This window comes from Bartonella sp. AA81SXKL (genome assembly GCF_042196945.1).
Taxonomy (GTDB): domain Bacteria; phylum Pseudomonadota; class Alphaproteobacteria; order Rhizobiales; family Rhizobiaceae; genus Bartonella.
Window position 1 is genome coordinate 1 of record NZ_JBHIRH010000011.1, and the last position, 57,671, is coordinate 57,671.

Here is a 57,671-nt window from a genome sequence, read left to right on the forward strand (position 1 = left end):
CGAGCTTTAAGAGAAGCAAAAAAGCAAAAATGCGAACTCATAGAAATCAAACCTACCGGTGAACTGCTTATCTATCTGAAAGCAGATATTCCAATACCAAACTCAACAGCACACCCAGACAAACTTTTAGATTTGTCAAAGAATGAATATTACGAAATCGCACTCTCTAAGATGTAAAATTGATCATGCCAAAACCACGCCCCCCTCATCTCGTTAAACAAATTACCCAACATGGCAAAATCGTATGGTATGTACGTATTGGTCATGGAAAACGTATTAGAATACGCGGAACTTATGGAACACAAGAGTTTGTTGACAACTACAAAAGCGCACTTGCCGAATTACAAGGCATAATCCCTCCAAAACCGAAAATCGGCAAACTGATTGAAGGGTCATTTGCATGGCTGCTTAAACAATACTTTAACAGCTCTAATTGGCATAGCTACACTAAAGCTACAAAAAAACAAAAAGAACTCATCCTTATGAAGGTATGTGATACCATAGGAAACATTCCATACAAAGCAATTGAAAAGAAACATATCATAGCCGGCGTTGAACGACGCAAAGAAACACCAGCAATGGCTAGAAACTTTCTGAAAGCCCTTAATGGGCTTTTTAATTGGGCGATTGACCAAGGTCTTTTAGAAAATAATCCAGCCTTAGGTGTTAAAAGACCAGCCCTTCATAACAAAGATGGGTTTGCTGTTTGGACAGAAGAAGATGTTGAGAAATATTATCAAAGATGGTCCCATGGTACCCATGAACGCGTTTGGATTGATGTCCTTTTGTATACGGGTTTGCGTCGTGGTGATGCGGTCCGCATTGGCTGGAAAGATGTAAAGAATAATATCATTCATCTCAAAACAGAGAAAAGTAAATTCCAAACAGATGTCTTTCTACCTATTTTACCGGAATTAGCCAAAACGCTTGAAACTGGTCCTATTGGAGAAGAAACATTCATTTGTGGTAAAGAAGGTAAAAAACTAGTTAAAGAAAGTTTTGGCAACCTTTTTCGTGAGGCTTGTAACGTAGCGGGAATCAAAAAATCAGCACATGGCTTAAGAAAATTAGCAGCAACACGCGCAGCTAATTCTGGTGCAACAGTATCACAACTCAAAGCAATTTTTGGCTGGACAAATGATGCTATGGCATCTCTTTACACAAAGAGCACAGACCGTAAAAAACTCGCTCTTGCAACCATAAAAAAGCTTCAAAAAGATGAGGGATAGAGGCAAAAAAACTCAATAGAATCAAGATTCACCTATTCCCTTATATTAGACATAACTATTTTATTTTACTTGCTTTTTATTTGCCTGTCACGCCCACCATTCAACTTTATAGTATAAATAAATTATCGAATTATCGTATTCTTCCAAGGTACGGGATGCGTAAATAAAGATTCGGAAATAAGATTTTGCAACATGCCTCTACAAAGGGCATACTTTACGGAGTGTTTCTAATATTTTTTACGTTCTGATAGCGCCTCTTGGGGGAAAAAGTATCACAAACGTAATAACAGCCTCATTTTTCAACAGATTAGAAGTTTGATTTTAAAATTCTTTCCACAAGCATAGGCTTCCGTTCTAAAAAATATTGTTTATTTCCTGATCTATCCTCTGTTTTTCTTAATTCTTTCATGTCTATTGGTATACACTTGTTGTCTAAACAGTTAGATATAACAACAGTCACTTCGATAGATATAAAACACTTAACCTTAGAGCTGTATTTTGAGTTTACCAATTACAGATTATAATAAAATATTAAAAAGAGTAAAAAACACGATAAAAGCAAATTTTTTCATTCTAAAAATACATTGATTTATAATCATGTTTTATTGTTTGCCATGTTGAATGAGAAATCCGAATATCGTAATGTTTTCTCATTTCAAACCTATTTATATTGAATCAAACAAAACCGTCTCTCTTACACGTCATAAGAGGAATTAGTATTAAGTAAAAATTGTATAAAAAAGCACAAAAATGCCGATAAATGCCTCAAGTGCTGAGATCTATTGCAACATCGGAGGCTGACAAATAGGCAAAGTGTATGATAATGTCAGCTTATTTCTTCATAAGTGTAAAGATGATGGAGCTCAATGGATTTATCATTGTACCATTCACGAGCGCCAGAGTGAAGTGAGCTTTAAGAGATATCTCTTAAAACAAAGCCTGTAAAATGGCATTCTCCTCACACTGTATTCCTATTGAAATAATGATCACCTTGAACCGTGTGAGTTTAGATCTTCAGAGCTCATCTGTATAACATTTTAATGTGATTGTTATCCAATATTAAAATACTTCTAACATGATGTACAAACTATAAAGAAATAAGAAAAAACATTTGAAAATGTAAATATGAAATCTAAAATTTAACTCTAAGATACAATCTATCTTCATTCATATAAATATACAGTATACATTCTTAAACCTATAAGACTAAGAAAACCTAAACATTGATGAAACCTATAACCCTACCTGAGAAACAGTGACAATCATGTTAAATCAAATTGTCCGCAAGTGTCTCTCATTGAAAAAAACAATATCTTATCTGGACGGCACATATAACATCTTTTTATACGAAAAAACTATAAAGAAGTAATTCGTTATGAATCACAGCTTCCAAGACAAGAAGATATTTTCCACCTCTTGTGCCATCTGTAAATTCTCATCATAAACAGATATCGTTTTTATTCTTCAATGTTTCATAAACTGTTCTAAATCGAATCCATCATGCCTTGTATCTAATCAAAATCGATCTTACCAAAGATCATGCTAAAAAACGTAATAATATTATTCATAAAAAATAAAAAAATCACAATAGATGTTTTTGGGCAATTTCACCAGCATTAGCCGCAATGCTTAAATCTAATCTAAGAAATAAAATATTCATTTTCAGAAAGATGAAAAGAAGCTCATAAAAAAGAGTTTTTGTAATCTGTTTCCTAAAGCATGTGATATAATAGCAACACGCGGCAAGAATATGCAATGCTAAAGTTTCAGCAATCAAAAGCAATTTTTACTGAAAAAAGAGAAAACAGCATCATTTTATACTAAAACAGTCAACAGAAAACGTTTAGCAACAAAATAAACCAAAAAACATCAAAAAGATTCGGGATTATACAGAAAAATAAGCTAATAGAATAAAAGGAAAACTCTCTAACTTTTTATAGCCTATAAATATCATTTAAACATGGTGATCCCGACAGGATTCGAACCTGTGACCCACGGCTTAGAAGGCCGTTGCTCTATCCAGCTGAGCTACGGGACCCAACTGATTATTTTCTCAATTCAAAATAGCATCTTCAATTCAATGTGTCCAAGAATGCTGCCGATCACTGCGAAAATTATCAGAATAAGAAATAGCACGTCGAATCGATGTATGTTTCTTTTCTACACGGTAAGAGATAGCATTCTTACGTGCAAAAGCAATCGCTTCTTCCTTCCTATTAAATCGAATCCTTACCTGATTATTCATATCAGACGTTGCTGTGTAGCCCATAAGAGGTTCAAGCATTTTTGCTTTCATTGGCTCATACTCTAGAATCCAAAAACCTGTATTCCCCTTACCTGACTGCATAGCTGTCTTAGCAGGACTATAAATACGTGCGATCATGCCTTTTTCCTTCAGATTACACAACGCTTGGATGATAGTTTTCACCACACGTACCCAATTGGGTCATTCTCACACACTCAATCAAATATGGTCGGAGCGATAGGATTCGAACCTACGACCCCCTGATCCCAAATCAGGTGCGCTACCAGGCTGCGCTACGCTCCGCCATTTACATTTACTTGATGCACATTTCCTAAAATTTTCACAACAGAAGTGCAAGAGAAAAACACACTTTTTTTTAATTTTGTTGTATTTCTTTACAAAAAAGCACATTTTTTAATTTTTCCCTCTACTCAATAACAAATTTATTGACAAATAGTAGAAAATAACTTCCGTAAGAAAATCCAATCTATATTAAAAAATAACGAATTTCTCTATAAGGATTTCATAATTTTTATCCTGTTTTAAGCAAGCTCTCATTGTATCAAAACACATTCCACAGATACAATTTTAGAAAAAAATGACTTAAATATTATAGAAAAACTTTCCCAAAGAGAACATAAGCCAAAAAATTCAGCTGTATTAAGCTTTTTTCCCCTCTTTTTCTATCTTCCCAAAGACTCTTTTATTAAAAATTCTAGAATCTTCTACAATCCAAATCCATAAACAACAAACATTTTTTCAAAGCACAAAGGTTTTATTATAAATAAAATACAGCGCTCTTTTTAGAAAAATTTTCAAATACGAAGATGGTAAGAATTCAACATCATACAATAAAATCTCAAAGCTATTTAAAATAAAAACACGATAAGAGTAAAAAATACTATTTTTTACTCTTATATAGATATCCAAAAAGAAAAAATTTAAATGACTTGTCTTCCACATATTGAAACGATAATAGAAGGACAGAATAAGTAAGCCATGATAAGGAGTATTTACGGATTTCTTCTATTTAAAACTTCAGCAATAACAGCACGTGTTATTTTTCTTTTTCTTTGTAATGCCAACTGATCAACAGAATCAATAACACGCTTCAATGAAAATAAAGAACGTTCACAACGGCTTACAAGATAATAAACCGTATCTGGATGTACAATAAGTTGCCTATCGGAAAAAAGCTTAAATGCAACAGCTGTTAACAATGCATCATCAGGCTGATTAATTTCAACGAACATCACCGAATTAAGGCGACTTTTTAGATCATTTAACATTAAATTCCAAGCGGAAGGAAGTGTTTGTGCCGTCATCAATAAAGTAGCTTGTCGTGCATCAAGATTTGCTTGCTTAATACTGTTAATTAAATGAAAAAGTTCTGTCTCATTGATTTCACCTGTATCAATATCCTCTATTAAAAATGATCTGCCTAAAGAAGCCATAGTAACAGCCTGATCAAGTTCATTGTGCTGAATCCTGAAAGCATCTGCTTTTTGGAGCCATATATTAGAAAAATGCGTTTTTCCAGATCCTTCTTTACCAACCAAAACTGCAATAGGTAAGCTCCAATTGGGCCAGTGATCAATAAGCTGAAAAGCCATACGATTGCTTTCCGTTACCACTAAATCCTCAAATTGAAAAATCGGATCATAAGGAAAATTTAAAGATAATTGCGTTTCACGCCCATTCATTTTAGCGGCTCCGAATTTCCGCTTCGCGAATACATCTGAGAACTCAGATAAGTATGAAGAGCAAAACGAACTAAAACGCCAACAGCCGCTGCCGCAGGAACAGCAACAAGCATACCAGTAAAACCAAAGAGTGAAGAAAAAGCAAAAAGTGAAAACATCAACCATACAGGATGTAATCCCACTGATGAACCTACAAGCTTGGGTTGAAGAATATAACCTTCAATAAATTGACCAATTAAAAAAAGTGCCATCACAACAATGATTCCCCCCCAATTATTGGGATAAAACTGGACCCATGCAATACCAACAGAAAGGACCAAACCACTCATTGTGCCGATATAAGGAATAAAGCTAATAAGACCAATAAACATACCAATCAAAAGACTAAAATTGAGTCCTGCAATCGTTAAACCAATAGCATAATAGCCTCCCAATATGAGACAAACTGTTCCTTGTCCACGAACAAAGCCTGCAATAGCTCTATCCATTTCATGAAAAATACTACGGACGGTTTCAAGATGATCACGCGGTATTAACGAATCGATTGCTGTTACCATACGTGGCCAATCTAATAACATATAAAATGCCACCACAGGTGCCACAACAAATAGGCTAACGATATTAACGATTGACTTTCCTGACTTTAAAAGTGAATTCAAAAGAGACGTAATAAAATCCGAACCTTCGCCCAAAAATCCTTTAATATTATTCCGTAATTCATTTGGATCACTTCCAAAATAGCGCCTTAACCAATCAAAATCATGCTCAACAAAAAAGGTTTGAATACGATTAATATAAACAGGTAAACCATCACTCATAAATTGCTGTATTTGCCAACTAATAACAGGAATCAAAATAACTAAAGCAGCAACAAAGGTAATAACAATAAATAAGGTAATAAGGACAGTCCCAAACACACGACGAATACCAAATTTTTCAAGTAATTGAACAATGGGATTGAGAAAATAAGCCAACACAATCCCTGCCACAAAAGGAAGCAAAATCGATCCAAAAACAAACATAAAAAGAATGAAAAAAATCAGCGTACCAAGCCAAAAAAAGATTTGTCTTTTCATATTATTCGGCAACGGTAATTGAGTATACGCTGGCACATAAGTCTTATAACGATCACGAGATGTATTCTCACTCACTTTCTTTCTCATAAGTTGCCAAGAAGACTGTTCGTGATTATCTGATATCTTGCTCATAAAATATCCTAAAAAAATCTTCACAAAAAATTATAAACAACTTCAAAATAAGGTACAAGAAAAGTTGCTTATTTTCTTATCAATATCTCTTGCAGAGAGAACTCTATCATGGCATTGCATAATATCAAAACCTGATTTTCCATTAAAGGAAGGCTCCAATGAGCAATCAAGATCTTACAAATAATAAATCCAAGGCTGGGGATAAATCCAAAGCTGGTCTTACCTACGCAAAAGCCGGTGTAAACATCGATATGGGTAATGCTATGGTAGAAAAAATTAAACCCTTTATACGCGCGACAAAACGAGCCGGAGCAGATGCAGAAATTGGCGGGTTTGGTGGCCTTTTTGATTTAAAAGCAGCTGGCTTTACAGATCCTATCCTAGTAGCAGCCAATGATGGTGTGGGAACAAAATTAAAAATTGCCATTGAAGTGGGGCACCATAACACTGTAGGTATTGACCTTGTAGCTATGTGTGTCAATGATTTACTCGTACAAGGAGCTGAACCTCTCTTTTTTCTGGATTATTTTGCAACTGGAAAGCTCGACCCTGAACAAGGTGCTGCGATTGTTTCTGGTATTGCAGAAGGATGTAAACAAGCCGGTGCTGCTCTTATTGGAGGAGAAACTGCAGAAATGCCAGGAATGTATGCAGAGGGAGATTATGATCTAGCCGGTTTTGCTGTAGGAGCATGCGAACGCAGCAAGCTACTCCCTTCAAAAGATTTGATAGAAGGTGATGTTATATTAGGTCTAAGCTCCTCTGGAATTCATTCCAATGGCTTTTCGCTTGTTCGACGAATCATCCAGCAAAATTATCTCAAATGGAATAACCCTGCCCCTTTTTCCCCCGAAAACAGCCTTGGTATAGCACTTCTTACACCAACACGCATTTATGTAAAATCGCTTCTTCCCATCATGCGAAAACATGAAGGGATTAAAGCTCTTGCTCATATTACGGGTGGAGGCTTTCCTGAAAATATTCCACGTGTCCTTCCATCTTCTCTCTGCGCTGAAATTAATCTTTCTACCATCAATGTTCCAGCAGTATTTTCATGGATTGCCAAACAAGGTAAAATAGAAGAAAGAGAAATGTTAAGAACATTCAATTGTGGTATTGGCATGATCATTATCGTAGCACAGCATGCAGCTGAAACAATTACACAAGCTCTTGAAAGAAAAGGAGAAACTGTAACTCCCCTTGGCATTTTAATAAAATGCCAAGATCAAAATAAAGGAATACTTTATAAAGGGGTACTGCATTTATGAAAAAAAAAATTGTCGTTTTTATTTCTGGTAATGGGTCCAATATGGTCGCACTTGCTCAAGCTAGTCAACAAAAAGAATATCCTGCTGAAATCGTCGCGGTTATTTGCGATAATCCGCGCGCAAACGGTATTGAAAAGGCGCAAAACCATAACTTACCTATTCATATTGTTGATCGTAAAATTTACAAAACAAAAGAAGAGCATGAAGAAAATATTTTTACGATTTTAGATCAATATAAACCGGATTTTCTCTGCTTTGCAGGGTATATGCGTCTTATCTCACCACGTTTTGTAAAACTTTATGAAGGACGAATTTTAAACATTCATCCTTCTCTTTTGCCTTCATTTAAAGGCTTAGACACACATGAAAAAGCTTTACAAGCAGGTGTAAAAATCACGGGTTGCACTGTTCATCTTGTTACAGAAGACATGGATGCAGGAAAAATCCTTGCCCAAGCAGCCGTTCCAGTCTATCCCCATGATACTGCTGAGTGCTTAGCACAAAGAGTTCTTAAAGTAGAGCATAAACTCTACCCCGAAGCTTTAAAAGCATTTATTGAAGGAAAGAGCAAAATGATAGATACGCAACAACAGCTTTTATCTTTTTGAGTGTATCAACAATCTATTAATCAGCATATTTCAATGCTTTACACATAGTTTTTACTCAGTTTCTACAATTGAAAATCTCTATGAAATGTTGACATAATAGAGTCCATCTCTTCATAAATTTTTGCACAAAATATGTGGTGTTTTTGAATTTTAGTTCATTTTCAAAATTCTTCTTTATTCAGTTCTATGACATTATCATAAACACTATTTATCAAAATACTCTCGTATTTCGCCTAAAAAATCTTAAAATACGCAATTTTCTATTGCATAATTTTTTGCTCATGACGAAAGTGTTTCTTTAACTGTTAGAGCTAACTGTTTGAGTGTAAAAGGTTTAGATAAAAAACCAAAAACAGCATCTTGTGGAAGATTTTTAGCAAAAGCATCTTTTGCATATCCAGAAACGAAAAGAAATTTGATACCAGGATAGTTTTTACGGACTTCCTTCAATAAAGTGGGCCCATCCATTTCTGGCATTACCACATCGGAAACAATAATATCAACATCTCCTTTTTGTTCCTCAAGAATAGAGAGTGCTTCCACCCCACTTGCTGCCTCTAAAACCGTATATCCTCTCATTTGAAGAGCTCTTACCCCCCCCATTCTGACCGCATCTTCATCTTCAACCAATAAAACAGTCGCAGATCCTGTTAAGTCTATATTTTTATCTTTCTCTTCATCTTTTTCAATCTTTTGAGAAATTTCTCCTTTTATATTGGGGATATAACGGGGAAGAAAAATATGAAATGTTGCTCCTTCACCTTCTTTACTTTCACAATAAATATACCCACCGCTCTGCTTGATAATTCCATAAACCATTGATAAACCAAGTCCTGTTCCTTTTCCAACTTCTTTTGTTGTAAAAAATGGCTCAAACATTTTTTCTTGTATAGCAGCAGATATACCAGCCCCTGTATCTGAAATAGTCAATTGCACATACTCGCCAATTGCTAATCCAAGATGATTAAATTCAGCACTTTGTTGATTTGTAATATTATTTGTCGCAATCGTAACAATACCTCCATCTAACATGGCATCACGCGCATTAATAACCAAATTCATAATAACACGCTGAAAAGATGCTTGATCAACTTCAACGCTCCACAAATCTCTTCCATGGATAATTTTTAACTGAATATTATTCCCCAAAAGTGGTAAAATAAGATTGCGGATATCTGATAAAAATTCAGTAAAATCAATTTCTTCAGGTCGAAGTGTTTGCTTTCTAGAAAACGCTAACAATTGCTGGACAAGAGCAGCTGCACGATTAGCATTGTTTTTAATATTGATCAGATCAGCATGAGCAGGATCAGAACTACGATGCGTATTTAAAAGAAGATCACACGACATTAAAATTGCTGTTAAAACATTATTAAAATCATGAGCAATGCCGCCAGCCAATTGTCCTACAGCTTGCATCTTCTGACTTTGCATCATTTTATCTTCAAGAGTTTTTTGTTCGGTTGTTTCAATCACAGAGATAATAAGCAAATCTTGCAATGCATCACCGTGATAGGGCGGTACAGACATAATATGGAGCCGTAAATGGCATTCTTCATTTTTTTCTAAAACAGTTTCTAGAGAAACAAAATAATTTTTATTTGTCGCAATTCTCTGAAAAGAACGCTCTAACTGCACACAATCACGACGAGAAATAACATCATAAAAATTGACAGCTTTGTCCATACATCCCGTAAGTGATGAAAAAGCTTTATTCATATGAACCAATTGCCCTGCATGATCCACCACAGCTATTGCAAAAGGACTCGCATCAAAATATTCTCCTAATATACTGGGTAATTTTAATTGATCATCTTCTTCTTTTTGTACTTGTTGTGGAATGATCACAATACGATAAATGTCCTCCTCTTCTAAGAGAGAAGAAACAGATATAAGACAATGGAATATTTTCTCACAAGTCGTGTATGAATTTAAACATAACGAAAACCTATAAGGTAAAGAGTAACCTGAACTTTGATATCTGTTGGTTTGCAAACAGATATCACTCCATGAGCTCTTAGCACCAACGCTATCAAATAACGAATCAAAATTATGTTGACCAATTGAGAAATTCGCTAAATCAATTGAGAACCATTCTGCAAAAGTCGCATTGGCATAAAGAATAGTTCCTTGTTTATTAACGGATACAAAACCAATAGAAGCTTGATCCAAGTGATTGATAGCCTCTTGAAGGTTCGAGAAAAAAACTTCTCGCGTTTGTTGTAAGTGCGAAATATCAGTAATACGCCAAAATAAAAGCTTTTTTTTCTGTTTTGTGATAGGTTGAACGGAAATATTATACCAAACAGATTTTTTTGGTGTAGAATCAGTAAAAATTGGCTGTTCTACTCTTAATTCCTCTTGCGCTGCAAGATTATTACAGGCTGCAACCTTTAAGCGGTACGAGAGTCCACCAGCTCCTGGAAGATCCGCAATAACCCTATAACAAGACACTTCAGGCTTATAGGTCAGAATTTTTCGATAGTTTTGATTAGAATAATAAACAAAACCAGAAAGATCAGAGATTACAATTGCATCATCGCTCCTATTAAAGATGCTAAAATCAAAATCTTCATGCAACCACACATGATATCTTAAAATTCCCATTCCACACAAAACGAGTGTTGCAACACCGATCATTGCTAGAATCAAAAAAGATATTGATATCGCCTGTTGCAAATAGTTTTGTGTATAAAAAAAACCTAAAATACCCACAATGAAAAGAAAACCTAATACAAAAACAACACCAAAAATCACAACTCTCCGATGAAACGAAGACGCTGATCTTTCATTATTCTCAAAATCTTTATCCATCTCTCTTTGCCTTAGCTTATAGCTATTTCTTATGTCACAAAACTTCCTTTATATTCGTTGTTATGTTGTTATAAAGTATATGCTATGATATTATCTAAGATAAGCTCGCTTAATATTCAAAAGTTTATTTCTTACCATTATAAGTGAACCTTTTGAGGGTATGTTTATAAATTTATCTCAATAAAAAATAATATTTCCATCCAAAATGGGAGAAAATCTATGTATATCTGGTTATCAGAGCAAATAGGTGTATTTGCTGCAAACATAACGATAAGCTTTTTGCTTTTTATAATAACAATCGCAGCTATTACCGTAATTATCGTGTTTTTACGTCGCTTAAGTACGGGAAGATACAGCATTAATAGAAAAAAAAGTCTATCACGATTAGCATTATGTGAAGTAATTTCTATAGATCGGGCACGCCGCCTTGTTTTAGTCCGTTGCGATAATAAAGAACATTTGCTCCTTATTGGCGGATTAACAGACGTGGTTGTAGAATCTGATATTACTGGTACATCAAAAATACAAAAAAGAGAAACACACACACATCTAAATTCCGCCCTTCCAGAAAGAAACGATATATCGGATAAAAGTCCCTCTCCTTTTACGAATCAAGCGGTAAAAGATTCAGCCATCACCGCCGAAATTGAGGGGCGGCAAGAACCATCTTTATTCATTCCTACCCCTCAAAAATAAAATATACAATTTTATCACCACGAATTTCGTTTGTTTATCATCTCAATAACCTTAATCATCGCGATAAACTCTTTCACGTCGTTCATGACGTTCTTGCGCTTCCAATGACAAAACGGCTATCGGCCGAGCCTCAAGACGCTTTATACTAATGGGTTCGCCGGTTTCTTCACAAAAACCGTATGTCCCATTATCAATGCGCTCTAAAGCAGCATCTATTTTTGAAATAAGTTTCCTCTGACGATCACGAGCACGTAATTCGATTGTACGATCAGTTTCACAAGAAGCCCGATCAGTCAAATCGGGCTGACCAACATTCTCTTCCTGCAAATTTTCCAAAGTCTCACGAGCTTCTTTTAATATATCATTCTTCCAAGAAACCAATTTAGCACGAAAATACGCCTTTTGCCGCTCATTCATAAAAGGCTCATCTTCACTAGGGCGATATTGACCATCAATCTCTTCGCTCATGCAATAAAAAACCTCCACATATGCTATGTGCGGTCTATATATTGTGCAATACCCATCAACACAAGAATAAAATGTTTTTTCATAACAATCGACGAATATATCTAAATGCACTGTTTAGGTTTGATCGCTTTTTTATGTAGATTGAATTCTTGATCAAATCTCATCCAAAATCATTTTTCTCGCTTATTGAAAAACTTTAAAAAGAAGGAAATCAGATATCAGAGCCATCCCTCCCCTACTCTCTACATTGTTTAAAATCTAAATGAAGCAACAATAAATCATTTCATCAATGCAAAAAAATAAAATCTTTATAAAGGCAAAGTGTGATATTCACGTTTCAAATACATCAAAGCATCTTTTTCTTTATTACAGTTGATTGCAACAACCTCACCAATCAAAACACAATGGGTTGCGTGTTCGTGCCAACAAATCAAACGACAATCAAACGACGCTAGAGCGTCTGAAAGACTAGGCGCCCCCGTTTGCAAAGCTCCCCATTGAGCAACATCAAAACGCTCATTTTGTGTAGAATTGCAACGCCTCGAAAAAACATCCGCTAATGAGCGATGTTTTCCTGCCAAGCTATTAACACAAAAATTTCCATTCTCCATAAACACCTGATTCTTTAAATTATGGCGCATGAGACAAACAAGAAGGGTTGGAGGATTATCAGATAAAGAACAACACGCCGAAACAGTCACCCCGCGTCTTCCCTTAATACCATTTGTTGTCACAATATGCACAGCTCCTGCAAAAAGACTCATGGCATCTCGATATTCTTGGGAAGAAACCGCAATAGTATGTTTATGTTGAAGTTCAGGCATCAAATATGTTTTATGATTCGACATATCTTTCACTTATAAAGCTTTAAAATTTCAAGCGATCTTTCCATAAAAAGACCTATAATACATATTTTTTCTTTTCCGTCATAACACAAAAAATATTTGTGTATACACAGCGATATGATAAAAACTGCCAATCTAAGGAGATTTTAATGCCCCATGCACATCTCATTTCGCCTTCTCTCTTGGCTTCTGATTTTTCTAAACTTGGACAAGAAATGTTAGATGTTGTTGATGCTGGTGCAGATTGGCTTCATCTTGATATTATGGATGGGCACTTTGTTCCTAACATCACCTTTGGTCCTGAAATTGTCAAAGCTCTGCGCCCATTAACAAAAGCAATATTTGATGTCCACCTGATGATCGCACCAGTAGACCCTTATTTAGAAGCTTTTGCAAAAGCAGGTTCAGATATTATAACTATTCATGCTGAAGCAGGTCCACATCTTCATCGTTCATTACAAACAATCAAAAAAATGGGGAAAAAAGCAGGAATCGCACTCAATCCAAGCACCCCTGAACATATCCTTGAATATTTGCTTGATCAATTAGATCTCATTCTCATCATGACGGTCAATCCCGGTTTTGGTGGACAAAGTTTTATTCCAGAAATAAAAGATAAAATTAAGCGCGTTAAAAGCATGATTGCAAACCGCCCTATTGATCTTGAAGTTGATGGTGGTATCACCGTTGATACAATTGGGATAGCTGCAAAAGCTGGTGCAAATGTATTTGTCGCAGGCTCTGCAATTTATAAAGATGGAAATAAAGAGCTTTACAAAACACGTATTAATGCATTGCGGCAAGCCGCAATCCTCTCACAACAAGGAAAAAAATGATGATCGCACGTTATTCCCGCCCTGCAATGGTAACAATTTGGTCTCCTGAAACAAAATATCGTATTTGGTTTGAAATTGAAGCCCATGCCTGTGATGCCCTTGCTCAATTAGGGATTATTCCGAAAGAAGCCGCCAAAGTCATTTGGGAAAAAGGGGCAGCAGCTAAATTTGATATCAATCGCATTGATGAAATTGAAGCAATTAGCAAACATGATGTTATCGCATTTCTAACCCACCTAGCTGAATTCATTGGACCAGAAGCACGTTTTATCCACCAAGGCATGACATCATCTGATGTTCTCGATACAACGCTGAACATTCAATTGATGCTTGCGAGTGATATTTTGCTAGAGGATATAGACCAACTTCTTGAAGCATTAAAAAGACGGGCTTTTGAGCATAAAGAGACAATCACCATTGGGCGGAGTCATGGCATTCATGCCGAACCGACAACATTTGGAATCAAGTTTGCTCTTGCATACGCTGAATTTTCCCGTTGTCGCAAACGTCTTCTTGCCGCACGAGAAGAAATTTCTACTTGCGCGATTTCAGGAGCTGTAGGAACTTTTGCAAATATCGATCCACGCGTTGAAGCACATGTAGCAAAAGCCTTGAGGATGCGTGCTGAACCGGTTTCCACCCAAGTAATACCAAGAGATCGTCATGCTATGTTTTTTGCAACACTTGGTGTTATTGCTTCCTCTATTGAAAGGCTAGCAATAGAAATACGCCATTTACAACGAACAGAAGTTCTTGAAGCAGAGGAACATTTCTCACCTGGGCAAAAAGGTTCATCGGCAATGCCTCATAAACGTAATCCAGTTTTAACAGAAAATTTAACTGGATTAGCCCGTATGGTACGTGCATTTGCACTCCCAGCCATGGAAAATGTAGCTCTTTGGCATGAACGTGATATTTCCCATTCATCTGTTGAGCGTTATATTGCTCCAGATGCGACTATTACACTTGATTTTGCTCTTTCTCGCCTCACATCTGTCATTGAAAATCTCATTGTCTATCCAGAAAATATGCAAAAAAATCTCAATAAATTCCGCGGTCTTGTTCACTCACAACGGGTTCTTTTAGCACTCACACAAGCAGGGATTAGTCGTGAAGATTCTTATCGGATTGTACAACGAAATGCGATGAAAGTTTGGGAACAAGGAAAAGATTTTTTAGAAGAACTCCTCAACGATAAAGATGTTACCAAAGCTTTAAGTGAAGAAGAGCTTCGCGAAAAATTTGATCTTTCTTACCACACCAAACATATCAATACGATTTTTAAACGTGTTTTTGAAGAACAATAAAGCGACATAGAAAACCAAAATCCATTCCACCTATGATCAAAAATCTGTTGTAACAAAGAAAACAATTCATGAAAGCAAATCAACTCGATATTCTTATTGTTCCTGGCTACAAAGGATCTGGTCCAGATCATTGGCAAACACGCTGGGAAAAAAAATTGTCGACAGCCCGCCGCATTGAACAACTCCATTGGTCAAAGCCTGTTTGTGAAGAGTGGGTTAACAAAGTTAAAACCGCCATCGCAAAAGCTCAAAGACCTGTTATGCTTATTGCTCATTCATTAGGAGTTCCCAGTGTTATTCATGCAACTGTACACAATACAGAAAAAATTTGTGGCGCTTTCTTTGTTGCCCCTCCAGATGTCGCCAATGAAAAAATACGTCCCAAACATTTAATGACATTTGGCCCCTATCATCGCCAAAAGCTTCCTTTTCCTTCTATTGTCATAGCCAGTCGCAACGATGAGTTTTGTCAATTTTCAGTAGCAGAAAAAATTGCCAATGATTGGGGATCACTCTTTGTTGATGCTGGGTATTCTGGCCATATTAACGCAGAATCCGGACACGGACCTTGGCCTGAAGGGCTTATGGTCCTCTCTCACTTTCTTGCAAAAATTTGATCCAAAAGAGGTGATCTTCTTTCTCATCGCTTATGTATCTTCACCTTTGGATAAACGTGTAATGATAAAAATTATAAAAGTATCATAGCAATATCATTGAGAAATTCTATCAATTAGGATAGTATCATTTATCAATGTTATTAAAAACCTCTCAAGATAAATAGAGAATCATGATGAATCGTCGCCACCGTATTTATGAAGGCAAGGCTAAAATTTTATATGAAGGACCTGAACCAGGGACTTATATTCAATTTTTTAAAGATGATGCAACTGCCTTTAATGCAAAAAAACATGAAATTATCGACGGAAAGGGGGTTTTAAACAACCGAATTTCGGAACATATTTTTAGCCATCTTGGACGTTTGGGCATCCCAACACATTTTATCAAACGTATAAACATGCGCGAACAGCTTATTAAAGCGGTGGAAATCATTCCGTTGGAAGTTGTTGTTCGCAATGTTGCTGCCGGCTCTCTTGCTAAGCGTTTAGGACTGGAAGAAGGAACCCCGCTTCCGCAATCCATCATTGAATTCTACTATAAAAATGATTCTCTCGATGATCCTATGGTAACGGAAGAACATATCACAGCTTTTGGGTGGGCTGTCCCACAAGAGATAGAAGATATCATGCAACTTTCAATTCGTATTAATGATTTTCTTTCTGGGCTTTTTGCCGGTGTTAACATCCAATTAATTGATTTTAAAATGGAATTTGGTCGCCTGTGGGAAGATGAAACAATGCGCATTGTTCTTGCTGATGAAATCTCTCCTGATTCTGCACGACTATGGGATATGCACACACAAGAAAAAATGGATAAAGACCGTTTTCGTCGTGATATGGGAGGGCTTATTAATGCCTATCAAGAAGTTGCCAAACGTCTTGGTATTATAAATGAAAACGAACCAACACGACCAAGTGGTCCCGTTCTCGTAAAGTAAAAACAAGGTAAAAAACATCACCTTATACAAACACCCCTCTTCAAAGGAGAGGTTCTTTTAAAAAGCAGGAAGCAAAAAATGAAAGCACGCATTACAGTTACTTTAAGAGAAAGCGTTCTTGATCCACAAGGAGAAGCGATTGTCGGTGCTTTAAAAAGTTTGGCTTTCGAAGGCATTCAATCTATTCGTCAAGGAAAGGTTTTTGATATTGTTCTTGATGATCTACCTTCTGAAACTGCAAAGAAAAAACTTGAACAAATGTGTGAAGAGTTACTCGCAAATACTGTCATTGAAAATTATACAATCGAACTTCTGTAAGTGAAACGCTCATGAAAACTGCCATCATTCAACTTCCTGGATTAAATCGTGATCGAGATATGATTGCAGCATTACATCATATAACGGGAGTTGAGCCACTAAAAATTTGGCAAACAGAAACAACAATTCCAGATGTAGATGTTATTATTATTCCTGGTGGTTTTTCCTATGGCGACTACTTAAGATGTGGTGCAATTGGAGCGCGAACTCCCGTCTTAAAAGCCATTCGTGAAAAAGCACAAGAAGGTACGACAATAATAGGTATCTGTAATGGATTTCAAATTTTGTTGGAAGCAGGATTATTACCCGGTACTTTAATGCGTAACGCTTCTTTAAAATTTGTTTGTCGTGAAATCAAACTTGAAGTCGTTAACGCCAAGACAAAATTTTCTCGATATTATTCTAAAGGACAAATTATTCGTTGTCCTGTTGCCCATCATGACGGAAATTATTTTGTTGATAGTGAAACATTGAAACAAATGGAAGACAATGAACAAATTGTTTTTCGCTATGCAGAAAATACAAACCCGAACGGCTCAATGAAAGATATTGCTGGTATTGTTAATAAAGTTGGTAATATTCTTGGTATGATGCCCCATCCTGAAAACTTTATTGAACCCGCCCACGGAGGTACTGACGGTCGTTTACTTTTTCAAAGTGCTTTAGAGTTAGTAAATGGATAATGCTGCAAAAGTACTCGCGCTCCATAATTTAAAAAAACAAGGATTTATACCATTTCTCGCATCATAAATCTATAAACAAAGCTCTTCACAAACAACAATGGATATTATTTTCTAAACACATAATTATTTAAGACCATTTTTAGTCTTAAATCCCACCAAACAAACGGACAAAATCTTTAGCTTACTGTCTATAAATATTTTTATTATTAAACAACATTATTGTTTATAATATAAGCTGCTAGGTAAAAAAATAAAAATACTAAATTTCGATTAATTTGACGGATAAATACTCATGAAGCCTTGCAATAACATCACTATTACACCAGAACTCATTGCACAACACGGGCTAAAAGAAGATGAATATCAACGTATCCTGACGTTAATCGGTAGAGAACCCACATTTACTGAACTAGGAATTTTTTCTGCAATGTGGAACGAGCATTGTTCCTATAAATCATCTAAAAAATGGCTAAAAACTCTTCCGACAGAAGGAAAATGTGTCATCCAAGGACCTGGTGAAAATGCTGGTGTTGTTGATATTGGCGAAGGACAATGTGTTGTTTTCAAAATGGAAAGCCATAACCACCCTTCTTATATTGAACCTTATCAAGGTGCAGCGACAGGTGTTGGTGGTATTTTACGTGATGTCTTTACAATGGGAGCCCGTCCTGTTGCTGCTATAAATGCATTGCGATTTGGTGCTCCTGATCACCCACGAACACGCCATCTTGTTTCTGGTGTTGTTTCTGGAATAGGTGGTTACAGCAATTCTTTTGGTGTTCCAACGGTTGGTGGAGAAGTAAATTTTGATGAGCGTTATAATGGCAATATCCTTGTTAACGCTTTTGTCGCCGGTATTGCAAAGACAGACGCCCTTTTTTATTCTAAAGCACAAGGCATCGGACTCCCTGTTGTTTACCTTGGTGCAAAAACAGGACGTGATGGTGTCGGTGGGGCAACAATGGCCTCTGCTGAATTTGATGATTCAATCAGTGAAAAACGCCCAACTGTTCAAGTAGGTGATCCTTTTACAGAAAAATGTCTTCTTGAAGCATGTTTAGAGCTCATGGAACTTGGAGCCGTAGTTGCTATTCAAGATATGGGGGCAGCAGGACTTACCTCTTCTGCCGTTGAAATGGGTGCAAAAGGAAATCTAGGGATACAGCTTAATCTCGATACAGTTCCTGTTCGAGAAGAAAACATGACAGCCTATGAAATGATGCTTTCTGAAAGTCAAGAGCGCATGCTCATGGTTCTTAAACCAGAACTAGAAAAGCAAGCAGAAGCAATTTTTCATAAGTGGGGGCTGCATTTTTCTATCATTGGGAAAACAACCGATGATTTACGTTTTCGTGTATCTCATCAAGGGGAAGAAGTTGTCAATCTTCCCATCAAAGAGCTTGGTGATGAAGCGCCTGTTTATGATCGTCCTTGGAGTGAGCCGGCAAAAAAAACATCCTTGAAAGCAGAAGACGTCAAAAAAGTTGAAAATCTTGGTGATGCGCTTCTGAGCTTATTGAATTCTGCTGATCAAAGTTCTCGGCGATGGGTTTATGAACAATATGATACTCTTATCCAAGGAAATAGCCTTGTTTGTCCAGGAGGTGATGCAGGCGTTATCCGTTTAGGAAACAACAGCAAACGTGCTCTTGCTTTTTCTTCTGATGTAACACCTCGCTATTGTGAAGCAGACCCTTATGAAGGAGGAAAACAAGCTGTCGCAGAATGCTGGCGAAACATTAGTACGACAGGTGCAACACCACTGGCTGCTACAGATAATCTCAATTTTGGTAACCCTGAAAAACCTGAAATTATGGGACAGCTGGTTTTTGCTATTAAAGGTATAGGAGAAGCTTGTAGAATCCTCGATTTTCCTATCGTTTCAGGCAATGTTTCTCTTTACAACGAAACAAATGGGGAAGCCATTCTTCCAACCCCCACAATTGCTGGTGTAGGTCTTCTTAATGATTGGTCTAAAATGGTAACAATAAGTGGTATGCAAAATGGAGATATTCTTGTTTTAGTAGGAAATTGCGGCTCCCATTTAGGACAATCAATCTATGCACGTAACATTTTAAATATTGATGCAGGTGCTCCCCCCCCTGTAGATTTACAACTTGAAAAAAAGCATGGTCAATTTGTTCGAAATGTCATACATCGTGGTTTTGTGCATGCTGCTCATGACATTTCTGACGGAGGATTAGCGATAGCACTTGCTGAAATGGTGATTAAAGCAGGTAAAGGAATCAAAGTAAAATTAAGCAATAAATCACCCCATCATGCAGAACTTTTTGGAGAAGACCAAGGACGTTATCTTTTAGCCGTCAAACCTCACTCTCTTAATAGTCTTAAAGAGCTCGCACAAATAAGTGCAGTTTCTTTAACAGAGCTAGGTCAAGTTGCAGGTGATGCACTTGATATAGATGGAATACTAAAACTTTCTATAGACAAACTCACAAAAGCCTATGAAAACTGGTTTCCCCAATTTATGGGTGAAGAGTAAAAATTGTTTTTTCTCTTAAACAGCCTTTATAAAAAAATGAACAACATAGGAGAATAATGATGACAATGAGTGCCCATGCAATTGAAACGCTTATTCGTGAAGGCATTCCTGATGCTACTGTAACAATTCGTGATCTTGCTGGAGATGGAGAACATTATGCTGCAGAAGTTATTTCTGAAAGTTTTCGTGGTAAAACCCGTGTTCAACAACATAAAATGGTCTATGATGCCCTTAAAGGCAATATGGGAAATGACCTTCACGCCTTAATGTTGCAAACAAATATCCCAAAATAATCTAAAATTTCTTCTTGCATTCACACATTTAATACGATTAAAAGCAGTATGAATATAAATTACACACTGATAAAAATCTGAAATATCGAGGGATAAAAATGACCACTGTTCATGATTTTATTGACAAAGAAATTAAAACAAACGACGTCATTTTATTCATGAAAGGAACACCTGACGCTCCGCAATGCGGGTTTTCAGGACAAGTTGTTCAAATTCTTGATTATTTAAGATTGAATTATAAAGGGATTAATATCTTAACTTCTAACGAATTGCGTCAAGGGATTAAAGATTACTCAAATTGGCCAACAATTCCACAGCTTTATATCAAAGGTGAATTTATCGGAGGCTGTGATATTGTTAAAGAGATGTTTCAAAACAATGAGTTACAGGAACTTTTGAAAGAAAAAAATATTCCCTGTAATCAATCATAGGTATCTTTCATTTTATTCAGACTCTTAAAAAGAGCTGTTTTCAGACGAAATTTCTATTTCAAGGATGCCATATGTCATATTCAGTCGATGAACAAACGCATAGTGATGCGATTAGAAAAAAAATTGGCTATAAAGAATTTGTTATTCTTATTGCTTCGCTCATGGCTATTAACGCTATAGCTGTTGATATTATGCTGCCAGCTATGCCTAATATTTTAGATGGCTTAAATGTTCTCAATGAAAATGATCAACATTATATCATTTCGAGTTATCTTATTAGCTATGGTATTGCTCAAATATTTTTTGGTCCAATAAGCGATAGGTATGGACGACGTAAACTTATTCTTATTGGTCTTGCTTTTTATTCATTTACGGCGATTGGCTGTGCCTTTGTAACTGATTTTTCTCTCTTACTTATTTTGCGTATCTTACAAGGTATTGGAGGAGCTGCTATGCGGGTTCTTACAGTTTCCGTCGTACGTGATCTTTACAGTGGTCGAAAAATGGCAGAAGTTATGTCTATTGTTATGATGGTTTTTCTTGTTGCACCAATGGTTGGTCCCGCAACAGGACAGATCATTTTACTGCTCGGACATTGGCAATATATTTTTATTTTCATGGCAATGATTGGTTTCGGGTTGATGATTTGGATTCAATTCCGCTTGCCGGAAACTCTTTATGCGCAACGCTCTCTTTCCTTTTCTTCAGTCAAACATAATTTATGGATTGTAATAACCAATCGCACAACACTTTGCTATACACTAGCAACTTCGATTATTTTAGGCTGTATCTTTACCGCCGTTAATACATCACAACAAACGTATGAAGGGATCTATAATCTAGGACTTTGGTTCCCTATTGCCTTTGCAGTTGGTGCTGCATTTCAGGCTTTCTCATCATTCATGAACTCTCAACTCGTTGGACGCCTTGGAATGCGGCGTATTGCTCATACTATGCTTTTGCTCTTTTGTATCACTTCATGTGTATGGTTTATTGGCTCTATCTTAACAGATGGTATCCTTCCTTTTGCTTTTTACATGCTGTTATTCTGTATATTGATGTTTGCCTGCGGTGGCATTATGGCCAATTTCAATACACTCGCTCTCGAATCTGTGGGAGAAATTGCTGGAACAGCTTCTTCTGTATCCGGCTTTCTTCAAACATCTATCGGTGCAGGACTCAGCTTTTTTATTGCCCAACAATTTGATGAAACAACCATCCCAAACTCAGCAGGATTTTTCTTTCTGAGTCTCACTGCCATACTTCTCGTCTTATGGGCTGAACGTGGTCATCTTTTTAGGCAATATCATAGTAATCCTAACGAATAAATATTACTACGAAAGATTAATAACATCTCTCTTGAACAATAAGAAGATAAACCTATCAGACAAAATAAAATATCTCCAAATAGAACACTCTTGTGTTAAACATTCACATTGTTTGTTTAAAGGTACAACTCTCGAAATATCAAATCATTTCACGACAGCACCTATAAATGCTGTAATGTTAAAAAACAGTTTTGATTGATTTAACCTGAACAAGATCGAAATAGAAAAAACTTACGCTTTAGGTTTTTCGTTCAATATAAAAATAATAAATTATCTTTATAAATTAATATCTTACACAATCATAAAACCATAGGGAACTTTCCCGTGTATAAAATACATTTAATTGATAAATTTTCCTGATTTTGGAAATCCTCTTGGAACCAAACGCCCGACGCCCGCACGCATTCCCATCCATTCAATGAGATCATCAGCTTGACGGTTAAAGATTCGTTCAGCTGTATCTTGCCAACTTAAGCCTTCTGATAAATTAAAAGTCTTGGCATCAACAACAACACCTTCTTTATAACGCTGTAAACGAACACCCTTACCGCGATTCATTTCTGGTATTTGTTCAATAGAAAAAATAAGCATTTTACGGTTTTCACCGACTACAGCAACATGATCACCATTTACCGGAACACAAAGCTTTACCTTATCAGGAGCTTTCACATTCATCACTTGCTTTCCTTTTCGTGTATTGGCGATCACTTCTGCAGAAGAAACAATAAAACCATTACCGTGAGATGAAACCAAAAGCAATTTTTCCTCGGCGTGATGCACAAAAGCTGTGAGAACATCGTGCTCATCATCCATATCAACTAAGAGACGAATAGGTTCACCATGTCCCCGCCCTCCAGGTAAACTATTTGCACCAATAGCAAAAAACTTTCCCCCCGTACTGATCAGCACAATCTTGTCGGTCGTAAATGCTGGAAAGGCTAACTTTAAACTGTCTCCTTCTTTAAAAGAAAGTGCTTTATAATCGGTCAAATGTCCCTTCAAAGCGCGCATCCACCCCTTTTCAGAAATAACAATAGTAATCGGTTCTTTTTCGATCATTGCTTGTTGAATATCATCAAGATCATGTCTTGGTGCCTCTTCAAACGTCGTACGTCTTTTCCCCAAGAGTGTTTCAGGACCAAAAGTGTTTCGAACTTTTTTGATTTCTTCTGAAATTATTTTCCACTGTTTTATAGGAGAAGCTAACAAATTCTTTAGCTTTTCTTTTTCAGCTTTCAAACTTTCAAATTCTTTACGAATTTCAAATTCCTCAAGCTTACGCAAAGAACGCAAGCGCATATTAAGAATAGCTTCAGCTTGATTTTCTGTTAATTCAAAACGACTGATCAGCTTCTTTTTCGGTTCATCATCTTCACGAATAATCTGAATGACCTCATCGAGATTTAAATAGGCAATCAGATATCCATGAAGAATTTCCAATCGGCTATCAATTTGATCCAGCCGATAATGAGAGCGACGAATAAGCACTTCCTGACGATGTTCAAGCCATTGCTTCAAACTTTCTCGCAAAGAAAGGACATTAGGTATTTTTCCCAAAGACAAAACATTCAGATTAAGGGGAAATCTTACTTCAAAGTCAGTCAATTTAAAAAGAGACTCCATGAGGAGCTCCGGATCAACCGACCGATTTTTAGGAACCAGCACGATTCTGATATCTTCTGCTGATTCATCTTGGATATCCTCAAGCATTGGCAATCGGCGTGCAAGCAATAACTCTGCTGTTTTTTCAATAAGACGTGACTTTTGAATCTGATAGGGAATTTCAGTCACAACAATCACATAAGAACCACGGCTACCAGGCTCCTGATGCCAACGTGAACGCAAGCGAAAAAATCCACGCCCAACACGATAGGATTCCTCAATACTTTTTTTAGGTTCAACTAAAATTCCCCCCGTCGGAAAATCAGGACCAAGAACAAATTGATTTAATTCCTCATCATTTACATCGGGATGCGCAATCAAATGGAGTGCTGCATCACAAAGCTCAGCAACATTATGGGGGGGAATAGATGTTGCCATACCAACAGCAATACCAGAAGAACCATTTGCTAAAAGATTAGGGAAAGCTCCTGGTAAAACAACAGGCTCTTCATCTTCCTCATTATAGGTTAAACGAAAATCAATAGCATTCTCATTAATACCTTCAAGTAACAATGCAGCCACTTCAGTCATACGTGCTTCCGTATAACGCATGGCAGCAGCATTATCACCATCAATATTACCAAAATTGCCTTGCCCATCAACTAACGGATAACGAACAGCAAAACTTTGAGCCAAGCGCACCAAGGCATCATAAATAGACGCATCCCCATGAGGATGAAATTTTCCCATGACATCACCGACAATCCGCGCACATTTCGCATAAGACTGTCCAGGATTTAGTTTGAGAAGACGCATCGCATGAACAATCCGCCGGTGGACCGGCTTCAATCCATCACGTACATCAGGCAATGCACGGTGCGTAATCGTAGAAAGCGCATAAGCCAAATAACGTTCCTGTAAAGCAGAACGTAATTCTATTGGTTCAATATGTTCTTTATCAAAAGGTAAATTCATTTTATCAGACATAGTATTAAAACAACAATTCCCACAATAATAAGAAATTATTTTATAGGATTTATTTAATGAAATCTTCTATGAGTCGGCTTTTTTATTAAAAGTCAATTACATAAAAACAAACGCTGCAATTAGAACATGAATAGAAAATTATATCAATTTGAAAAATTTATACATATCCTTCCCCCTTGCCCTAAGTAATTTATTGAAAGCTTTGTCAAATCCGACGATAATTTAACTGCCCACAAAGAGTTATTTCATCTTTTCTGGAATGACAAAAGCAGCTTTCAAACATCATCTTTTATTATACAGATAAATTGTATAACAATCCCCTTCAGTTTTTCTATGAAAAACTAAAAAAATGTTCAAAGCTTATGAAATTTAAGCTTTTCAGAGTAAGTCGATAGAATGGAAAATCACATTATTCTCATAAAAACGAAGAGACACAATTCTCTGCTACAACGTTGTAAAAACTTCAATAAAAAAATAAATAATGTATTGACATGTAAAGATAATTTATTTTTTTTCAAATAAAATGAGACTCCCGAATATTATAGAATTCTTTCATTTCTAATTTATTCATGATCAAGCAATCATAATTATTTTCTCACCTATCACAAGGAGAAGAGTCTCTATAGAAACAAGCAATAAAAATGCCTCGTAAAAAATTAAACAATAGCGTTTTGCCTATCTAAATTTTACAAACAGTACACACACACCGATGCTCTTGAGAGGCATCAAAACTTCACTCTACGTAGAAAAGATGAAAACAATCCATTATCAACTTTATGAGCTATTTTTGTGAGTAGGAGCCATGCGGATTCCTAAATCACGTAATTGTGTAGGAGAAACATCAGACGGAGCACTCATCAAAAGATCAAGCGCCTGTTGATTCATAGGAAATAAAGCAACTTCACGCAAATTTTTAACACCTTGCAACAGCATAATGATGCGGTCAATTCCCGCAGCCATACCACCATGTGGCGGAGCCCCATAATGGAATGCACGATAAAGACCACCGAAACGATCTTTCACAACTTCCTTAGAAAGTCCTACAAGTTCAAAAACTTTAAGCATCATTTCTGGTAAGTGATTACGAATTCCACCTGATGCAATTTCATAACCATTGCAAACAAGATCATATTGAAAGGCTTTAATAGTAAGAGGATCTTGACAGGCAAGAGCATTTTCTCCCCCTTGAGGCATGGAAAAAGGATTATGTCCAAAATCAATCTTTTTTTCATCTTCATTCCATTCAAAAAATGGAAAATCAACAATCCACGCCAAAGAGAAACTATCTCTATCAAGAAGATCTAATTCTTCCCCTACCCTTGTGCGTGCTGCTCCGGCAAAAGATGAAAACTTTTTTGGATCGCCAGCTACAAAAAAACAGGCGTCCCCACTTTCAAGTCCAAGCTGTATACGGATTGCTTCAGTCCTCTGTTCACCAATATTTTTGGCGATAGGCCCTGCTCCTTCAAATTTTCCTTCTTCTTCACGCCAGAAAATATAGCCGAGTCCTGGTTGCCCCTCGCCTCGTGCCCATACATTCATACGATCACAAAAAGCACGACTTCCACCCGTTTTAGCTGGGATAGCCCACACTTGTGCATTCTCATCATTCGCTAAAATTTGAGCAAAAACTTTGAAACCAGAATTATAAAAATGCTGAGAAACATCTTCCATAATGATCGGATTACGTAGATCAGGCTTATCAGAACCATATTTTCGCATTGCTTCATCGTAGGAAATGCGAGGAAAGCTTTGTGTCACAGTTTTTCCATCTGCAAATTCTTCAAAAATAGAACGCATAATAGGTTCCATAGTTGCTAAAACATCTTCTTGCTCAACAAAACTCATTTCAACATCTAATTGATAAAATTCACCAGGAAGACGGTCGGCCCTTGGATCTTCATCTCTAAAACATGGAGCAATCTGAAAATAACGATCAAAACCTGACATCATCAACAACTGTTTATATTGCTGTGGTGCTTGCGGTAGCGCATAAAATTTCCCCTGATGAACACGACTTGGAACCAAAAAATCACGCGCTCCTTCCGGCGATGAAGCTGTCAAAAGTGGCGTCGTAAATTCCGTAAAACCATTATTTTGCATAGCCCGTCTCATAGCCGCAATAATTTCAGTCCGACGCATGATATTTTTGTGCATAGTCTCCCGACGCAAATCAAGAAAACGATATTTTAATCGAATATCTTCTGGATAATCAGGCTCACCAAAAACCGGTAAAGGAAGCTCATCAGATTTTGAAAGAATTTCTACCTCTTGTGCAAAAATTTCAATCTCACCTGTTGGAAGCGTTGCATTAATAACCTCATCAGAACGAGCACATACCTCCCCATCCACACGAATAACCCATTCAGAACGCACTTTTTCAATAAATTTAAAAGCTGGTGAAGCAGGGTCAGCAACAATTTGTGTGATTCCAAAATGATCACGTAAATCTACAAAAAGAATTCCTCCATGATCACGAACACGATGAACCCATCCCGAAAGACGAACTTGTGTTCCTACATCACATCTACGAAGAGCCGCACAATGATGACTGCGATAACGGTGCATGTTTTTTGCCTTTGATTATAATATTCACATGCGCTACAAACGCTTTTTAATAACCATTTGTCAAGATATGAGAATAAAAACTCAGAAATAAAGTCAATAAAGCACAAATTTAATTTATCGAATTATAATAAAATGATGAATCTTATTACACAAACAACAGATCTTGAAATTGCACTTAACGCTCTACGTACCTCTGATTTTGTAACAGTCGATACTGAGTTTATTCGCGAAACAACTTTTTGGCCTCAACTGTGTTTAATCCAGCTCGCATCACCAGATGTCACAGTTTTGATTGATCCCATAGCACCAAATATTGATTTACAACCTTTTTTTGACCTTATGATCGACAAAAAAGTTGTAAAAGTTTTTCATGCTGCGCGCCAAGATATTGAAACAATTTATCATCTTGGAGGTGTTATTCCCTCCCCTCTCTTTGATACACAAATAGCAGGATCATTTTGTGGATTTGGTGATTCTATCTCCTATGATCAAATTGTACAACGCTGCACGGGGCATCATCTTGATAAATCCTCCCGCTTTACAGACTGGAGTTACCGCCCTTTGTCTGAAAAACAACTGCTCTATGCACTTGCCGATGTAACTTACTTAAGAGATGTTTACCTGCTATTAAAAAAAAGGTTAGAAAAAAATCAACGTGCTCACTGGATGAACGATGAAATAACAATCCTTTTAAATCCTAAAACCTATGATATGCCAGAAGATGAAGCATGGAAAAAAGTGAAAGGAAAAATTAAAAAGCCACGTGAACTTGCTGTATTACAAAAGATAGCAGCTTGGCGGGAACGTGAAGCACGAAAATACAATATGCCACGTCGTCATATCATAAAAGATGAATGTCTTATAGAAATAGCAACCCAACAACCAAAAGATGAATCTGCATTAAAACGGTTGCGCAGTCTTAATAAGAATTGGGATAAACTCTCAATTGCTCAATCATTAATCAAAGCTGTCCACGAAGGATTAGAGGTGGATCTTTCTACTTTACCCCCCATTCCTAAACATAATCCACTCAATGATACGACAGCCGCTGTTATCGATCTGCTCAAAGTGTTATTAAAAATTGTTGCAAATGAAAACAGCATTGCCCCTAAAATTATTGCAACATCTAATGATTTAGAAAAAATTGCCAATGGAGGAATAAAGAAAAATATTCCCGCTATGAATGGCTGGCGCTATGAAATATTTGGACAAAAAGCCGAACAACTGCTAAAGGGCCAGATAGGGTTTTACTGTAACGATGGAAAAATAAGCACAAAACAGCTTTAATTTACATTTTCATTTTGAAAAATCCATTACGCTACTCATTATCTACATCAATTGGTATACCCTATAGGCCAACGCAAATAGGATAAATAAAGCCTACTTCTGACAAAGTTAAAAAATTAAATAGTAAACTCTTATTAAAATGATAGCTAAATCTTTATCAGGTCAATCAAATAGCAATCCCATTAAAAATAATCTAAAAAAACAAACAGCTCCTTATTTAAAAGTTTTGAAAAGAAAAAATTCTGATATAAAAGCGCATTCATTACAAAAATAGCAGCCTAGAAATAGGAACAAACAAAGATATAATGCCTCACGTCACCATATCGTATTAAAAAACTACCGAGATTGCAATCTAACAATCAAAAACAAGCCAGCATAACAACTAAAATACCTAACAAAAGCAATATTGATTTCTAACGATAATCTAGCGTTATTTATATTGAATTAGACCTCCGAATATCGCAAGATTCTCTCATTTCATCTCAATAAGACTCATAAAGTTTCACATAAGAAATTATATGATAAAGCGCTGTTTTTTTTATAAATTAAACACCTTTCAAAGGATTCAAAAATCATGGTTAATAAATAGTTATGATTTATTTCTATTTTTTATATTGAAAGGATTTTATAATGACTGAAATGATATTCTTTTGACAGACCGTAAAAGTGCAAAACTGTTTCATATGAGTATTTCAACATTCCAGCGTCATGTAACCAATGGATCTCTCCCAAAATCTTTAAAACTTGTTTTTTATCGCGTTGGTTACAATCGAATCTTATCAAGATAATCGAGCAAGCTAAACAGAAACATTATAACGACGCAGCATAAAAAGAAAACCTTTTCACGTAAAAATGGACAAAACTTTTCATTTTCACATGAAGCTTATGAAGTGAAAAATCCATCCTGTGACGCAAATAACAGAATAAAAAATTATGTTTTCTTTTATGAATGCTCAGGCATTAACAAATGCTTTGCGTGGTGTCTAGCATGGGCGCGTTATGGAACAAGTCCTATTGTCCAGCTCATGATGATAGGCTACCTAGTTTATCCCTCGTCAATAGCCCTATATTATAAGACATAAAACACGAATAAATTAGGAAAAAAATCAAAAAATTTCAAAAGCGAGAGGTTGTTTTATTATTTTTGATAACTTCTGTAATCGTCCAAAAGGACGTTCTCCTAATAATCCAGCGTAATTCTTTGGGATCTGCAGGATAATATGATCTGCTTTTCTATGCCACAATAAATGAGGTAAAATTCCTGCAACAGAAGCACTGAAAAGATGAGCAATACGCATAGTTTCGCCAAGAATACGTGCTTTTTTAATTATATTTTGAGTTGCTAATTGAAAAATGGGAAGAGATTCTTTATCAACCAATAAACTCGTATTGCGAAAAAAAACAGCAAGCGCCGCGTAAAGGCGCCCTTCATGAGAAATTCCTGGATAAGATCCTAAAGCTATTTGATTTGCTGCTTCATTACCTCGATAATCTGGATGTATACGCCAACCAATATCCGCAAGAAGACAAGCGGCTTGACGATAACGGCATTCATTTTCCGTTTCTGAAATTCCAAAAACTTCAAAAGCATTCGTCGTAAAATCAATGAGTTCTTCTGCTTGTTTCGGTGAACGTGCCCGTAAAATAGCCATTTCTGTGCATGCTGCAATGAGAGGATCTGAAAGTCGAATCGCCTGCGGCAATCGTGAATAAAGAAAACCTTCACGAACGCCAGCACCAGAAAAGATTATCTTTTCAAACTCCATACACTGAATGAGTTCAATAAGAACTATTGCCCCATAAGATAAAAGTTTTCGACGGTTCTGAGAAACCGCTGCAATCCCTCTCATATTATCAATATTGCCACGTGCTACAAGACGTAAAAAGTTCTCCATTTCAACAGCATCAACTTCATAGCCATGCATAACAGGAAGCCGATAGTGTTTCATTGCCATATGGAGTTTTGCCAAATTACGCCATGTCCCCCCTACTGCATAAAAATAACGTGCTATACCTTTACGAGTACGAACAACAGACGATTTATAAAATTGCTCATGTACAATTTTTGTAGCTACAGCACTATCATTATTTGACATATACTGTAGCCTTAAACCACCCAATGGGAGCGTTATCCCTTCACCAACATCAGAATGATCAATATCAATCAGCTCAAGACTTCCACCACCAAGATCCCCAGAAATACCTTTTGGTTGATAAAAAGTAGACACAACTCCATATGCTGAATACATAGCTTCTTCACTTCCTGAAAGAAGATATATTTTATTTTGCAAAATATCTTCAGCATGCTGAATAAATGCTACGCCATTCTGTGCATCTCGTGCTGCTGCTGTTGCTAAAGTATAGACCTCATCTGCCCCAATCTGTCGACAAAGCGTACGAAACCGTTTCAGTGTTTGCAACGCCATTTTCATCGATTTTTCTTCTAAAAATCCTGTTTTCGCCACACCATGACCGAGACCACAAAGAATCTTTTCATTAAATAAAACTGTTGGTGATCGAACAAGCCCCTCATAAATAACCAACCGAACAGAATTTGAGCCAATGTCAATAACAGCAACAGGCTTACGCCCTTTTAACCGACCTTGAGCATCTCTATATGTCATTGGATTTTAGTCTTTATGTATTTCGGCTTGTTGCCGATGCAACGCAACCAAGCGCGAAACAGAAGACTCAAAAGAATCATTTTCCCCCGCAAAACTTGTATTGGCCATAAAATACTCCTGCGCATTAAATAGACTTTCACCTATCTGCGGTGTAATACGTTTTGATGTTCCATCCTTAAGTATATCAAAGCTTTGTTGATTATCAATGATATTAGCTAACATAATCTGTAAAAGAATTTTTTGACGCACTATTTTATTAAAAACCGGAACCAATATTTCAATACGATAATCCAAATTACGAGGCATCATATCAGCAGAGCCTAAGTAAACGAGTGCATTTTCATTAGGCAAATCTTGACCATTCCCAAAACAAAAAATGCGACTATGTTCAAGAAAACGCCCGACAATTGATTTTACACGAATATTATCCGAAATTCCTAGAATACCAGGACGTAAACAACATATCCCCCGCACAACCAAATCAATTTGCACCCCTGCTTGACTGGCACGATATAAAGCATCAATAATTTCAGGATCAACCAATGCATTAACTTTCATCCAAATAGCAGCAAACCTTCCCTGTTGTGCATGAACAATTTCTCCCTCAATATGCTCTAAGATACGACCACGCAATGTTAAGGGTGAAAAAGCAATCTTCATTGTTTCATTTGGACGCTCATATTGCGCAATATAATTGAACAATAACGCAACATCATGAGCGATATCATCATCCGTGGAAAAAAAAGAAAGATCGGTATAAGTTTTAGCGTTAATGGGATGATAATTTCCTGTCCCAAGATGAACATAAGAGCGAAGACGTTTTCCCTCACGTCTCACAGCTAATGACATCTTAGCATGCGTTTTTAATGCAATAAAACCAAAAATAACTTGAACCCCAGCACATTCAAGATCCCGGGCCCAACGAATATTTGCTTCCTCATCAAAACGTGCTTTAAGTTCTACCAAAGCAGTCACAGACTTTCCCTGTTCAGCTGCTTCAATCAAAGCGCCAACAATTGGACTATCATTTGATGTACGATAAAGTGTTTGTTTGATTTCCACAACATCAGGATCGCAAGCAGCTTGACGTAAAAATTGGACAACAACATCAAATGTCTCATAGGGGTGATGAATCACAATATCATTTTCACGAATAGCCGCAAAACAATCTCCTTTATGTTCACGAATACATTCTGGAACACGAGAAATATAAGGAATAAATTTGAGATCATCACGGGGAATAGAAACAATTTCTGATACCGTATTAAGCGCTAAAAATCCATCAAGAACATTAATACAATTATCAGGAACAGCGAGACTATTCGCTATAAATTGGCGTAAACTCTCTGGCATTTTTGCGTCAAACTCAACTCGAATAACCTGCCCACGGCGCCGCCTTTTAAGAGCAGTTTCAAAAAAATGAACAAGATCCTCAGCTTCTTCTTCTACTTCAATATCACTATCTCGGATTACTCTAAATGTACCAATTTCTTTAACCTCATAGTCAGGAAATACATATTTAATAAAAAGGCAAATAACATCTTCAGATGCAATAAAACGAAAATGATTGCCTTCTTGAGGAAGAAGAATAAAACGCCTTAAAAGCATTGAAATAGACAACAACACTGTGTGTGAGTTCTGATCAGTTTCTCCAGACAATTGAAGCGCAATAGAAAGCCCTAAATTAGGAATAAATGGAAAAGGATGAGTAGAATCAACAGGCAAAGGTTTTAAAACAGGAAAAATTGTCTCAAGAAAATATTTTTCAAGCCATGACTTTTCAATTTCTGAAAGATCATCAGAACAAATAATTTCAATATCATTCTTTTTTAATTCATCACGTAAAACATTCAATTCTCGTAGTTGGTGAGCCTGCAGCTTTGAAATCTCAGCTAATACAATATCAAGTTGTTCCTGTGGAGTGTGCCCATCTGCACTGCACGCTGTAACGCGAGCACGAATTTGAGCTGCTAGTCCTGCAACACGAACCATAAAAAACTCATCAAGATTTGCAGCTGAAATAGAAAGAAATTGTAGACGTTCTAATAAAGGATGTTTCGAATTAGCCGCTTCCATCAAAACACGATTATTAAATTGTAGCCATGAAAACTCTCGATTAATAAACCGTACCGGATTTTTCATTGTTATATTCGATATAGAAATTTTATCTACCACCCTCTGTTCCATATATCCTAAATAATTTTCTTTTACATTTTCTAAAATCCCTGACGAAATATCTCACATAATATTTGATAATATGTTATCATCATAATAATATATCAATGCCTAACTTCCCTCATCATTTTTCCATTTAATATTTTAAAATACTTGGAATTATTGCTATGCGCAAAGCACTAAAAGTAAAACAACTATTCTAATATAGCATAAAAGAAGAGAAATTTGTCTTAAAAAGCAGCTTGCATTATTCTACGCTTTATTACAAACTCACGCCTATAAAATAGAAGAGCCCAATCATAGCTGATGAGAAAATTTATTCTGGAGTTTGTACGCCATGTCTGATCACAACATTCCTCATTTTCAAAATGACCTTGGATATAAAACAATCGAAATTGGTGTGAAAGAATTTATGTGTGTAGGCGCTACACAACCATTCGATCATCCTCATATCTTTATCGACATGGGAACAGCAGATGAGAAAATTTGCCCTTACTGCTCAACCCTTTATCGTTATGTTCCCTCACTATCATACAATCAAACAAACCCAACAGGATGCTTATATAATCCAGAAAAGCTATTATAATTGCGTTTTTTGGCTTTCTTAATAACTACTCTTTTAATTCTGCTTGTTTAATATGAAATCATTTGTAGAACAATCACCCATCATCGTTGGGGGAGGAATTGCTGGTTTAAGCACCGCTTTAGCACTCGCTCATAAAGGAATTGCAAGCACCATTATCGAAAAGTGTAAGCAACTTGAAACGATAGGCGCTGGTATTCAACTGACACCAAATGCAACATCTATTCTTGCTCGCTGGAAACTTCTTAACAAACTCTCTGAAGTCGCGACAATCCCACATTTTTTTGAGTTAAAAGATGGATTATCTTTAAAAATACATCTACGGGCTCATCTTATTAATCTAACAGAAAAATATTGGAAAGCCCCTTATCTGACGATTCACCGCGCGGCTTTACAAAAAATTTTATATAATGCAGTGATTGAAAATCCTTTGATCAAATACAAAGCAGGCGAAACGATTTTATCTTCTACCCAATCTGCAAGCAACATTAAAATCACGACAATAAAAACAGATACGGCAACAGAACAGCTTTATTCAACGCCCCTCCTGATCGGATGTGATGGCGTTTGGTCAACATTACGGCAACAATCTCCTTTTCATGAAAAAGCAAATTTTAGTGGCTTTATTGCTTGGCGTGCAACAACAACATCTGATAATCTTCCTCAAAACTTTCGTTCTTCATTGCAAAATATGAAGACAATTACGGCTTGGATGGGATCAAAAAATCATCTTGTTGTCTACCCCATTCAATCGTCAGAAAAAATTTTTAATTTTGTCGCCATTACGCATGGAGAAAATTCAAAAGAAGGATGGGCCCATAAAGGAGATAAAGAAAAACTCAAATCTCTTTTTAAAGATTGGAATTCAAAAATCTTAGAAATCTTTGATCATATTGATGAATGGAGCTATTGGCCACTCTTTCAAATGAAACAAAATCGTTTTATCGGTTTAGAGAGACAAGTATTTGTTGGCGATTGCGCACATGCTGCCTTACCTTTTGCAGCACAAGGTGCCGCTATGGCAATCGAAGATGCCGCCACATTAGCAAAAGCACTTTCATTGAAAGATTTTTCATTAACGAAAGCACTTTCGCTTTACGAAACAATACGCACCCCCCGTATTGCAGCAGTAAAAAAACGCGCAGATTTCAATAGATTAGCCTATCACGCAACCGGTCCCATAGCAATTGCACGCAATCTCATGATGAAAATTCGTACACCAGAGAGCATTATGTCAGATCTCAATTGGCTTTACATGTATGATGCGATGAATTCTATAAAAAATAATGATAAAAACTTATAAAATTCTTCCGGCACTTTGAATATTACGAAAGAACGAGATTTTTTTAATTTTATGACACTAAAAAATATCATAATTTACTCAAATAAAAGCAATATTTTTCGAAATCTACAATCCGATTTTAAAAGCTCAATTTTTAGCTCTCCTAAAAGCAAAAACACCACTCAAAATCAGCTCCCATCTTTAATCTTTCTTTAACTCAATTCTACATCAACAACACCCTGAATTAATTTCATAGCATTTGCGACATGTGAATTTACCTTATATCGCTTAGGAAGCGCAATTTCGACTTCTCGCAATTCATCCTCTTGAATTAAAATAAGCCCAACCTCTCCATTCCCCCCAAGATTTAAATTTTGTTCAATTTGTGGAAGCATATCAACTGTTTTTATAAAGAGACGCATCATTTTATGCTGTTGTAATGATTCATTTTCCAAAGACTGAATTGTTTCAATTCGCAAACTAACTCCTTCAGAACGATTTTCTGCGCTCACCGTAATAATAAAAGATTTTCCGGGTTCTAGCATCTCTTCATAATCCGAGAGTGCCTCAGAAAAGAGAACTGCTTCATATTGTCCACTTGTATCAGAAAAATGAATAATTCCCATTTTTTTACCAGATTTTGTTTTGCGCACGCTTTTTGCCACAACAGTTCCAGCAAGCCGTGCAGCTGTTGCTCCCCCTTTAACGGCATTGGCAAAATTACCCCAAGTCTGAATGCGTTTTTTGTCCAGAATAGCTTGATACTCCTCCAAAGGATGCGCAGAAAAGTAAAAACCTATAGCTTGAAATTCTCGATAAAGTTTCTCAGCCGGCAACCAAGGGGTTGTTTGCGATAAAATCAATGGTTCTTTTAATCCGCCTGCCATTCCAAATATATCAACCTGCCCGCTAGAATTGTCATCGAGAATACGAAGTGCACGCGCATGAAGGGTTCCAAGATTGGCTAATAAAACCTCACGTGCAATGTTAAAACAATCAAAAGCACCAGCACAAACTAAACTTTCCATCGCACGCTTATTAACAATACGAGGATCAACGCGCGCACAAAAATCTTCCAAATCCTTAAAAATCTTATTCCCACGACAAGAAACAATATGATCTACAACAGTTTCTCCCACACCTTTAATGGCAGCAAGAGAATAATAAATACTGTTATCACCAACCTCAAAAACACGATGAGATGTTTGTATAGAAGGTGCAATAACTTCAATACCCAACCTTAATGCTTCGCGTCGAAAATCATTGAGCTTATCTGTATTCGTCATATCATATGTCATTGAAGCAGCTAAAAACTCAACGGGATAGTTTGCTTTCATATAAGCTGTTTGGTAAGAAACAATTGCATAAGCAGCAGCGTGCGATTTATTAAAACCATAATCGGCAAATTTTGCTAAAAGATCAAAGATAATATCAGCTTGATCTTTATCCACACCACCTGCAACAGCTCCATTGATAAAACGCGTACGCTGTTTTTGCATTTCAGCATGAATTTTTTTCCCCATAGCACGACGTAGTAAATCAGCTTCTCCAAGCGAATAGCCAGCAAGAACCTGAGCAATCTGCATCACCTGTTCTTGATAGACAATAACACCTTGTGTTTCTTTAATCAGATGATCTATCTTAGGATGAATAGAAGAAATTTCCTCTTCCCCATGTTTGCGTGCATTATAGGTTGGAATATTCTCCATTGGACCTGGACGATAAAGTGCAACCAGCGCAATAATATCTTCAATACGGTCTGGCTTCATTCCAATCAACGCCTTGCGCATACCAGAACTTTCCACCTGAAACACGCCAACCGTTTCACCACGTGCCATCATAGCATAGGTTGCTTCATCATTCAGAGGAATATTTGATAAATCTATTTTAGTCCCCTTTCTGGCAACAAAATCGACTGCCATTTTCAAAACAGTAAGCGTTTTTAATCCAAGAAAATCAAATTTTACCAGCCCCGCCTGTTCCACATATTTCATGTTAAATTGTGTAACAGGCATATCAGAACGAGGATCACGATACATTGGGACAAGCTCCCAAAGTGGACGATCTCCGATAACAATCCCAGCAGCATGAGTTGAAGCATGACGATAAAGTCCCTCCAACTGAAGTGCTATATCTAATGCGCGGCCAACAACGGGATCTTTTTTCTTTTCCTCTTCAAATTTAGGTTCATCCTTAATAGCATCAGCTAATTCTACCTGACTTCCTGGCGTGGCAGGAATTAATTTTGTAAGATAATCCACCTGACGATAAGGAACTTCTAAAACACGCCCCACATCACGCAAAACTGCACGTGCCTGTAACTTACCAAAGGTAATAATTTGAGCAACTTGATCACGTCCATATTTTTTTTGAACATATTGAATAACTTCTTCGCGCCGCTCTTGACAAAAGTCGATATCAAAATCTGGCATCGAAACACGATCTGGGTTGAGAAAACGTTCAAAGAGAAGAGAAAACCGCAAGGGATCCACATCAGTAATTGTCAATGCATAAGCAACAAGTGAACCAGCACCAGAACCCCGTCCTGGTCCAACGGGAATGTCATGAACCTTTGCCCATTTTATGAAATCTGAAACGATAAGAAAATATCCAGAAAATTGCATACGCGTAATAACTGAAATTTCATAATCAAGCCGCTGTTCATAATCTGCAATCGTATACCCTTCAGCCAACCCTATTGTTTCAAGCCGAATCTTCAAACCATCTTTAGCCTGATTTAATAACTCACTATCTTCTATTTCTAAAGTAGTTTCTGAATTAACAGATTGTTCTATAAAACGAGGCAATATCGGTTTTCGAAGAGGCGAGGCAATATGACAACGCAATGCAATTTCAACACTATTTTCCAAAGCTTCTGGAAGATCAGAAAACAGTGTAACCATTTCATCTTGTGACTTCAAATAATGATCTGGTGTCACACGTTTGCGATCTGGATTAGAGACAATTTGTCCTTCTGAAACAGCCATCAGCGCATCATGCGCTTCATACCCTTCTCTTTGCAGAAAAAAAGCTTCATTCGTTGCTACAAGAGGAATTTCATGCGCATAAGCCAATTCAATAAGATCAGCTTCTACTCTCCGGTCATAAGAGCCATGCCGTTGTAACTCCACATAAAGACGATCAGCAAAAGATTTTTTCAAATAAATTAAGCGCTCAACAGCATGTTCTTTTTTCTCTTCTGCCAAAGAAAGATTAATAGGTCCTCCCTTTCCACCCGTTAAAGCGATTATTCCTTCACTGTGTTCTGACAACCAATCAGCTTTAATATGAGGAGGATCAGTATCACACTTATCAAGATAAGCACGGCTCACAAGACGAACCAAATGAGCATAACCGGTTTCGCTAGCAGCCAAAAGAACAATAGAGCAAAAATCAGAAGGATTACGCCATTTAGCCAAACGTGAATGATCATTTTCATCACAAAAATCAACAGTAAGCTGACAACCAATAATAGGTTGGACCCCATGAGAAAGACAATGCTGTGAAAATTCCAAAGCACCAAATAAATTATTGGTATCGGTAATAGCAACCGCTGGTGCATGATCTAAAATCGTCTGTTGAATAATTTGGGGGATTTTTAAAGCCCCTTCGAGCAAGGAATAAGCTGAATGCACTCTCAAATGAATAAAGCGAGGAAGAGAATTTTTGTTCTCTTGCATTTGCATTTTATTTTTTACCACTCTCACAATTTCCCACTACAAAATAAATGCTAAACAGCACCCCTTATAAAAGAAAAAACTTCTGTTCATCATCAAACTTTAAAGCTATAAATTCATCATCCTACATAGGAGCAATATCCCAATTTTATTAATATTTATAAGAGAGTTCTATCAAGAAAATGCTTCTATTCACAGCAAATAAACACCTAAAATAAAAAGAAAAACAATATACCTCATCTAAGTACTTTAATTTTTGACCATTTAATTGTATTTTTCTTTAAATATTAATTTCTCTTCCTAAAGTTCAATGTGTAAATAAAGCAACCTTGTCTTTATGACTTTATCCCCAAAAAGCTCTTCTAAAGGTCTAGAAAAAACAAAAAGGGCAGGTTAAATTTGCTCATGCCTCCAAGTCTTCTTACCCCACTTTTTAATTCTATCCGAACTCTTTCTGGTATTACACCTAAAGTCTATGGTTTATTGACCAAACTCTTAGATGTTAATCCCACACAACGCGAAGCAACCCTTATTGACCTTCTTCAATTAATGCCCCATTCCGTTATAGACCGCAGAATGCGTCCCAACATTACTTGTGCAAAAGAAGGAGATACTGTTACGCTCGAAATTATCATCGATCAGCATCAACCACCACCCCGTGGTCACAACCGAATTCCCTATCGTGTTATTGCCCATGATCAGACAGGAAAAATAAATTTAGTCTTTTTTCATGCTCAACCTCTTTGGCTAAAAAAACAACTCCCCGAAGGAAAAAAAGTCATTATATCAGGAAAAGTTGAATGGTTTAATGGACAGCTTTCAATGGCGCATCCAGACTATATTGCCCCAAGCGAACAATCAAATCAGATACCTCTCATCGAACCTGTCTATCCCTCTACTGCAGGACTAACTGTAAAGACACTAAGACGCGCCATACAAAACGCTCTTGATTTTATTCCTCTTCTACCAGAATGGATAGATAAAAATGTAAAAAAGCAGCAAAATTTTCCTTCTTTTTCTGTTGCTTTACGCCGTATCCATGCGCCCATTAACCCCAATGATCTATCCTTAGAAAGTACAGCACGCAAACGTCTTGCCTATGATGAATTGCTCGCTTGTCAATTGGCACTAGGACTCGTGCGTTTGAAAACTAAATCTCTTGTTGGCACTTCTCGACCATCAACAGGAATTTATACTAAAAAATTGCTCAATATCCTCCCCTTTCAACTCACAACCGGACAAAAAAAAGCAGTAGAAGATATCGCAAATGATCTTGCTTCACCAGAACCGATGCTAAGACTACTTCAAGGTGATGTAGGCGCAGGAAAAACTGTTGTTGCATTGATGGCAATGGCACAAATTGCTGAAAATTCAGGACAATCAGCTTTAATGGCACCAACTGAAGTGCTTGCTAGGCAACATTTTGCCACCATCGCTCCTCTTGCCGAAAAGGTCGGATTACAAACAACGCTTTTAACAGGACGAGAAAAAGGGAAACTGCGGACAAATATCGTGAATGATATTCTGTCAGGTCAAGTTTCTATTGTCATCGGAACCCATGCTCTCATACAAAACAGTGTTACTTATAATAATCTCGCTTTAACCATTATCGATGAACAACACCGTTTTGGTGTCCATCAACGTATCGCTCTTACAGAAAAAGGTAATAAAGCTGATATGCTGGTTATGACCGCCACGCCCATTCCGCGCACACTTGTCTTAACAGCTTTTGGTGATATGGATGTATCTAAAATTACCGAAAAACCAATGGGACGACAACCCATTACAACAGCAACGCTTTCTTTGAAACGTCTTCATGAGCTTATAGAGAGAATCGCAATTGCATTAGAAAAAGGAGAGAAGCTCTATTGGATTTGTCCTTTAGTGGAGGAATCGACAGCTCTTGATCTCACTTCAATTGAAAACCGCTTTGCATTTCTCCATGAGTGCTTTGGAGCACACGTTGGTATGATCCATGGAAAAATGTCTACAGCAGAAAAAGAAGCCGCTATGGCATCTTTTAAATGTGGAAATACACGTATTTTAGTTGCAACCACAGTCATTGAAGTGGGAGTAGATATTCCAGATGCTTCGATCATTATCATCGAACACGCGGAACATTTTGGCCTTTCACAATTGCACCAATTACGTGGACGTGTAGGACGAGGCGATAAAAAATCTTCCTGCATTTTGCTCTATAAAGATCCACTGACTAAAACAGCAGCAACACGCCTTAATATTATCCGCAATACAGAAGATGGTTTTGAAATCGCTGAAGAAGATTGGCGCCTACGAGGCGAAGGAGAGCTTTTAGGTACAAAACAATCCGGAGTCCCAGAATTTCATATAGCAAACCTTGCTGTTCATAGCGATCTTTTGTCAATGGCAAGAAAAGATGCTCGTTTATTTTTACAACACGATCCTCATCTTTCTTCTGAGCAAGGACAAGCTTTACGGTTGCTCCTTTATCTTTTCGGACACAACGATGCTGCACGCCTCTTACGAGCAGGATAACAAAGACCCTCTAATAAAAAACTTAAATATCTCTCTGTTCAAATATGGTTTTTTCTTAGAATTACCCATAAATGATCTACGCAGTCTCTTACCATCTTTATGCTTCATGAACGAATAATAAATCAACAGCACTATCTTCTCTCTCAATCTGAATTATTCTTGCATTAAAACAGTAGAAGCAATATTGCGTCTTTTTTTACCATTATGTTCACATAGCTGATCCATTTTTTGATAGGTAAGAAGATATTTTTTGTTTTATCGTAAAGGATTGAGAAAGAAAAAAACTGTCTACAGCATTCTCGTTCAACAGAGAAAAATGGAAAAATAAGCTTTATTATAAATCAATTTCTTACACTTGATTATTCTTCAAAAGATTCAAAAATATACTTTTATTCAACCGTAACTGATTTTGCTAAATTACGGGGTTGATCAACATCTGTTCCTAATAAAACAGCCGTATGATAAGCGATTAACTGAACAGGGAGTGCATAAATAATAGGAGAAATAAATTCTGGAACATCTGGCAAAGTGATCGTTGATAAGGTCTTAAGAAAAGCCACCTCTGCTCCTTTTTTATCGGTTATTAAAATAATACGACCATTACGCGCTACCACTTCTTGCATATTAGAAAAAGTTTTTTCAAACCACCGATCATAAGGTGCAACAACAATAACGGGTATTGTCTCATCTACCAGAGCAATTGGTCCATGCTTTAATTCACCTGCCGCATAACCTTCAGCATGAATATAAGAAAGCTCTTTCAGTTTAAGAGCTCCCTCCAAAGCAATCGGATAAGAAGTTCCACGTCCCAGATAAAGAACACTTTTTGCATTCACCAAATCACGACAAATACATTCAATTTTTCTCTCTAATTTTAAGACCTCATTTAAAATACGTGGAACTTCTGCCAACTGTTGAACCAGTTTCTTTTCCATTTGAGCCGAGAGATAGCCACGTTGTTTAGCAGCACTAAGAGCGAGTGAAGCAAGCGTTGCCAATTGACAGGTAAAAGCTTTTGTTGAAGCAACACCTATTTCCGGTCCGGCAAGTGTTGGGAGAATAAAATCAGCCTCCCTTGCCATTGTTGATTGCTCTACATTCACAATTGTTGCTGTTTTTACACCCCGCTCACGACAATAACGCAAAGAAGCCAATGTATCAGCTGTCTCACCAGATTGAGAAACAAACAGCGATAACACATCAGACGTTATAGGAGGTTCACGATAACGAAACTCCGAAGCAACATCATTATCAACACTTAAAGCGGCAAATTTCTCAAACCAATAGCGCGCAACTAAGGTTGAATAATAAGCCGTTCCACAACTCGCAAAAAGAAGCCGATGAATATTTTTCCAATCAATCAAATTCTCAAGCGGTCTAACGACACAATTTCCAAGGTCAAGATAATGCGCCAAATTATGAGAAATCACTTCAGGTTGTTCAAACATTTCCTTGTGCATAAAATGACGATGATTACCCTTAGAAATCAATAAAGCCCCTTCGAGTAATGTCGTCACAGGACGTTTTACCGGTTGGTTGTTAGCATCATAAATTGTAACACCCTCCCGTGTGAGAACAGCCCAATCCCCATCTTCCATATAGCTAATATAATCAACGAATGGTGCCAAAGCAATCGCATCTGAACCCACAAAAAATTCATCTTTTCCATAACCAATTGCCAGAGGTGGACCAGAACAAGCCGCAATCATAAGGTTATCTTCACCTTCGAAAATAAGAGCAATAGCAAAAGCCCCCTGCAGCCTTTTCCAACTGGTACGTATGGCTTCTTGCGGAGAAAGACCATCTTTTAATGCACGCGTTATTAAATGTGCAATAACTTCCGTATCCGTCTCTGTTTCAAAGATACAACCATCCTCTATGAGTTCCTTTTGCAGTTCTACAAAATTTTCAATAATACCATTATGAACAATCGCAAGCTTTTCAGTCACATGGGGATGCGCATTGCGTTCAACAGCAATTCCATGCGTAGCCCAACGGGTATGACCAATCCCTAAACTTCCCTCCAGAGGTGTTTTTTTTAATTTTTCTTCTAAATGAACAAGCTTCCCCTCAGCACGTACACGATAAAGATGCCCATTATGGACTGTTGCCACCCCAGATGAATCATACCCTCTATATTCAAGACGTTTTAACCCCTCAACCAAAAAGGACGTAACACACCTCTTTCCAAGAATTCCAATAATTCCACACATTAAAAAGCTCCAACCCTCATCTTAAGATTTAAATCTTATAAAACAATCCAACAGCCTTTATTTAAAACTATAAATAATAAAATAATTCAAACATGGAGTACGGCAATCTTTAAGAATAAACATCCTATCCATCGTTAGATTAACACGAAACAAAGGAATAGACTGAAAATAATCATTTTTTCTGTTTGTTTTCTAACAAGCGCTCTCGAAATTTTGTCGCATAGCCCTCTTTTATAACCTGTCGTGCACGCCCAAAAGCCATACTGTTCATAGGAATATTTTCAGTAATAACACTTCCTGAAGCAACATAAGAGCCATCCCCTATTACCAATGGGGAAACAAGTGCCGTATTAGACCCAACAAAAGCATGATCACCAATTATGGTTTTATATTTATTAAATCCATCATAATTACAAGTAATCGTACCAGCTCCAATATTGGTATGTGCACCAATTTCGGCATCACCAATATAACTTAAATGATTGATTTTAGAAGATTCTCCTACCTTAGCTTGTTTGACTTCACAAAAATTTCCAATCTTTACGGACTTCGCCAACTCTGTTCCTGGACGCAAACGTGCATAGGGACCAATCTGTGCATCCTTACCAACCACAGCACCCTCGAGATAACTAAATGCATGAATAACAGCACCAGATTGTACTTTTACGTTTAACCCAAAATAAACATTTGGTTCTATCACCACCCCTGGTTCAATTTCTGTATCATAAGAAAAATAGAGTGTTTCTGGCTTTAAGAGTGTAACACCCGATAACATTAAATCGCGCGCTTTACGTTTTTGCCACAAAGAATCAGCCTCAGAAAGCTCAAGACCGTTGTTAATTCCTACAATATCTTCAAAAGGAACTTCAACAACACGCACATCTAATCCTTCGCGTGTTGCAAGAGAAGCAATATCTGTTAAGTAATATTCTTTTTTCACATTATTATTACCAACTTTCTCTAAAAGAGAAAGTGCATGTTTTCCACGCATAGCGAGTATTCCACCATTACAAAAAGAAATCTTTTTTTCTTCATCGCTAGCGTCTTTTTCTTCTACAATTGCAATCAATTGACCATTTTTCTCGAGAAGACGCCCATAACCTGTTGGATGTTTGGTATGAAAACCTGCAAAAACAACATCTGCTCCATCAGCAAGCTGTGCACGCATTTGGTGCAATGAATCTTGCTGAATGAGAGGAGTATCCCCAAAAACAATGAGCACATCATCCACCTCCTTTTGCAAAGCTAAACGAGCAGACAAAACAGCATGGGCAGTTCCTAAACGCTCTTTTTGTTCAAAAATCATTACATCTTTTACAAATGACTGAACAACGTGCATAACCTCCTTAGCACCATATCCCACAACAACCGCTAATTGTGAAGAGCCTGCCAATTCTATTTGTTTTAGAACATGGCATATAAGAGGCAATCCAGCAATTTTATGAAGTACCTTAGGCAGAGACAATTTCATGCGCGTCCCCTCACCTGCGGCAAGAACAATAGAAAGACAACTTCTAACCATAAAACACATAAGACTAACGAGAAAATCCAAAAAAATTCATAATACTGTGCCAACGAATATCTTCAATATAACTCAACGAAGGATAATGTTCTAAAAGCCAAAATGAAAGATCCTGCATAGAACCTGTTAAAAACAAAATCCCTGTAAGAATAAGAAAAACACCAATGATTTTTTCAACTTTTCCTAAATGAATACGAAAAGCTCCTAAAAATCGCATAAAACTGCTCGAAAATAAAGCTGCTAACATAAAAGGAATAGCAAGACCTAATGCATAAACCGCTAAGAGAACAGCTCCCTCTCCCACAGTTTCTTTTGTTCCAGCAAGCGTTATAATAGGACCTAAAATAGGGCCAATACACGGTGTCCAACCAAAGGCAAAAGCTAAACCGATAATATACGCGCCTAAAGGACCAGCAGGTGTTTTTTTGGTCTGAAAACGCGCCTCACGAAATAAAAAAGCGATCTTGAAAATCCCCCAAAAATTTAAACCAAAAATAATAATGACAATTCCAGCAGCAAGGGCAAACCAATCACGATAATAACCGATGAATTTCCCAATTGTACTAGCACTGGCACCTAAAGCAACAAAAACAGTCGTAAACCCAAGAACAAAAGCAATAACAGAAGATAATAAAGCCCACCGGATAAAGACTTTCTCATCAGGCTTTTCTGAACGAAAATCATCAATACCAACACCTGCCATATAGCACAAATAAGGAGGAACTAATGGCAAAACGCAGGGCGACAAAAAAGAGAGTGCCCCAGCAAAAAACACACCAACTGTTGAAATTTCAATCAAAACTCATACCCCGTCTCTCTTCATAGTTTACCCCCATGAACAACAATCAATCCACATCTTCATCAATTCGTTGCATATTTTGCTCATTCGCCACCACACTTATATCTTCGTCATGACCAGAAACGACTGAAAAAACTTTTTGATAGATTTTATCTTTATTTTTAGCAATTGCAATATACTCTCCCTCCGCTAACACGAGTGAAACATAAGCACCAACTGTTTCATAAACGATATCACCAGAATCATTGGCAAGAGACCAACTTGTATCTGCAAGCGCTTCCCCTCCTTCTTGTCGTACCAGCTTTAAGACAATCTGAGCAGCCTGATGTTCAAGGGTAACTTCTGTTATTTTACCAGCATCCACTTGAATATCGGAACGAGCCGTCGCATTAATAGAACCATAATGGGAAGCAACATGGTAGCGGCCAGCTTTTAAACGCACAACTGATTGGGGTTTAACATTTGATAAAATCACCCCCGTATCATCATTTTCTTTTTCATCCTCATAAATAGTAAAACGTAATTCCTTTTCATTCATTACACCATTGAGCAGTGTTGCATTTAAAATGACTCCACCAGCCTCAAGATTAAAGTTTTTTACAAGACTCTGTCCATTTTTTAAACGAATATGGCGCACAGCACTCATATGACCAAATGAGACATGAACAAGATAATTTCCTGGTTCGAGATCAAAACGCGCACTTCCCCCCTTATAGGTTGCCACTAATGGTAATTTATTATCAATCCCTAGAATAGGGGCATAAACCCGCCAGACAAGCCCTTTTTCAATATCCGGATGACTATTTGTTAATCGAGCATTCAAAATGAGTTGTGTTTGAGATGCTACATTTTCTTTTTCCTGCTCTTGAGACTTTACAATAAAACTCCTTGATTGTCCCTGCTGCTGATCTTTCCCTTCTCCTTCTTCAGAAAAAGCACAGTGGCTCCAGATCAATAAAGTAAGCACCACGCACAACCATACACATCGGTGCACTATTTTTATAAGAATACCCATTCTCACATTGTTGACCAACATGATATTTTTTTCAAGAAACAATATCACAAAGCCATCATTTTAAATTGAAAAACTCACACCACAACCACATGATGAAACAGCATTGGGATTGTGGATTTGAAAAGACTGCCCCATAAGATCATCAACAAAATCAATCTCAGCTCCTTCCATGAAAGGAAGTGATAGTAAATCAATAAACACAACAGCCCCATCTTTTGTGAGAACGAGGTCATCTTTACACATTTCAGAAACCAAGTCATATTTATAAGAAAAACCAGAACACCCACCACCTTCAACAGAAATACGCAATGCTATTTTATCGGGTTCACGCAAAAGTATCTGTGCAATTTTTTTGGCAGCAACATCTGAAATTTTCACATTCATTTTATATATCCTTGCATTAAACCATCAAGAAAGAGTATCCCATACTCAAAGAGCAGTTTATTTGTCATAAACCACTCTCAATTTTAAGATGATAATGGGCAACTTGCAATGGATATAGGCAATATCAACTTTAATTACCAATCTCGAGCAGTGTACAGTGCTCATCCGCAAACAAGCCGTGGTAGATTATTCCATGAAACGATGAGTACCACACGCTCACCTTTTCAACGAGATAGAGATCGTATTATCCATTCTAATGCATTTCGACGTCTTAAACATAAAACGCAAGTATTTATTGCTGACGAAAGCGATCATTATCGTACTCGCCTAACCCATTCCATAGAGGTCTCTCAAATTGCAAGAACATTAGCCCGTGCCCTTTGTCTTGATGAAGATCTTGCCGAAGCCATTGCCCTTGTTCACGACTTTGGACACACGCCCTTTGGCCATGCTGGAGAAGATGCACTTAATGAAGCCATGGTACATTATGGCGGCTTTGATCATAATGCACAAGCATTACGCATTGTCACAAAACTAGAACAGCGCTATGCAAATTTTGATGGACTTAACCTTACATGGGAAACCCTCGAAGGACTTGTAAAGCATAATGGTCCCCTTTTAGGTCCTCACGCGAAGAATAAGGAAGTTCCTATCGATATTTTACAATACAATGCAGAGCAAGACCTTGCACTCGATTGTTTTGCAGGACTAGAAGCGCAATGTGCTGCTATTGCAGATGATATCGCATACAATGCGCATGATATTGATGATGGTCTACGTTCGCAATTTTTAACACTCGATCAATTTGAACATGTTTCACTAACAGCAGCAATATTAAAAGATATAACAGATGAGCATCCCCAGCTCGACCAAACGCGTCGCGGTTACACACTTGTACGAAGACAAATAACAACCATGGTTGAAGATGTTATCAAACAATCACAAGAAAATTTAGCACGCATCAAACCAACAAGCATAAACGATATTCACCAAGCAAAACAAACTATTGTCACCTTTTCACCGACAATGATCGTTTATGAAAAAGAACTAAAAAACTTTTTATTTAAAAATCTTTACTACCATGAACAAGTTCTTAGTCGTCGCAATGCAGCAAAATGCATTGTACAAAAATTATTCAATTGTTATTATGAAAATCCAAATACAATGCCTGAAAGTTGGCAGAGCAAAACAGTGCACTTAAAAAATCAAGAGTTAGCACGTTTGATTGCTGACTTTCTTTCAGGCATGACGGATCACTACGCTCTACGTGAATATCAGCGTTTATTTGACCATACAGATAATTTCGTCTAATGGCTTTTGGCATCATCATGGAAGCTAAATATGAATATCTTTAAAAACTTCGAAAAAAAAATTAAGAGATCAATTGAATTATCTGATATAAAAGGAAAAAATGGAGAAGATCTAGATTTATCAAAAATCACTGTTGATCCTCCGCGTGATTCATCCCATGGTCATTTATCAACCAATGCTGCTATGGTGCTTGCAAAATCTATTGGAATCAATCCACGTGCACTTGCAGATAAAATCATAGAACTTCTTAAAAATGATTCCTCTATCGAAAATATAGATGTTGCCGGTCCTGGTTTTATAAACATAAAGCTTACAAAATTATTTTGGCAAGATGCTATAAAATCCATGCTTGAATCAGGCACTTCTTATGGTCGTATTCCAATGGGACAAGGAAAACGCGTCAATGTTGAATATGTCTCAGCAAATCCGACAGGACCAATGCATGTAGGACACTGCCGCGGAGCGGTTGTTGGGGATGTTCTCTCCAATTTGCTACAATTTACGGGCTATAACATTACGAAAGAATATTATATCAATGATGCTGGTCAACAAATCGAAGTCCTCGCCCACTCTGTACTATTGCGCTATCGTGAGGCTCTTGGGCAAGAAATTAATGAAATTCCAGAAGGGCTATATCCTGGAGAATACTTGATACCATTGGGACAATCACTTGCTCAAGAGTTTGGTGACCAACTCCTCACGATGGATAAAGATGAAGCCTTATCTCTTGTGAAAGAACGTGCAATTCATGCAATGATGTCCATGATTCGCGAAGATTTGGCTGCTCTTAATATTTATCATGATATCTTTTTCTCTGAGCGAATGCTTTATGCAGATAATGCACGCGCCATTCGTAACACCATTAACGACCTCACTTTAAATGGTTATATCTACAAAGGAAAACTCCCCCCTCCCAAGGGACAAAATACAGAAGATTGGGAACCAAGTGAACAAACTTTGTTCCGTTCAACAAATGTTGGTGATGACCAAGACCGTGTTTTAGTCAAATCTGATGGTTCTTACACTTATTTTGCTGCTGATGTTGCTTATTTTCGGGATAAATTTAATCGTCATTTTGATGAAATGATTTATATTCTAGGCACAGACCATGCTGGCTATGTAAAGCGGCTAGAGGCAATGGCAAAAGCAATTTCTGGGGATAAAGCTAAATTAAGCGTCTTCTTATGTCAATTGGTAAAACTTTTTCGCAACGGTCATCCTGTACGCATGTCAAAAAGAGCGGGATCTTTTGTCACTCTACGGGATGTTGTCGAAGAGGTTGGGCGTGATCCTGTGCGTTTTATGATGTTATACCGTAAGTGTGAAGCACCTCTTGATTTTGATTTTGCAAAAGTAACAGAACAATCAAAAGATAACCCCATCTTTTACGTACAATATGCAAGTGCACGTTGTCACTCAGTCTTTCGTCAAGCACAAGAAGCGCTTCATATTAAAAGCTTTTCAAATGATACATTAATCGCCCATCTTCATCGATTAACAGATGACCATGAAATATTGTTAATACGCAAACTTTCTGAATATCCACGTATCATTGAACAGGCCGTCGTTCATAAGGAACCGCATCGATTAGCGTTTTATCTTTATGACCTTGCTTCCAGCTTTCACACCCATTGGAATAAAGGGAGTGAAAATCTCAATTTACGCTTTATTCAACCTGATGATAAAGAGTTATCCTTTGCAAGATTGGGGTTGATACAAGCTGTTATCAATATTTTATCATCAGGACTTACCATCATAGGAGTCGAAGCACCAATAGAAATGCGTTGAAAAAGTTCTATAAATACATACAATAGGTACTCTATTGATAAACTTTTTCATGTATCCTTGCATGAGAGGGGGAAAATTTATAATTTTAATATAACAAATCAAAATCAACCATTGATTGCACGCAGATGCAAATCACCATGTGAGAAAAGCTATGAGCGATAACGATCGCAAAAATCTACACGAAACAAAACACGATCATGAACACCATGATCCTTTGGAAAGGCTTACGCGCATTTTTAATCCGCACAAACAAAGCGGAAACCAAAATGAGCAATCTTCTTTACAGACAGATCGATCAACATCTCACCCCGAAACATCATCCCATGATGATGATTTTGATTTGTCCTTTCTAGAAGAGGAACTTGAAAATAATTTAGCACATGACTTACCGTTTGATGATCAAAAAAAACAATGGGACTTGCGTGCAACCAGCAACGCAACAGCCTCAGATATTGCACAAACTGTTTCTTTCAACCATTCAAAACAAAATAATTTATCTGAAGAGAAATATTCTTCACCTAGCAGTCATGATGAAGAACAAATTTTAGATGAGCTTTCTCCATTACCAATCCCAAAGAATCAATCCCCTCAAGAGAAAACAACAGCAACCAGTGCTGATCCGTTTCTTAAAAAAAGTAACCTTATTTCACAATCAGAATCAGAAAATTTCTTTTTTGATAAATCTGAAAGGCGCGAAAATAAGAAAGAGATTCCAGAATCTGTTGAACAAACCAATCGTTTTTCACAAACAAATTCACAACAGCCTAAAACTACGGATATACAACAAACTTATGATGACAATCAAAACCTCTATGACACTCCTGTAAACCATCCCTATAAAATTTCAGCTGATCAAGAAAATTGGATCAAAAAAGATTATCCTGATGTCTCCTCTTCTACAGAGGCAAATGAGTTTTTCTCATCTTCTAATCTTATGTCAGAAAGACAAAACACTGCAAGAAATCAAACAAGAAGTACCTTCTCCTCACCTTTAGATTCTTCACCCGTTGATAGACAATCTTATTTAAAGGGGGCTTCACAAGAAGATCATACAACAAATTATCCCCATTTTTTTGCAGAAAACCCCTCACAACAAAAAACTTATGGCGAAAAAGTTCCGATATATGATGAGGCTCGAGCCCAATACATCAATAACGCCGAAGGTGCCTCTAACCCAAATAGAGAAATTTCATATAATGAAAATAATTTAGATGAGTTTCTTTCCTCATCCCCCTCTTTAAATACAAAACAAACGGATGGCTTTTTTGCCCATAACTATACGCACAGAGATACTCCCCCTCCCAATGTTGATACTTATAAATTTTCAGAGGAAATCGTAGAAAAAACTGGTCCTATTATGGTTCCAGAAGTCCCGTATGAAGCGCCAGAATATGATGTGCCAACTAGTGGTGGTTTAGAAGAAGAATTTGCTGATGTACTTAATGTAGGAAATGTCCCAACGGATAATTTTTCTCAAAAACAACAGAAAAATGAGGTTTTTAGTGAAGTTTTTCATCAGTCTATGCAAAATTCAAAAGAAGGTGTTTATATAAACTCTAAAGAACAAAATTCCGACTATTTTTCTTCTGCCAATATGGAATATAATTTTCCCCCTTTTAGCGAGAATTCATCATATACAAGCTCAGATGAGGTTCCCACGCATCCACCAGCTCCTCCTCCCTTAAAAAGTTTTATTTTTAGTAAAACTTTCGTTAAAGGTATTTTTATACTTATTTTAATAGGAATTGGGTTTTCTGGTTATTCGCATTTTTTTATGCCATCACAAAAAAATGAAGAAACGGTCATTATCCACGCTGATAATACGCCTTTTAAATTCAAACCAGAAACAACTGAAACGAAAAATGATGTTGCACATAATTTAGATATCTATAAACAAACAACTGAACAAAATGAGAAACAAGAAAATACACAACAATTTCTTATTGATAACTCTGAACAACCTGAAAATTTAAAAGAATTAAACCCTGAAGAATCTTCAAACGTTTCCTCATCGTCTTTAAATGAATCTGATGTTGAAGATGCAGTCACAGAAGCTATAAATCATACTATTCCAATGCGAGAAGTACAAACTGTTATTGTCAATCAAGATGGTACAGTTACACTAGCCCCCGCGCATCAAACAAACAGCAAAACTGCTGCTCAATCTGAAGAAAGCATTGATCAAGCTTCTAATGAACTTCAAGATTCGTCCCTTGTTTCGTCGCATAATTCTGATATAAACGACCAAGAAAGAGATCATGATCTTAAAAATAATATTGATAAAATAATCGCAGAAAATAATTCTAGCTCAAATATTGAAGAAAAATTTATCCCTATTCCTTCTCATGCAGAAAGAAATACACAAGTTGAAACACCAGCCGCGTCTCGCCCCATATCACCAAACAGAGTCGCAGCACAAAATTCAGAAAGTTATTACGTACAACTTGCATCTCAGCCAACGCATGAGCTCGCTAGAAGTTCTTTAAAAAATATGAAATCTAAATTTGGATTCCTTATCGGTGCCCGTTCTTTAAATATTCAACCCGCTTTTATACCAGGAAAAGGCACTTATTATCGTGTTCGGATTCAAGCACAAGACCGTAATGAAGCCATAATCCTTTGTGAATCCATTAAAAGTTCTGGTGGAAGCTGCTTCATCACACGCTAAACCAATAATGCAACGGTTTTAACAACCGTTGCATTATTTATTTCCATACCATTTAATTACTTATAAAAAACTTCAGAAATTAAAATCGTTCCTCTCTTTTTTATGTCTTTGTGCTGACTTTATTCTTTAGTCTACGTCGATTTTCGCTCTATCTAAAAGATTATATTTATGAAAAAATCACTCCGTACCCTTATAGGTATAAGGTACAGGAGGAAGCGAATTTAAATCTTTTTTGGGCGTTGTTATACTTTGGCTTGTTTCTGGAGTATTATAACGCGAACTATGTTCAGGAGATTTTGCAAAAAAAGATCCTAAAAAACCAAAAACAAACCATAGAATAACGACCGCAAGAAGAATAGCAAAAATACCCTTAGCAATTGAAACACGTTGTTCACTATCTCTTCTTTCTGCTGCCATACGTTCTTCATATGTGTGATAATTTTTATCAATCATAGTAGATTCCTTTTCTCAATTCCCTTACCTTTTAATTTCTAGAAAATATGCATATATGAAATTATTCAGATACTTATTGTGAGAAAACGATAATTATAGAAAAAAGTTCCAGCTTACTTCATAAAGTTGAGAAAAAGAGGCGAGAGTAGAATTAAAATATCTATCATAGCCTTTGAATTCTATAATAAACTCCTTTGTGTTCTATAATAAAACATTGACACAAAGGTTTTGTTAATAATAGAGTTGTGATCAAAATATCTCATTATTTTTATTAATAAAAAGAAACATACTCAAAAGGTTTTTTTATGAAATCTCCTATATCGTCGCTTCCCTTTAAAATAGAAAAACACCCATCTCCTCTGTCAGAAGAAAAATGTGAAGAAATTTTAAAAAGTCCCGGTTTTGGTCAATTTTTTACAGACCACATGTGTACTATTCAATGGACTGAAGACAAAGGCTGGCATAATGCCATCATTTCTCAATACAAAGCTTTAAAAATTAACCCTGCAAGTACCGTTTTACATTACGGACAGGAAATTTTTGAGGGTTTAAAAGCATATCGTGCAAAAGATGGACGCATCTTGCTCTTCCGTCCTGATGCCAATGCACAACGCTTTATAGAATCAGCGAGGCGTTTAGCTATGCCAGAATTGCCAAAAGATATTTTTCTGGATGCCGTTCATCAATTAGTAAAGATTGATCAAAAATGGGTTTCTGACCAGCCCAACGCTAGCCTCTATATCCGTCCATTTATGTTTGGCAATGAAAACTTTTTGGGAGTCCGCCCTTCTCAAGAATATCTTTTTTGTGTCATAGCCTCTCCAGTTGAATCCTATTTCAAAGGAGAAGAAAAATCTGTCAGCGTCTGGATTGAAACAGATTATAGTCGTGCCGGTCCAAGAGGAACAGGGGCTGCCAAATGTGGTGGAAACTATGCAGCAAGCTTACTTGCACAAAAAACTGCAACTGAAAATAATTGTAGCCAAGTACTCTTCCTTGATATGATTGAACATAAATGGATTGAAGAACTTGGTGGTATGAATGTCTGCTTTATTATGGACAATAATACACTTGTAACCCCTGCGCTTAACGGCACTATTCTTCCAGGGATAACTCGTGATTCAATCTTAAGGTTAGCTCAACAAATGGGATTAAAAATAGAAGAGCGTCCTTATTCTTTTGCAGCGCTTCAAGAAGATGCAAAGAGTGGACATCTTAAAGAAGTCTTTGCTTGTGGTACAGCTGCCGTTGTCACATCAATTGGTCGTTTTAGGTATAAAGGGGGAGAATTTATTATTGGAAATGAAACAGTTGGAGAAGTTACAAAGCAGCTTCGTACACAATTGGTTGGCATTCAAAAAGGGAACATAGAAGATAAAAATGGCTGGGTACATTCTGTCCAGCTCTCATAATAATAAGGTATTCTCATATCTATAAACGCTTCCATGAAAGTAGATTCATGGAAGCGTATTTCCTAAAAAAACTCCCTCTATTTTTAGTGACAAAAAAAGAAAGCATTAATCAAATTTCGAATGATTTCTATGCTTTGCTTTAATATTACGGACTGTACCCGTATGGGAGCGCATTATGAGAGTTTCCGTTTGAATGTAACGAGATGTAAATTTAACACCAGAAAGCATATTGCCATCTGTCACCCCTGTTGCTGCAAACAAAACATCACCCTTTGCCATTTCTTCCATTGTATAAGCTTTATTGGGATCACTAATCCCCATTTTAGCTGCACGAGCAATTTTCTCTTCTGTATCTAGCAGCAAACGACCTTGCATCTGTCCTCCAATACAGCGCAAAGCAGCAGAAGCTAAAACACCTTCAGGTGCTCCCCCAATCCCCATATAGATATCAATACCTGTTTCTTCTGGATCAGTTGTATCAATAACAGCAGCAACATCTCCATCCCCAATCAAGCGAATCGATGCCCCTGTTGCACGTACTTCATTAACCAATTTTTCATGACGAGGTCTATCCATAATACAAACAACAATCTGATTAACAGCCACTCCTTTAGCCTTCGCAAGAGCATGGATATTATCGGTAGGACAAGCATCTATATCTACTACTCCCTTTGGATAACCAGGACCAATAGCAATTTTTTTCATATAAACATCAGGAGCGTAAAGGAGATTACCTTTTTCAGCAATTGCAATTACTGCCAAAGAATTGGCAATATTTTTAGCACAAAGTGTTGTTCCCTCTAGTGGATCAAGTGCAATATCGATCGCCAACCCACTTTGAAGACCTACTTTTTCTCCAATATAAAGCATAGGCGCTTCATCCCGCTCACCTTCACCAATCACCACTGTACCATCAATAGGCAATCGATTAAGTTCCTGCCGCATTGCATCTACAGCAGCCTGATCCGCAGCTTTTTCATCGCCACGCCCGCGCCAGCGTGCAGCAGCAACAGCAGCACGTTCAGTAACACGTACCAATTCAAGCGTCAAAATACGATCAAGTCCATTTAAAATCTTCTGAGTTGTGGGCATATGAAAAAATCCTACCGAATGAATACCAGAAAAAATATGAGTCCTTATTAAATACTAAGAATAAAGTTTTTGGCAAAGATGAAAATTTTCCACAAGAAACAAAAGAACTCAAGCTTGCCTTTTTGTCATTATCAAGAAAGTTATCAATTCTCTGCCATAGGCTCAATACGAATAAATTGAGATTTTGCAACAAGATGTCCATCTTTTTCAATTTCTGCAAGTGCCTGTCGTACATTCACCTCTGTTGTTTCATGCGTAATTAAAATAATTGTTTTTTCAATTTGATCTTCTACAAAAGATCTTTGAACAATCGACTCCAATGAGATGTGATTATCAGCCATATGCCTTGCAACCGCGGCAAAAACACCAGTACGATCATGAACATTTAAACGAATAAAATAACCCCCTGCATGATGCGAAATACGTGCTTTTTTATGAGGAGTAAGTTCTAATGCTGGACGTCTTAAAACAGGTGCATACTGAAAACCAGAACGCGCTTTTGCTATATCAGCCAAATCACCAATAACGGCTGATGCTGTTGCCATTCCTCCGGCGCCAGGACCAGAAAACAGTAATTCACCTAATAAATCACTTTGAATAGAAAGAGCATTGGTTACGCCATTTATCTGTGCAATCATTGAAGATGTTGGTACCATTGTTGGATGAACGCGTTGCTCTATTCCAGAATCCGTTTTTAATGCAACTCCTAAAAGCTTAATCCGATACCCTAATTCATCAGCTGCTCGAATATCAATTTGCGAAATATTATGAATTCCTTCAACATAAACATCATCTAACGAAACAGCTGTTCCAAATGCCAAGCTTGTCAACAAAGCTAATTTATGAGCAGTATCATTTCCCTCAATATCAAAACTTGGATCTGCTTCAGCATATCCAAGTCTCTGTGCATCTGCTAAACAATCTTTAAATGAAAGACCTTCCGTAAACATGCGTGTTAATATATAATTACAGGTTCCATTGAGAATACCATAAATTCGCGATATCTGATTACTGACAAGTGATTCTCTCATCGCTTTGATGACAGGAATTCCCCCTGCAACAGCTGCTTCAAAATGAAGAAAAACTCCTTTTTTTTCTGCAATTATAGCCAGCTCTACTCCATGTCGAGCAAGAAGGGCTTTATTGGCTGTTACAACATGATGTCCCGCCTCAAGCGCTCTCTTAACAGCGGTGTACACCACATCCAATTCACCACCAATTAACTCTACAAAAACATCAATCTCATCAGAAGCAGCCAACTCCACGGGTGAATCAAACCATTTTATATCACTGAGATCAATTCCACGATTACGGCTTTTATCGCGCGCACTAACAGCAACGACTTTGATGAATCGCCCACATTGACAAGCTAAACTA

The 57,671-nt window shown here is 37.0% G+C and carries 41 protein-coding genes, 2 tRNA genes and 1 pseudogene (1 of these 44 running past the window's edge); 23 read left to right on the forward strand and 21 right to left on the reverse strand.

The window, feature by feature from the left end; translation table 11 throughout:
• Positions 1-185 precede the first annotated feature (185 nt).
• Positions 186-1,229 (forward strand): tyrosine-type recombinase/integrase, encoded by a 1,044-nt coding sequence (locus ACFINZ_RS06350; RefSeq protein WP_375701242.1) that lies wholly within the window; start codon positions 186-188, stop codon positions 1,227-1,229.
• A gap of 1,961 nt (positions 1,230-3,190) precedes the next feature.
• Here the strand turns inward: ACFINZ_RS06350 and ACFINZ_RS06355 are convergent.
• From ACFINZ_RS06355 to ACFINZ_RS06375, 5 genes are all read right to left on the reverse strand, one after another.
• Positions 3,191-3,267: transfer RNA gene (locus tag ACFINZ_RS06355), tRNA-Arg, on the reverse strand.
• A gap of 39 nt (positions 3,268-3,306) precedes the next feature.
• The gene (locus tag ACFINZ_RS06360) at positions 3,307-3,612 is read right to left on the reverse strand and encodes an ETC complex I subunit (RefSeq protein ID WP_375617799.1); all 306 of its coding nucleotides are present in this window, start codon (positions 3,610-3,612) and stop codon (positions 3,307-3,309) included.
• An 88-nt stretch (positions 3,613-3,700) separates the two neighbouring features.
• Positions 3,701-3,777 (reverse strand) — tRNA-Pro (locus ACFINZ_RS06365).
• A 710-nt stretch (positions 3,778-4,487) separates the two neighbouring features.
• The gene (gene hdaA, locus ACFINZ_RS06370; RefSeq protein WP_375617798.1) at positions 4,488-5,177 is read right to left on the reverse strand and encodes a DnaA regulatory inactivator HdaA; all 690 of its coding nucleotides are present in this window, start codon (positions 5,175-5,177) and stop codon (positions 4,488-4,490) included.
• On the reverse strand, positions 5,174-6,385 hold the full coding sequence (locus ACFINZ_RS06375; RefSeq protein ID WP_375617797.1) for an AI-2E family transporter: 1,212 nt from the start codon (positions 6,383-6,385) through the stop codon (positions 5,174-5,176). The genes hdaA and ACFINZ_RS06375 overlap by 4 nt, the downstream gene beginning before the upstream one ends.
• A 158-nt stretch (positions 6,386-6,543) precedes the next feature.
• On the opposite strand from ACFINZ_RS06375, the gene purM reads away from it, so the two are divergent.
• A complete protein-coding gene (gene purM, locus ACFINZ_RS06380; RefSeq protein WP_375633162.1) occupies positions 6,544-7,653 on the forward strand; it encodes a phosphoribosylformylglycinamidine cyclo-ligase in 1,110 nt (369 codons plus the stop codon).
• Positions 7,650-8,261, forward strand: a complete 612-nt coding sequence (gene purN, locus ACFINZ_RS06385) for a phosphoribosylglycinamide formyltransferase (RefSeq protein ID WP_375683993.1) — start codon at positions 7,650-7,652, stop codon at positions 8,259-8,261. Before purM ends, purN begins: the two co-directional genes overlap by 4 nt.
• Before the next feature lie 279 nt (positions 8,262-8,540).
• On the opposite strand, the gene ACFINZ_RS06390 is transcribed toward purN, so the two are convergent.
• Positions 8,541-11,075, reverse strand: a complete 2,535-nt coding sequence (locus tag ACFINZ_RS06390) for a response regulator (RefSeq protein ID WP_375701243.1) — start codon at positions 11,073-11,075, stop codon at positions 8,541-8,543.
• 219 nt (positions 11,076-11,294) lie between these two features.
• Between ACFINZ_RS06390 and ACFINZ_RS06395 the strand changes: the two genes are divergently transcribed.
• On the forward strand, positions 11,295-11,771 hold the full coding sequence (locus ACFINZ_RS06395; protein ID WP_375617793.1) for a hypothetical protein: 477 nt from the start codon (positions 11,295-11,297) through the stop codon (positions 11,769-11,771).
• Between the two features lie 51 nt (positions 11,772-11,822).
• Here ACFINZ_RS06395 and dksA read toward each other — a convergent pair whose 3' ends face one another.
• Complete coding sequence (gene dksA / locus ACFINZ_RS06400; RefSeq protein ID WP_015856486.1) at positions 11,823-12,239, reverse strand: RNA polymerase-binding protein DksA; 417 nt, start codon at positions 12,237-12,239, stop codon at positions 11,823-11,825.
• A gap of 308 nt (positions 12,240-12,547) precedes the next feature.
• A complete protein-coding gene (locus tag ACFINZ_RS06405; protein ID WP_375606632.1) occupies positions 12,548-13,087 on the reverse strand; it encodes a flavin reductase in 540 nt (179 codons plus the stop codon).
• 146 nt (positions 13,088-13,233) lie between these two features.
• On the opposite strand from ACFINZ_RS06405, the gene rpe reads away from it, so the two are divergent.
• The 10 genes from rpe to ACFINZ_RS06455 all read left to right on the forward strand — a co-directional run bounded on the left by rpe (position 13,234) and on the right by ACFINZ_RS06455 (position 22,338).
• Complete coding sequence (gene rpe, locus ACFINZ_RS06410; protein WP_375633165.1) at positions 13,234-13,920, forward strand: ribulose-phosphate 3-epimerase; 687 nt, start codon at positions 13,234-13,236, stop codon at positions 13,918-13,920.
• The gene (purB, locus tag ACFINZ_RS06415) at positions 13,920-15,227 is read left to right on the forward strand and encodes an adenylosuccinate lyase (RefSeq protein WP_375701251.1); all 1,308 of its coding nucleotides are present in this window, start codon (positions 13,920-13,922) and stop codon (positions 15,225-15,227) included. Before rpe ends, purB begins: the two co-directional genes overlap by 1 nt.
• Positions 15,228-15,295: 68 nt before the next feature.
• Positions 15,296-15,844: an RBBP9/YdeN family alpha/beta hydrolase gene (locus ACFINZ_RS06420; protein WP_375634476.1), complete on the forward strand. Its 549-nt coding sequence runs from the start codon at positions 15,296-15,298 to the stop codon at positions 15,842-15,844.
• A gap of 173 nt (positions 15,845-16,017) precedes the next feature.
• The gene (gene purC, locus ACFINZ_RS06425; RefSeq protein ID WP_375634487.1) at positions 16,018-16,782 is read left to right on the forward strand and encodes a phosphoribosylaminoimidazolesuccinocarboxamide synthase; all 765 of its coding nucleotides are present in this window, start codon (positions 16,018-16,020) and stop codon (positions 16,780-16,782) included.
• Between the two features lie 78 nt (positions 16,783-16,860).
• Positions 16,861-17,100, forward strand: coding sequence for a phosphoribosylformylglycinamidine synthase subunit PurS (gene purS, locus ACFINZ_RS06430; RefSeq protein ID WP_375611546.1), 240 nt, complete (start codon positions 16,861-16,863; stop codon positions 17,098-17,100).
• A gap of 11 nt (positions 17,101-17,111) precedes the next feature.
• Positions 17,112-17,783, forward strand: coding sequence for a phosphoribosylformylglycinamidine synthase subunit PurQ (gene purQ / locus ACFINZ_RS06435; protein WP_375633167.1), 672 nt, complete (start codon positions 17,112-17,114; stop codon positions 17,781-17,783).
• 292 nt (positions 17,784-18,075) lie between these two features.
• Positions 18,076-20,286: a phosphoribosylformylglycinamidine synthase subunit PurL gene (gene purL, locus ACFINZ_RS06440; RefSeq protein WP_375633168.1), complete on the forward strand. Its 2,211-nt coding sequence runs from the start codon at positions 18,076-18,078 to the stop codon at positions 20,284-20,286.
• Between the two features lie 59 nt (positions 20,287-20,345).
• On the forward strand, positions 20,346-20,579 hold the full coding sequence (locus ACFINZ_RS06445; RefSeq protein ID WP_375633191.1) for a BolA/IbaG family iron-sulfur metabolism protein: 234 nt from the start codon (positions 20,346-20,348) through the stop codon (positions 20,577-20,579).
• A gap of 98 nt (positions 20,580-20,677) precedes the next feature.
• On the forward strand, positions 20,678-21,010 hold the full coding sequence (gene grxD, locus ACFINZ_RS06450) for a Grx4 family monothiol glutaredoxin (RefSeq protein ID WP_375617788.1): 333 nt from the start codon (positions 20,678-20,680) through the stop codon (positions 21,008-21,010).
• A gap of 71 nt (positions 21,011-21,081) precedes the next feature.
• Positions 21,082-22,338: a multidrug effflux MFS transporter gene (locus ACFINZ_RS06455; protein ID WP_375633170.1), complete on the forward strand. Its 1,257-nt coding sequence runs from the start codon at positions 21,082-21,084 to the stop codon at positions 22,336-22,338.
• A gap of 339 nt (positions 22,339-22,677) precedes the next feature.
• Here the strand turns inward: ACFINZ_RS06455 and parC are convergent, their stop codons facing one another.
• Together parC and aspS are read right to left on the reverse strand one after the other, a co-directional pair.
• A complete protein-coding gene (gene parC / locus ACFINZ_RS06460; RefSeq protein WP_375633171.1) occupies positions 22,678-24,927 on the reverse strand; it encodes a DNA topoisomerase IV subunit A in 2,250 nt (749 codons plus the stop codon).
• Between the two features lie 774 nt (positions 24,928-25,701).
• Complete coding sequence (gene aspS / locus ACFINZ_RS06465; protein WP_375636836.1) at positions 25,702-27,495, reverse strand: aspartate--tRNA ligase; 1,794 nt, start codon at positions 27,493-27,495, stop codon at positions 25,702-25,704.
• 132 nt (positions 27,496-27,627) lie between these two features.
• Between aspS and rnd the strand changes: the two genes are divergently transcribed.
• Both rnd and ACFINZ_RS06475 read left to right on the forward strand, forming a co-directional pair.
• The gene (gene rnd / locus ACFINZ_RS06470; RefSeq protein ID WP_375633173.1) at positions 27,628-28,782 is read left to right on the forward strand and encodes a ribonuclease D; all 1,155 of its coding nucleotides are present in this window, start codon (positions 27,628-27,630) and stop codon (positions 28,780-28,782) included.
• A 644-nt stretch (positions 28,783-29,426) separates the two neighbouring features.
• Positions 29,427-29,611 (forward strand): annotated as a pseudogene (locus tag ACFINZ_RS06475) (DNA-binding protein).
• A 277-nt stretch (positions 29,612-29,888) separates the two neighbouring features.
• On the opposite strand, the gene ppx reads toward ACFINZ_RS06475, so the two are convergent.
• Entirely contained in the window at positions 29,889-31,406 is a 1,518-nt protein-coding gene (ppx, locus tag ACFINZ_RS06480; RefSeq protein ID WP_375633174.1) for an exopolyphosphatase, read from the reverse strand.
• A 6-nt stretch (positions 31,407-31,412) separates the two neighbouring features.
• The gene (locus ACFINZ_RS06485) at positions 31,413-33,593 is read right to left on the reverse strand and encodes an RNA degradosome polyphosphate kinase (RefSeq protein ID WP_375701244.1); all 2,181 of its coding nucleotides are present in this window, start codon (positions 33,591-33,593) and stop codon (positions 31,413-31,415) included.
• A 325-nt stretch (positions 33,594-33,918) separates the two neighbouring features.
• On the opposite strand from ACFINZ_RS06485, the gene ACFINZ_RS06490 reads away from it, so the two are divergent.
• Positions 33,919-34,167, forward strand: coding sequence for a zinc-finger domain-containing protein (locus tag ACFINZ_RS06490; protein ID WP_375617781.1), 249 nt, complete (start codon positions 33,919-33,921; stop codon positions 34,165-34,167).
• Positions 34,168-34,219: 52 nt separating this feature from the next.
• Positions 34,220-35,467: an FAD-binding protein gene (locus ACFINZ_RS06495; protein ID WP_375634469.1), complete on the forward strand. Its 1,248-nt coding sequence runs from the start codon at positions 34,220-34,222 to the stop codon at positions 35,465-35,467.
• Between the two features lie 191 nt (positions 35,468-35,658).
• Here the strand turns inward: ACFINZ_RS06495 and dnaE are convergent, their stop codons facing one another.
• Entirely contained in the window at positions 35,659-39,126 is a 3,468-nt protein-coding gene (gene dnaE, locus ACFINZ_RS06500) for a DNA polymerase III subunit alpha (RefSeq protein ID WP_375701252.1), read from the reverse strand.
• A 402-nt stretch (positions 39,127-39,528) separates the two neighbouring features.
• Between dnaE and recG the strand changes: the two genes are divergently transcribed.
• Complete coding sequence (recG, locus tag ACFINZ_RS06505; protein ID WP_375701245.1) at positions 39,529-41,637, forward strand: ATP-dependent DNA helicase RecG; 2,109 nt, start codon at positions 39,529-39,531, stop codon at positions 41,635-41,637.
• Positions 41,638-42,026: 389 nt separating this feature from the next.
• Here recG and glmS read toward each other — a convergent pair whose 3' ends face one another.
• The 5 genes from glmS to ACFINZ_RS06530 all read right to left on the reverse strand — a co-directional run bounded on the left by glmS (position 42,027) and on the right by ACFINZ_RS06530 (position 47,570).
• Complete coding sequence (gene glmS / locus ACFINZ_RS06510) at positions 42,027-43,850, reverse strand: glutamine--fructose-6-phosphate transaminase (isomerizing) (protein ID WP_375683996.1); 1,824 nt, start codon at positions 43,848-43,850, stop codon at positions 42,027-42,029.
• A gap of 172 nt (positions 43,851-44,022) precedes the next feature.
• Positions 44,023-45,372, reverse strand: coding sequence for a bifunctional UDP-N-acetylglucosamine diphosphorylase/glucosamine-1-phosphate N-acetyltransferase GlmU (glmU, locus tag ACFINZ_RS06515; protein WP_375636831.1), 1,350 nt, complete (start codon positions 45,370-45,372; stop codon positions 44,023-44,025).
• A 13-nt stretch (positions 45,373-45,385) separates the two neighbouring features.
• Positions 45,386-46,171, reverse strand: coding sequence for a cytochrome c biogenesis CcdA family protein (locus ACFINZ_RS06520; protein ID WP_375636829.1), 786 nt, complete (start codon positions 46,169-46,171; stop codon positions 45,386-45,388).
• Positions 46,172-46,217: 46 nt separating this feature from the next.
• Positions 46,218-47,207 (reverse strand): carboxypeptidase regulatory-like domain-containing protein, encoded by a 990-nt coding sequence (locus ACFINZ_RS06525; protein WP_375639917.1) that lies wholly within the window; start codon positions 47,205-47,207, stop codon positions 46,218-46,220.
• A gap of 39 nt (positions 47,208-47,246) precedes the next feature.
• Positions 47,247-47,570: a HesB/IscA family protein gene (locus ACFINZ_RS06530; protein ID WP_375633181.1), complete on the reverse strand. Its 324-nt coding sequence runs from the start codon at positions 47,568-47,570 to the stop codon at positions 47,247-47,249.
• Positions 47,571-47,678: 108 nt separating this feature from the next.
• On the opposite strand from ACFINZ_RS06530, the gene ACFINZ_RS06535 reads away from it, so the two are divergent.
• The 3 genes from ACFINZ_RS06535 (at position 47,679) to ACFINZ_RS06545 (ending at position 53,337) form a co-directional block, all read left to right on the forward strand.
• Positions 47,679-48,881, forward strand: coding sequence for a deoxyguanosinetriphosphate triphosphohydrolase (locus tag ACFINZ_RS06535; RefSeq protein WP_375701246.1), 1,203 nt, complete (start codon positions 47,679-47,681; stop codon positions 48,879-48,881).
• A 30-nt stretch (positions 48,882-48,911) separates the two neighbouring features.
• Positions 48,912-50,669 carry an arginine--tRNA ligase gene (argS, locus tag ACFINZ_RS06540; protein ID WP_375636827.1) on the forward strand — a complete coding sequence of 586 codons (1,758 nt, stop codon included), beginning with the start codon at positions 48,912-48,914 and terminating at the stop codon, positions 50,667-50,669.
• Positions 50,670-50,820: 151 nt separating this feature from the next.
• Positions 50,821-53,337 (forward strand): SPOR domain-containing protein, encoded by a 2,517-nt coding sequence (locus ACFINZ_RS06545; RefSeq protein WP_375701247.1) that lies wholly within the window; start codon positions 50,821-50,823, stop codon positions 53,335-53,337.
• Positions 53,338-53,514: 177 nt separating this feature from the next.
• Here the strand turns inward: ACFINZ_RS06545 and ACFINZ_RS06550 are convergent, their stop codons facing one another.
• Positions 53,515-53,790: a hypothetical protein gene (locus ACFINZ_RS06550; RefSeq protein WP_375701248.1), complete on the reverse strand. Its 276-nt coding sequence runs from the start codon at positions 53,788-53,790 to the stop codon at positions 53,515-53,517.
• 305 nt (positions 53,791-54,095) lie between these two features.
• On the opposite strand from ACFINZ_RS06550, the gene ACFINZ_RS06555 reads away from it, so the two are divergent.
• Complete coding sequence (locus ACFINZ_RS06555; RefSeq protein WP_375701249.1) at positions 54,096-55,202, forward strand: branched-chain amino acid aminotransferase; 1,107 nt, start codon at positions 54,096-54,098, stop codon at positions 55,200-55,202.
• Positions 55,203-55,307: 105 nt separating this feature from the next.
• On the opposite strand, the gene glpX is transcribed toward ACFINZ_RS06555, so the two are convergent.
• Positions 55,308-56,294 carry a class II fructose-bisphosphatase gene (gene glpX, locus ACFINZ_RS06560; RefSeq protein WP_375701250.1) on the reverse strand — a complete coding sequence of 329 codons (987 nt, stop codon included), beginning with the start codon at positions 56,292-56,294 and terminating at the stop codon, positions 55,308-55,310.
• Between the two features lie 143 nt (positions 56,295-56,437).
• Positions 56,438-57,671, reverse strand: the 3' portion of a protein-coding gene (locus ACFINZ_RS06565; protein ID WP_375633188.1) for a homoserine dehydrogenase. It continues 83 nt past the right edge of the window; only the last 1,234 of its 1,317 coding nucleotides appear in the window; its start codon lies off the right edge, out of view; its stop codon occupies positions 56,438-56,440.

Bases quoted from the DNA above. Each gene is read 5' to 3' on its own strand.
- ACFINZ_RS06485 (WP_375701244.1), bottom strand. From the start codon at position 33,593: ATGGAACAGAGGGTGGTAGATAAAATTTCTATATCGAATATAACAATG.
- dksA (WP_015856486.1), bottom strand. From the start codon at position 12,239: ATGAGCGAAGAGATTGATGGTCAATATCGCCCTAGTGAAGATGAGCCT.
- ACFINZ_RS06555 (WP_375701249.1), top strand. From the start codon at position 54,096: ATGAAATCTCCTATATCGTCGCTTCCCTTTAAAATAGAAAAACACCCA.
- ACFINZ_RS06535 (WP_375701246.1), top strand. From the start codon at position 47,679: ATGGATATAGGCAATATCAACTTTAATTACCAATCTCGAGCAGTGTAC.
- ACFINZ_RS06390 (WP_375701243.1), bottom strand. From the start codon at position 11,075: ATGGATAAAGATTTTGAGAATAATGAAAGATCAGCGTCTTCGTTTCAT.
- ACFINZ_RS06445 (WP_375633191.1), top strand. From the start codon at position 20,346: ATGACAATGAGTGCCCATGCAATTGAAACGCTTATTCGTGAAGGCATT.
- ACFINZ_RS06455 (WP_375633170.1), top strand. From the start codon at position 21,082: ATGTCATATTCAGTCGATGAACAAACGCATAGTGATGCGATTAGAAAA.
- ACFINZ_RS06530 (WP_375633181.1), bottom strand. From the start codon at position 47,570: ATGAATGTGAAAATTTCAGATGTTGCTGCCAAAAAAATTGCACAGATA.
- grxD (WP_375617788.1), top strand. From the start codon at position 20,678: ATGACCACTGTTCATGATTTTATTGACAAAGAAATTAAAACAAACGAC.
- glmS (WP_375683996.1), bottom strand. From the start codon at position 43,850: ATGTGTGGAATTATTGGAATTCTTGGAAAGAGGTGTGTTACGTCCTTT.
- ACFINZ_RS06525 (WP_375639917.1), bottom strand. From the start codon at position 47,207: ATGTTGGTCAACAATGTGAGAATGGGTATTCTTATAAAAATAGTGCAC.
- purL (WP_375633168.1), top strand. From the start codon at position 18,076: ATGAAGCCTTGCAATAACATCACTATTACACCAGAACTCATTGCACAA.
- glmU (WP_375636831.1), bottom strand. From the start codon at position 45,372: ATGGTTAGAAGTTGTCTTTCTATTGTTCTTGCCGCAGGTGAGGGGACG.
- glpX (WP_375701250.1), bottom strand. From the start codon at position 56,294: ATGCCCACAACTCAGAAGATTTTAAATGGACTTGATCGTATTTTGACG.
- ACFINZ_RS06550 (WP_375701248.1), bottom strand. From the start codon at position 53,790: ATGATTGATAAAAATTATCACACATATGAAGAACGTATGGCAGCAGAA.
- aspS (WP_375636836.1), bottom strand. From the start codon at position 27,495: ATGCACCGTTATCGCAGTCATCATTGTGCGGCTCTTCGTAGATGTGAT.
- purN (WP_375683993.1), top strand. From the start codon at position 7,650: ATGAAAAAAAAAATTGTCGTTTTTATTTCTGGTAATGGGTCCAATATG.
- argS (WP_375636827.1), top strand. From the start codon at position 48,912: ATGAATATCTTTAAAAACTTCGAAAAAAAAATTAAGAGATCAATTGAA.
- purC (WP_375634487.1), top strand. From the start codon at position 16,018: ATGAATCGTCGCCACCGTATTTATGAAGGCAAGGCTAAAATTTTATAT.
- ACFINZ_RS06395 (WP_375617793.1), top strand. From the start codon at position 11,295: ATGTATATCTGGTTATCAGAGCAAATAGGTGTATTTGCTGCAAACATA.
- parC (WP_375633171.1), bottom strand. From the start codon at position 24,927: ATGTCTGATAAAATGAATTTACCTTTTGATAAAGAACATATTGAACCA.
- purB (WP_375701251.1), top strand. From the start codon at position 13,920: ATGATCGCACGTTATTCCCGCCCTGCAATGGTAACAATTTGGTCTCCT.
- dnaE (WP_375701252.1), bottom strand. From the start codon at position 39,126: ATGCAAGAGAACAAAAATTCTCTTCCTCGCTTTATTCATTTGAGAGTG.
- ACFINZ_RS06490 (WP_375617781.1), top strand. From the start codon at position 33,919: ATGTCTGATCACAACATTCCTCATTTTCAAAATGACCTTGGATATAAA.
- ACFINZ_RS06405 (WP_375606632.1), bottom strand. From the start codon at position 13,087: ATGTCGAATCATAAAACATATTTGATGCCTGAACTTCAACATAAACAT.
- ACFINZ_RS06360 (WP_375617799.1), bottom strand. From the start codon at position 3,612: ATGATCGCACGTATTTATAGTCCTGCTAAGACAGCTATGCAGTCAGGT.
- rnd (WP_375633173.1), top strand. From the start codon at position 27,628: ATGATGAATCTTATTACACAAACAACAGATCTTGAAATTGCACTTAAC.
- ACFINZ_RS06420 (WP_375634476.1), top strand. From the start codon at position 15,296: ATGAAAGCAAATCAACTCGATATTCTTATTGTTCCTGGCTACAAAGGA.
- purM (WP_375633162.1), top strand. From the start codon at position 6,544: ATGAGCAATCAAGATCTTACAAATAATAAATCCAAGGCTGGGGATAAA.
- purQ (WP_375633167.1), top strand. From the start codon at position 17,112: ATGAAAACTGCCATCATTCAACTTCCTGGATTAAATCGTGATCGAGAT.
- ACFINZ_RS06375 (WP_375617797.1), bottom strand. From the start codon at position 6,385: ATGAGCAAGATATCAGATAATCACGAACAGTCTTCTTGGCAACTTATG.
- ACFINZ_RS06495 (WP_375634469.1), top strand. From the start codon at position 34,220: ATGAAATCATTTGTAGAACAATCACCCATCATCGTTGGGGGAGGAATT.
- hdaA (WP_375617798.1), bottom strand. From the start codon at position 5,177: ATGAATGGGCGTGAAACGCAATTATCTTTAAATTTTCCTTATGATCCG.
- ACFINZ_RS06350 (WP_375701242.1), top strand. From the start codon at position 186: ATGCCAAAACCACGCCCCCCTCATCTCGTTAAACAAATTACCCAACAT.
- ppx (WP_375633174.1), bottom strand. From the start codon at position 31,406: ATGACATATAGAGATGCTCAAGGTCGGTTAAAAGGGCGTAAGCCTGTT.
- recG (WP_375701245.1), top strand. From the start codon at position 39,529: ATGCCTCCAAGTCTTCTTACCCCACTTTTTAATTCTATCCGAACTCTT.
- rpe (WP_375633165.1), top strand. From the start codon at position 13,234: ATGCCCCATGCACATCTCATTTCGCCTTCTCTCTTGGCTTCTGATTTT.
- ACFINZ_RS06545 (WP_375701247.1), top strand. From the start codon at position 50,821: ATGAGCGATAACGATCGCAAAAATCTACACGAAACAAAACACGATCAT.
- purS (WP_375611546.1), top strand. From the start codon at position 16,861: ATGAAAGCACGCATTACAGTTACTTTAAGAGAAAGCGTTCTTGATCCA.